Below are 54812 nucleotides of genomic sequence, written 5' to 3'. Positions count from 1 at the left end.
TTCATCGGTAAATCGCGGCACAAAAAAGCGCTCAAGGTGTAACCTTGAGCGCTATTTTTTTGCCTGAACGTTCACGAGGCGCCATGAGCGATTTTTTTCAATCGAATGCCGACATCATCCAGCGTCGCTGGCCATTGGTAGCGGCCCGTCTGCTGGCGGAAGATCCGTCCCCGTTGCAGGCTGATCTGGTCGAAGGGCTGGGTTCGACGCTGAGCATCAACGGCATTCAATTGACCAGCCGTCATGACCGCACTCGCGAGGCGCAAGTCCAGGCCGCGAGCCTGCCCGACGATAGTCTGGTTCTGCATGTCTATGGCACCGGGTTGGGCGATTTGCAGTTGGAACTGTTGCAGCGTCCGCAGCTCAAGCAATTGCACGTGCATCTGCTCAACGGCGCGGTGTTTGCGCTGGTGTTGCAGTTGCTCGATCAACAACCGTGGCTCAATGATCCGCGCATCGAATTGCATTACGCCGGTGACCTTGCAGAAATCTGCCTGCCGTTCTTCGCGTTGCCCGCAGAGCTGGTGTTGGCCGATGACTACAACGCCAAGATCCGTGATCGGCTGATCAGTGAAACTCACCTGACCTTCAATAATCGCGAGTTCGATCCGCAAGCGGCGGACATCGTCGAGCGTTTGCAGGCCAGTCACGCGTTGCTGCAAGGCGATGGTGATGTGGCTGCGCTGTTCGCTTCGCAGCCGGGGCGCGACGTGTTCGTGATCGCCACGGGGCCGAGTCTGGAACTGCACTTCGAGCGCCTGCAAGCCATTCGCGCACAGGCCGAGCGGCCGTTGTTCATCTGTGTCGATACGGCCTATCGGCCATTGCTGGACCACGGTATTCGTCCGGACATTGTGGTCAGCATCGATCAGCGCATTTCAGCGCGGCATCTACCCGCAGCGAATACCGCTGCAATAACCCTCGTCTATATGCCGATGGTCGACCCGCGGATGCTCAAGGACTGGCAAGGCCCGCGCCATGCGGCGTACTCGGCCAGTCCGATCTATCAAACGATTCGTCAGCAACTGCCGCGCGGCGAACTGTACGTCGGTGGCAGCGTGATTCACCCGGCGGTGGATCTGGCGGTGAAGATGGGCGCTGCGCAGATCACCCTGTTTGGTGCCGACTTTGCCTTCCCCGGCGACAAGACCCATGCCGGTTGGGGCGACGGTGACCTGGGGCCGCAATTGATCGCCGCCAAACACTGGGTGCTCGATGGCCACGGCCAGCGCATCAAGACGCAGCTCAATTTCCGCAGTTATCTCTGTGAGCTGGAGCGTTACATCGCCGGGCATCCACAGGTGCGTTTCTATAACACCAGCCGGGCCGGGGCGATGATCGCCGGGACGGCGTTTCATCCGGAGATCGCGGTATGACTGATGTATTTGTGGTTCAGGCGCAGCAATGTGCGGCGTTGTTTCGTCTGGGGCGTGATGTGGAGGCGAGCCTGGCCATGAGTGAGCTGGCGGGCGCATTGCAATCGGCGTTCGATCAGGCGCCGCCGGACAACCAGCAGCAGTGGTTACAGATTCTCGGGCTGATGTTCCATTGTCAGGCGTCGCAGAACTGGTTGGCGCTGGCTGACTACCTCGAATACGAACTGGTCCAGGTGATCACGGACAGTCTGTCCTTTTAAGCAATTTTCTCCTGCGCGTTGCCACGACGCTCTGCTCGTCTGCTTTCCGGCGTTTTCCTGGCGCCATTTTTACGCTGCGCAACTGCCGCCAAGTCCTTGATTTACGAGGGATGGCTACCTGATGGCAATTTTTTTTGAAAATCCCCTAAAGCAAGTTCCAATTCCGACGATAACTATTACGAAGGTTCTCTAGGCCATACCCGGCGGTTGCCAGGGCCGGAAGCCGCAGTACCCAACCAACGAGGAATTCGTCATGGCTTTAACAGTAAACACTAACGTCACATCGTTGAACGTTCAGAAAAACCTGAACCGTGCTTCCGACGCTCTGTCGACTTCGATGACCCGTCTGTCCTCCGGCCTGAAAATCAACAGCGCTAAAGACGACGCCGCCGGCCTGCAAATCGCTACCCGTATGACTTCGCAGATCCGCGGTCAGACCATGGCTATCAAAAACGCCAACGACGGTATCTCGATCGCTCAGACCGCTGAAGGCGCGATGCAAGAATCGACCAACATTCTGCAGCGTATGCGTGAACTGGCTGTTCAATCCCGAAACGATTCGAACGGCACTGCTGACCGCGCTGCTCTGAACAAAGAATTCGCTTCGATGTCGGACGAGCTGACTCGTATCGCCAAGTCGACCAACCTGAACGGCAAAAACCTGATCGACGGCACTGCTGGCACCATGACCTTCCAGGTTGGTTCCAACACTGGCGCTACTAACCAGATCACCCTGACCCTGGACAGCGGCTTCGACGCAGCTACCCTGTCGGTTGATTCGGCTACCGTACAAATCACCGGTAACGACTCCGCTACCGCTGAAGCTTCGATGAACAACGCGCTGACCAAAATCGACGCCGCTCTGGCCAAGATCAACTCCAGCCGTGCAGACCTGGGTGCTGCCCAGAACCGTCTGACCAGCACCATCTCCAACCTGCAGAACATCAACGAAAACGCCAGTGCTGCACTGGGTCGCGTACAAGATACCGACTTCGCTGCTGAAACTGCACAGCTGACCAAGCAACAAACTCTGCAACAAGCTTCCACCGCAGTTCTGGCTCAAGCCAACCAACTGCCATCCGCTGTACTGAAACTGCTTCAGTAATAGCTGGTGAGTTTTGGCGGGGGAGTGCGCATGTCGCGCTCTCTCGCTTTTTACTTTTCTAAGAGGTGATGGACATGGATATGAGCGCCAAGCTGAACTTGTCTTATCCTGCGGCCAAGCAGGCGACGACTGTTGCCGAAAAGCCTGCGGAAAAGCCTCGCCCGGTGGTTGCCCCGGTGACTGCTGTCAAGGAAGAAAGTAAAAGCGAGCAGACCGCGCAGGAAAAACTGAAGATGGCCGTTCAGGAAATCGAAAAGTTTGTGCAGTCGGTCAAACGCAATCTGGAGTTCTCGATTGATGAGCCTTCAGGCAAAGTAGTAGTCAAAGTGATTGCCAGCGAATCCGGTGAGGTGATCCGTCAGATCCCCAACGAAGAAGTGCTGAAACTGGCAAACAGTTTGAATGATGCAAGCAGCCTGTTGTTCAGCGCTAAAGTCTGACAGCTGGCACGAATTTTGTTGCTATGTTCTTTTGGGCGTTGTAGTGGTCAAAAGACCGGCGACACACTGAAGGGAGTTCCACATGGCAAGTCCAATTCTACCGGGCACGGGTTTAGGCTCCGGCCTTGATACCGGTGCTATCGTCAAAGCCTTGGTAAACGCTGATAAAGCGGCCAAGCAAGGTCAGATCGACCGTGGTACCGCCACCAACACGTCGAGCATTTCCGGTATTGGTACTTTGAAGTCGCTGCTGGCGACGTTCCAGAAGACCCTGACTGATCTGGGTAGCACCACCGCCCCGCAGTTCACCGGTTTCGCGGCAACGTCCTCCGACCCCAAAGTGTTGGGTGCCACTTCGAGCAACTATGCCGTTTCCGGTAACTATGTTGTCGACGTCACAAAACTTGCCACGTCTTCGAAGGTCGCTTCTGCGGCATTCTCCGGCGGCAATACCAGTTCGATTCCGCCAGGTACGCTGACCATCACCCAAGGTGGCAAAAGCTATCCGGTGACCGTCGCGGCGGGCGCAACCCTGCAGTCGGTGCGTGACTCGATCAACACCCAGTATCAGTCCAAGGGCTTGAGTGCCAACATCGTGACCGACAGCTTCGGCTCGCGTCTGGTATTGGGCTCGACCACCACCGGTGCCGGCTCCGACATTTCCGCGAGCGGTATTGCTGGCCTGGAAATCAACGGCAACAATAAAATGTCGTCGCCGGCGACCGCCGCCTCGTCGGGCGCGATCGGCGAATTGGCGCAGGACGCCGAATTCACCGTTGATGGCCTGAAGATCACCAGCAGTTCCAACACCAACGACACGGCCATTTCCGGGTTGACCCTGAGTCTGGCGGCCGTCGGCAAATCCACGGTCACTGTTGCGTCGAACAATGACGGGCTGAAAGCCTCGATCCAGAAGTTTGTCGATGCCTACAACGCGGTCGCCAACGCTGTAACGTCGCTGACCAAATCGTCGCTCGATGACGACGGCAAGCTCACCGTAGCTGGCCCGCTGACCGGTGACCCATTGCCGCGTTCGATTCTCAATGCGCTGCGCGAACCTCTGTCGCAAACCGGTTCTGGCGATAAATTGACCGTGTTGTCGCAGTTGGGCATCACCACTGATCAGAAGACCGGTGCGCTGAACTTCGACAGCACCAAGTTCACCGCCGCGATGAACAAGAAACTCGGTGGTGAAGTGCAGACCCTGTTCACCGGTACTAACGGGCTGCTGGAGCGCATGAATAATGCGGTCAAGCCGTTCACTGAGTCCAAGACGATCAATGGCAAGGTTCAGGATTCGATCCTCGATGCGCGCAGTAAAGCGCTGGATGCCACCAAAAAGCGTCTAAGCAATGACCAAGATGCACTGGATCGCCGGATCGCTACCCTGACCGATGTACTGACCAAAAAGTACAACGACATGGACACCTTGGTCGGCAAGCTGAAAGCCACCGCCAGCAACATCACTTCGATGTTCGAGGCGTTGACCGCTCAGCAGAAAGGTTAAGGCTGTAAACGCCAAAAGCCCGGCAGCGTAAGTGAGCGCTCCGGGCTTTTTGCATTTGGATCTAAAGTTTTTTGACGCGTCGTCGATACACTCGATATGCGACCCACAAAAATTTGATGAGGTAGAACATGAATCCGATGTTAGCCCTTCGCCAATACCAGAAGATTGGCGCCCAGGCGCAGACTTCCGAAGCCAGCCCGCACCGTCTGGTACAGATGCTGATGGAGGGTGGTCTTGATCGTATCGCTCAGGCCAAAGGCGCCATGGAGCGCAAGGACATCCCCAACAAAGGCGTCCTGATCGGCAAAGCCATCGGCATCATCGGCGGCTTGCTCGAAGGGCTCGATCTGGACAATCAGTCGGAATCGGTTGGCGAGTTGGCCAATCTTTACGAATACATGATGAAGCGTCTGACCGAAGCCAACGCCAAGACCGACCCGAAGATCCTCGACGAAGTCGCTGACCTGTTGCGCACGGTCAAGGACGGCTGGGATGCCATTGGCACGCCGGCTCCACAGTTTTAAGGAGATCACCATGAGTCTTGTATTGCAGCGAATCGAAGAAACCCGCGAGGCTCTGGCCGGTGCTCTGGCCGAGCGCAACTGGGAAGCCATCAGCGAGCTGGACATGGCTTGCCGTTCCTGCATGGAAGACGTCTTGAGTGAAGCTTCGGTGGACGAGGCCGCATTGCGCGACAACCTTGAGGAATTGCTCGGGGTTTACAAACAGTTGCTGGATGCAGCGACCGGGGAGCGGCAGGCAATAGCCGATGAGATGTCGCAGATCACCCAAGCGCAGAATGCGGCAAAGGTTTACCATCTGTTTGGTTAATTAACCCCCAGTTAATCCAGACATGTGCGCCATAAATTTGACTGTGCACGGTTTTTTGACTTAACTAGTGGCTGATTTCAGATTTCAGGCGTCTACAGGCACATGGTGTCCTGCAAGCGTCTCGCTTGCCCCATTTTTCGGGCATTGAGTTGACTAGGGAAGTTGCTATTGCATGTGGCGTGAAACCAAAATTCTGCTGATCGATGACGATAGCGTCCGCCGCCGCGACCTGGCGGTGATTCTAAATTTTCTCGGCGAAGAAAATTTACCCTGCGGAAGCCATGACTGGCAGCAGGCAGTCGGCTCTTTGTCGTCTAGTCGTGAGGTCATTTGCGTACTGATCGGGACGGTCAATGCTCCTGGTGCGCTTTTGGGCTTGTTAAAGACACTCTCAACCTGGGATGAGTTCCTTCCAGTGTTGTTGATGGGCGATAATTCTTCCGTCGATCTGCCGGATGACCAGCGTCGCCGCGTGCTGTCGACCCTCGAAATGCCGCCCAGCTACAGCAAACTGCTCGACTCGCTGCACCGTGCCCAGGTCTACCGCGAGATGTACGACCAGGCCCGCGAGCGCGGCCGTCATCGCGAACCCAATCTGTTCCGCAGCCTCGTCGGCACCAGCCGGGCGATCCAGCACGTGCGCCAGATGATGCAGCAAGTGGCCGACACCGACGCCAGCGTGCTGATCCTCGGCGAGTCCGGTACCGGCAAGGAAGTGGTTGCGCGCAACCTGCATTACCATTCCAAGCGCCGCGATGCGCCGTTCGTGCCAGTCAACTGCGGGGCGATCCCGGCCGAGTTGCTCGAAAGCGAACTGTTCGGCCACGAGAAGGGCGCTTTCACCGGCGCCATCACCAGCCGTGCCGGTCGTTTCGAGCTGGCCAATGGCGGTACGCTGTTCCTCGACGAAATCGGCGACATGCCGCTGCCGATGCAGGTCAAGCTGCTGCGCGTGCTGCAAGAGCGCACCTTCGAGCGCGTGGGCAGCAACAAGACCCAGAGCGTCGACGTGCGCATCATTGCCGCGACCCACAAGAATCTCGAAAGCATGATCGAGATCGGCACCTTCCGCGAAGACCTCTACTATCGCCTGAACGTGTTCCCGATCGAGATGGCGCCGCTGCGTGAGCGCGTCGAAGACATCCCGCTGCTGATGAACGAACTGATCTCGCGCATGGAACACGAAAAGCGCGGCTCGATCCGTTTCAACTCGGCGGCGATCATGTCGCTGTGCCGTCATGGCTGGCCGGGCAACGTCCGCGAACTGGCCAACCTGGTCGAGCGCATGGCGATCATGCACCCGTACGGGGTGATCGGCGTGGTCGAGTTGCCGAAGAAATTCCGCTACGTCGATGACGAAGACGAGCAGATGGTCGACAGCCTGCGCAGCGATCTCGAAGAGCGCGTGGCGATCAATGGCCATACGCCGGACTTCAGCGCCAACGCCCTGTTGCCGCCGGAAGGCCTGGACTTGAAAGACTACCTCGGTGGGCTGGAGCAGGGCCTGATTCAGCAGGCGCTGGATGATGCCAATGGCATTGTGGCGCGTGCGGCCGAGCGTCTGCGTATCCGTCGTACCACCCTGGTCGAGAAGATGCGCAAGTACGGCATGAGTCGGCGTGATGGTGATGAACAGGCGGATGATTGACGCCTGTTTTTCAACTTCTTCATTTATAAGCAGTTTTTTTTAGGCACGGGTATTGCTACATCCCTCGCAACGTTCCGTTTAACTGACGGTCAGCCAAGCGAGAGAGCACAATGCCCCAAGCCGCCCAGATGTCATCTGCCTCCAGTCCCGAGGGGCAATCGTCCTCCGTAGAACAGGCAAGCCGACAGGGCCTTGAGCAGGCGTTCGCGCTGTTCAATCAGATGTCCAGCCAGTTGACCGACTCCTACAGCATGCTTGAAGCGCGGGTCACCGAGCTCAAGGGCGAGTTGGCCGTGGTCAGTGCCCAGCGCATGCAGGAGCTGGCGGAAAAAGAACGCCTGGCCAACCGCCTGCAAAACCTTCTGGACCTGTTGCCCGGTGGCGTTATCGTTATCGATAGCCACGGCATTGTGGTCGAGGCCAATCCGGCGGCCATCGAGTTGCTCGGGCTGCCGCTGGAAGGCGAATTGTGGCGCCAGGTGATTGCCCGCTGCTTCGCCCCGCGTGAAGACGACGGTCACGAAATTTCCCTGAAAAACGGTCGACGCCTGTCGATCGCTACCCGCTCGCTGGATGCCGAGCCGGGGCAATTGGTGCTGCTCAACGATTTGACGGAAACCCGTCACCTGCAAGATCAGCTGGCGCGCCACGAGCGCTTGTCGTCGCTGGGGCGGATGGTTGCCTCGCTGGCGCATCAGATCCGCACGCCATTGTCTGCGGCCTTGCTCTACGCCAGTCATTTGACTGAGCAGGAATTGCCGGTCGCCACCCAGCAGCGTTTTGCCGGTCGCCTCAAAGAGCGGCTGCATGAACTGGAACATCAAGTGCGCGACATGCTGGTATTCGCCCGTGGTGAATTGCCGCTGACCGATCGCCTCACCCCGCATGCGTTGATGCAGTCGCTGCAAGCGGCCGCACTGACTCATGTGCAGGATCTGCCGATTCGCTGGCAGTGCGACAGTCATGTCGGCGAGTTGCTGTGCAATCGCGACACCTTGGTCGGGGCGTTGTTGAATCTGATCGAAAACGCCATCCAGGCCAGCACCGCCGAGGTGCGCCTGAAAGTGCATTGCTATGCCCGCGATAACACCCTGCGCCTGTGCGTCAGTGACAGTGGCAGCGGTATCGATCCCGTGGTGCTCGCCCGTCTGGGTGAGCCGTTTTTTACCACCAAGGTCACCGGTACCGGCCTCGGCCTGACCGTGGTCAAGGCTGTGGCCCGTGCGCATCAGGGAGAATTGCAACTGCGCTCACGTGTTGGGCGCGGTACGTGCGCGCAGGTGATCCTGCCGCTGTTTTCCGCTGTACAGGGAGCTGAGTGAAAGACATGGGCATCAAGGTTTTGCTGGTCGAGGATGACCGCTCGTTGCGCGAAGCACTGGCCGATACGCTGCTGTTGGCCGGCCATGATTACCATGCGGTCGGCAGCGCTGAAGACGCGTTGACGGCCGTGGCGCGCGAGGCGTTCAGTCTGGTGGTCAGCGACGTCAACATGCCCGGTATGGACGGCCATCAATTGCTCGCCTTGCTGCGCGCCCGTCAGCCGCAATTGCCGGTGCTGCTGATGACCGCGCATGGCGCCGTCGAGCGTGCGGTCGATGCCATGCGCCAGGGGGCGGCGGATTATCTGGTCAAGCCGTTCGAACCCAAGGCATTGCTTGACCTGGTCGCGCGGCATGCGTTGGGTTGCATCAGCGTCGGCGAATCCGAGGGGCCGATCGCCGTCGAGCCGGCCAGTGCGCAATTGCTCGATTTGGCCGCCCGCGTGGCGCGCAGTGATTCCACGGTGCTGATCTCCGGTGAGTCCGGCACCGGTAAAGAAGTGCTGGCGCGCTATATCCATCAGCAATCCCATCGCGCCAATCAGCCGTTCATTGCGATCAACTGTGCGGCGATCCCCGACAACATGCTCGAAGCGACATTATTTGGTCACGAGAAGGGCTCGTTCACCGGTGCCATCGCGGCGCAGGCCGGCAAGTTCGAACAGGCCGACGGCGGCACCATTCTGCTCGACGAAATTTCCGAGATGCCTTTGGGCCTGCAAGCCAAGCTGTTGCGCGTGTTGCAGGAGCGTGAGGTCGAGCGGGTCGGCGCGCGCAAACCGATCAATCTGGATATTCGTGTGGTCGCCACCACCAACCGCGATCTGGCGGGCGAAGTGGCAGCGGGGCGCTTCCGTGAAGATCTTTTTTACCGTCTGTCGGTTTTCCCCCTCGCTTGGCGTCCACTTCGCGAGCGCACTGCCGATATCTTGCCGCTGGCTGAGCGCTTGCTCGCCAAGCACGTCAATAAAATGAAGCATGCGGCGGCAAAACTGTCGCCAGCGGCGCAAGCCTGTCTGACCGGCTACGCGTGGCCAGGCAATGTGCGCGAGCTGGATAACGCCATTCAACGGGCACTGATCCTGCAGCAGGGCGGGTTGATTCAGCCGCAGGATTTCTGTCTCGCCGGGCCGGTGACGTTTGCCGCTTTGCCGGTGGCAGCGCCGGCGCCCGCGCTGATTCGTGAAGTCGACATCGAGGCGGATTCCGCCGGCGCACTGGGCGATGACCTGCGTCGTCGGGAGTTTCAGATGATCATCGACACCCTGCGCACTGAGCGCGGGCGTCGCAAGGAGGCGGCGGAAAAGCTTGGCATCAGCCCGCGTACCTTGCGCTACAAACTGGCGCAAATGCGCGATGCCGGGATGGACGTCGAAGGCTACCTGTTCGCCACCTGATCCACGCTGCAAGGATTTCAAAACGCTTTTCTGAAAGGGTCGGGCCTGAGCTGGCACCCTTGTTGCTAACACCTGTGTACCCGCCGAGTGAGTGTCAAAAAATTGCGGGCCGCCCAAGAGAGTAGACCATGAGCCAAGGTATTGAATTTAATCGGTTGATGATGGACATGAAATCCATGCAAATGGATGCCATGTCTGCGCCGAAATCGACTGCAGCTGTCCCTGAACTGGCGGGCAGCAGCTTTTCCGACATGCTCGGTCAGGCCATCAACAAAGTCAGCGATACCCAGCAGGCGTCGACCCAATTGGCCAACGCCTTTGAAATCGGCAAGAGCGGCGTTGACCTGACGGACGTGATGATTTCTTCGCAGAAAGCCAGCGTGTCGTTCCAGGCTCTGACCCAGGTGCGCAACAAACTGGTTCAGGCTTATCAAGACATCATGCAGATGCCGGTATAAGGACGAGATTGAGTCATGGCAGAAGCAGTCGCCGATAACGTTCCGGCCAAGGCCACCCCGATAGACGGCAAACCGCCGCTGTTCGGCCTGTCCTTCCTGGAAAACCTCTCCGAGATGACCATGCTGCGTCAGGTGGGCCTGTTGGTCGGCCTGGCTGCGAGCGTGGCGATTGGCTTTGCCGTGGTGCTGTGGTCGCAGCAGCCGGATTACCGTCCGTTGTACGGCAGCCTTGCCGGCATGGACGCCAAACAGGTCATGGACACCCTGGCCTCGGCCGACATCCCGTACACCGTTGAACCGAACTCCGGCGCCTTGCTGGTCAAGGCCGATGATCTGTCTCGCGCGCGCCTCAAGCTCGCGGCCGCTGGTGTCACTCCCAGCGATGGCAACATCGGTTTTGAAATCCTCGACAAGGAACAGGGGCTGGGCACCAGCCAGTTCATGGAAGCGACCCGTTACCGTCGCGGCCTCGAAGGCGAACTGGCGCGGACCATCTCCAGCCTGAACAACGTCAAGGGTGCCCGCGTGCATCTGGCGATTCCGAAGAGTTCGGTGTTCGTGCGTGACGAACGCAAGCCAAGCGCTTCGGTGCTGGTCGAACTGTACAGCGGTCGTTCGCTGGAGCCGGGTCAGGTCGTTGCCATTATCAACCTGGTGGCAACCTCCGTTCCCGAGTTGAGCAAATCGCAGATCACCGTCGTCGACCAGAAGGGCAACCTGCTCTCTGATCAGGCGGAAAACTCCGAAATGACCATGGCCGGCAAGCAGTTCGATTACAGCCGTCGCATGGAAAGCATGCTCACCCAGCGCGTGCACAACATTCTGCAGCCGGTACTGGGCAACGATCGCTACAAGGCTGAAGTGTCGGCCGATGTCGATTTCAGTGCCGTCGAGTCGACCGCCGAGCAGTTCAACCCGGATCAACCGGCGTTGCGCAGCGAGCAGTCGGTCAACGAACAACGCACCGCCAGCAATGGCCCGCAAGGTGTGCCGGGTGCCCTGAGCAACCAGCCGCCATCGCCAGCCTCGGCGCCGCAAACCACCGGTGGCGCAGCTGCGCCGGCGAGCATGGTGCAGCCAGGTCAGCCATTGGTTGACGCCAACGGCCAGCAGATCATGGACCCGGCCACCGGCCAGCCAATGCTCGCGCCGTACCCGGCAGACAAGCGTTCACAATCGACCAAGAACTTCGAACTCGACCGTTCGATCAGCCACACCAAACAGCAGCAGGGTCGCCTGAATCGTCTGTCGGTGTCGGTTGTTGTCGACGATCAGGTCAAGGTCAACGCCGCCAACGGCGAAACCACCCGTGCGCCGTGGAGCGCCGACGAATTGGCGCGCTTCACGCGCCTGGTGCAGGACGCCGTCGGTTTCGACGCCAGCCGTGGTGACAGCGTGAGCGTGATCAACATGCCGTTCTCCGCCGAGCGCGGTGAAGTGATCGCCGATATTCCGTTCTACTCCCAGCCATGGTTCTGGGACATCGTCAAACAAGTGCTGGGTGTGTTGTTCATCCTCGTGCTGGTGTTTGGTGTGCTGCGTCCGGTGCTCAACAACATCACCGGCGGTGGCAAAGGCAAGGAGCTGGCCGGTCTTGGCGGCGACGTGGAACTCGGTGGCATGGGCGGCCTGGACGGCGAACTTTCCAACGACCGCGTAAGCCTCGGTGGTCCTCAGAGCATTCTGTTGCCGAGCCCGAGCGAGGGTTATGACGCGCAGCTGAATGCAATCAAGAGTCTGGTGGCAGAAGATCCGGGTCGCGTGGCCCAGGTCGTGAAAGAGTGGATTAACGCAGATGAGTGATAACCGAGCCGCTGTCGCTAAACTGTCCCGGGTCGATAAAGCGGCGATTCTGCTGCTGTCCCTGGGCTCGACCGATGCTGCGCAAGTGTTGCGCCACATGGGCCCGAAAGAGGTTCAGCGTGTGGGTGTGGCGATGGCGCAGATGGGCAACGTCCATCGCGAGCAAGTCGAACAGGTCATGAGCGAGTTCGTCGACATCGTCGGCGACCAGACCAGCCTGGGCGTCGGTTCCGACGACTACGTGCGCAAAATGCTCACCCAGGCCCTGGGTGAAGACAAGGCCAACGGCCTGATCGACCGCATCCTGCTCGGTGGCAACACCAGTGGCCTCGACAGCCTGAAATGGATGGAGCCGCGCGCCGTTGCCGACGTGATCCGTTACGAACACCCGCAGATCCAGGCGATCGTGGTGGCGTACCTTGATCCGGATCAGGCCGGTGAGGTGCTCGGCAACTTCGACCATAAAGTGCGTCTGGACATCATCCTGCGCGTGTCGTCGTTGAACACCGTGCAACCGGCAGCACTGAAAGAACTCAACCAGATTCTCGAGAAGCAGTTCTCCGGCAACTCGAATGCCTCGCGCACCACCCTGGGTGGCATCAAGCGTGCGGCGGACATCATGAACTTCCTCGACAGCTCGATCGAAGGCCAGCTCATGGACTCGATCCGCGAAGTCGACGAAGACCTGTCCGGTCAGATCGAAGACCTCATGTTCGTGTTCAACAACCTCGCCGATGTCGACGACCGTGGCATTCAGGCGCTGTTGCGCGAAGTGTCTTCCGACGTGCTGGTGCTGGCCCTCAAGGGTTCGGACGAAGGCGTCAAAGAGAAGATCTTCAAGAACATGTCCAAGCGAGCCGCCGAACTGTTGCGCGACGATCTCGAGGCCAAAGGCCCGGTGCGCGTCAGCGACGTCGAAACCGCGCAGAAAGAAATCCTCACCATTGCCCGTCGTATGGCCGAAGCCGGCGAAATCGTACTCGGCGGCAAGGGTGGCGAGGAAATGATCTAAGCCCATGGACAAGCACGACGACGATGTGACGGATCTGATCCGTGCCCGCGATGTTCGCGGATTTGAATCCTGGGCGATGCCCAGCTTCGATCCGCCGAAACCTGAGCCGGAGCCTGAGCCGGAACCCGAGCCGCCGGAAATGGAAGAAGTGCCGCTGGACGAAGTCCAGCCACTGACCCTGGAAGAACTCGAAAGCATCCGTCAGGAGGCTTACAACGAGGGCTTCGCCATTGGTGAAAAAGAAGGTTTTCACAGCACCACGCTGAAGGTCCGTCAGGAAGCCGAAGTGGCTTTGGCAGCGAAAGTCGCCAGCCTTGAGCAACTGATGGGCCACCTGTTCGAACCGATTGCCGAGCAAGACACGCAGATCGAAAAGTCGCTGGTCGACCTCGTGCAACACATCGCCAAACAGGTGATCAAGCGCGAACTGGCGATCGATTCGACGCAGATCGAGCAGGTCATGCGCGATGCGCTCAAGCTGTTGCCGCTGGGCGTGGAAAACGTGCGCCTGTACGTCAATCCGCAGGATTTCGCCCAGGTCAAAGCCCTGCGCGAGCGCCATGAAGAAACCTGGCGCATCGTCGAGGACGACACGCTGTTGCCCGGCGGTTGCCGGGTAGAAACCGAGCACAGTCGCATCGATGCCAGCATCGAGTCGCGCGTCAGTCAGGTCATGGCCAAGCTGTTCGATCAGTTGCACGAGCAGGCCTTGCACCCGGCCGCAGCGGACCTGAGCCTGGATATTCCCGAAGACGCCAAGCCGGTCGTCGACGCTGACGAGCCGCTCGCGGACACCCCCGATGCGCCTTGAACGCACCAGCTTCGCCAAGCGCCTGAGCACCTATGCCGAGGCCACCGAGATTGCCGGTGCGCCGATCCTTGAAGGCCGCCTGCTGCGCATGGTCGGCCTGACGCTCGAAGCCGAAGGCCTGCGCGCTGCCATGGGCACCCGCTGCATGGTGATCAATGACGACAGCTACCACCCCTCCCAGGTGGAAGCGGAAGTCATGGGGTTCTCCGGCAATAAAGTCTTCTTGATGCCCGTCGGCAGCGTTGCCGGTATCGCCCCCGGCGCCCGCGTGGTGCCGCTGGCTGATGCCGGTCGCTTGCCGATGGGCATGAGCATGCTCGGTCGTGTGCTCGATGGCGCCGGTCGTGCGCTGGACGGCAAGGGCGGCATGAAAGCCGAAGACTGGGTGCCGATGGACGGCCCGACGATCAACCCGCTCAACCGTGACCCGATCAGCGTGCCGCTGGATGTCGGCATCCGTTGCATCAACGGTTTGTTGACGGTCGGTCGCGGCCAGCGTCTCGGTCTGTTCGCCGGTACCGGCGTCGGTAAATCCGTGCTGCTGGGCATGATGACCCGCTTTACCGAGGCCGACATCATCGTCGTTGGCCTGATCGGTGAGCGGGGTCGAGAAGTTAAAGAATTCATCGAGCACATCCTCGGTGAAGAAGGCCTCAAGCGCTCCGTGGTCGTCGCCTCGCCAGCGGACGATGCGCCACTGATGCGTTTGCGTGCCGCGATGTATTGCACGCGCATCGCCGAGTATTTCCGCGACAAGGGCAAGAACGTCCTGTTGCTGATGGATTCGCTGACCCGTTTCGCTCAGGCCCAGCGGGAAATCGCCCTGGCCATCGGCGAGCCGCCGGCGACCAAGGGTTATCCGCCGTCGGTGTTCGCCAAGTTGCCGAAACTGGTGGAGCGCGCGGGTAACGCGGAGAAGGGCGGTGGTTCGATCACCGCGTTCTACACCGTACTGTCCGAAGGCGACGATCAGCAGGACCCGATTGCCGACTCGGCGCGCGGCGTACTCGACGGCCACATTGTGCTGTCGCGGCGTCTGGCCGAAGAAGGGCACTACCCGGCCATCGACATCGAGGCGTCGATCAGCCGGGTGATGCCGTCGGTGGTCGGCATCAAGCACATGAACCATGCGCAGATGTTCAAGCAATACTGGTCGCGTTATCAGCAGAGTCGCGACCTGATCAGCGTCGGTGCTTATGTGGCCGGTGGTGACCGCGAAACCGACACTGCGATCAGCTTGCAGCCGTCGATGTCGCTGTACTTGCGTCAGGGCTTGAACGACAACATCAACATGGGGGCCAGTGAAAATCACTTGGCCTCGATCTTCGCTCCGGCGCCCGGCGGTTAACCGGCCATGGCCCTTAGTCGAGCCGCGCGTCTGGTGCCGGTGGTGGACATGGCCGAGAAGGCCGAGAAAGCCGCCGTGCAACGCCTGGGGTATTTCCAGGGCCAGGTGAAAGTGGCCGAAAGCAAACTCGCCGACCTCAACGCCTTTCGTCTGGATTACTCGCAGCAATGGATCGTGCGCGGCAGCACCGGCGTGACCGGGCAATGGCTGCTCGGCTTCCAGGGCTTTCTGGCGCAACTCGACACCGCCGTTGATCAGCAGCGCCAGAGCCTGGTCTGGCACCAGAACAATCTGGAAAAGGCGCGTGATGCCTGGCAACAGGCGTTTGCCCGGGTCGAAGGGTTGCGCAAGCTAGTGCAGCGTTACCGCGACGAGGCGCAGCGGGCCGAGGACAAGCGTGAGCAGAAGCTGCTGGACGAGTTGTCCCAGCGCTTGCCTCGGCAGAATCCGTACTGAAGATCAACAGATCGCAGCCTTCGGTAGCTCCTGCAGGGGATCAGTGTAGGGGGTGCCGAAGGGTGCGATCTTTTGATCTTGCTTCCAACCTTGCCCCATCCCCTGCCAAGTGCTAAACCTTGTACACGTTCGTCAATGACAAGGAAGCCAGTCAATGTCAGTCGTTACAGATCTTTCTCCAGATGGTCAAAAACTGACTATCTCAGTCAAGGGGCGATTTGATTTCGGTCGTCACCAGGAGTTTCGCGAGTCCTACGAGCGTCTCGATCAGAAACCCGAGTCCATCGTGGTCGACCTCAAAGAAGCCACCTACCTCGACAGCTCGGCCTTGGGCATGCTGCTCCTGCTGCGTGATCACGCCGGCGGCGACGAGTCCGACGTGCGGGTCGTCAACAGCAACTCCGACGTGCGCAAAATCCTCGCCATCTCCAATTTCGACAAACTCTTCGACATCAGTTGACCAGCATGCAGGCGCAAGAGCCGCTGACCATTCTGATCGCCGAAGACAGTGCCGCCGACCGCTTGCTGCTGTCGACCATCGTCCGTCGTCAGGGGCATGAAGTGCTGACGGCGGCCAACGGTGCCGAAGCGGTCGAGGTGTTCCGCCGTCAGCAGCCCAGCCTGGTGTTGATGGACGCCATGATGCCAGTGATGGACGGCTTCGAAGCGGCGCGGCAGATCAAGGCGCTGGCAGGGGAAACCCTCGTGCCGATTATCTTCCTGACCTCGTTGACGGAAAGCGAAGCGCTGGCGCGTTGCCTTGAGGCAGGTGGTGACGATTTTCTGGCGAAGCCCTACAACCAAGTGATTCTCGCCGCCAAAATCAAGGCGATGGATCGCTTGCGACGTCTGCAAGCTACCGTGCTGCAACAACGCGACCTGATTGCCAAACATCACGACTACCTTCTCAACGAACAGCGCGTCGCCAAAGCGGTGTTCGACAAGGTGGCGCATGCCGGCTGCCTGAGTGCGCCAAACATCCGATATCTGCAATCGCCCTACGCGCTGTTCAACGGCGACCTGTTGCTGGCGGCCTATACGCCAGCGGGCGACATGCACGTCATGCTCGGCGACTTCACCGGCCACGGTTTGCCGGCAGCGGTGGGCGCGATGCCCTTGGCCGAAGTCTTCTATGGCATGACCGCCAAGGGCTATGGCCTGGCCGAAACCCTGCGCGAAATGAACGCCAAGCTCAAACGCATCCTGCCCGTGGACATGTTCTGTTGCGCGACGCTGCTGTGCCTGAGTTTTCAGCGGCGCTCGGTGGAAGTGTGGAATGGCGGCATGCCTGACAGCTACTTGCACCGAATCGCCACGGGCGAGCGCGAACCGTTGGCGGCGCGCCATTTGCCGTTGGGCGTGCTCAGTCCACAGGCATTCGATGACCGCACTGAAGTGCATTCGATGGCGGTTGGCGATCGGGTTTTCGTGTTGTCCGACGGGGTCATTGATACCAGCGATGCCAACGATCAGTTGTTCGGTGTCGAGCGTCTGCAGCGAGTGTTCGCCGCCAACCGTGAGCCTGATCGGTTGTTCGAGGACATCGAGCAGGCGCTACGGGATTTTCGCGGTGAGGCGCGCGACGATGTGAGCATGGTCGAGGTCAGTTTGCTTGAGCTGGCACAGGTCAATCCGTCGGCGCCGGTGTATTCCGACAGCGGTCAATCCTGTCCGCTGGACTGGTCGGTGAGCTTCGAGTTTCGCGGGGCTACACTCAAGCGTTTCAATCCATTGCCATACCTGTTGCAGTTGCTGTTGGAGGTGCATGGTTTGCGCGGGCAGAGCGGCGCGTTGTACAGCGTGCTCGCCGAGCTCTACTCCAACGCGCTGGAGCATGGCGTGCTGGGTCTGGATTCCAGTCTCAAGCGCGATGCTGCCGGTTTTGCCCTTTATTATCAGCAGCGCAATCAGCGGCTCGATGCCTTGCAGGAGGGTTTTGTGCGCGTGCATCTGCAGGTGAGGCCTGTGAACAACGGCGGATGCCTGCTGATCCGGGTCGAAGACAGTGGCAAGGGCTTTGATGTGGCGCGGGTGATGGAGCGGCCATTGGACGACGTCCGTCTGTCGGGGCGCGGTGTCAGCCTGATCCGGCAATTGGGGCATAACGCCAGGTGGTCGGACGAAGGTCGTAGTGCTTGCGTGGAGTTTTTCTGGGAGGTTCAGGCATAATCCGCGCAATTCTTGATCAAGGAGTGAGCAAGTGACTGACCAACATGTGGATCGCGAGGCGCTGAGCGTACTGCGCGAAGTCATGGAGGACGGGTATCCGGAGTTGCTGGATACCTTTCTGACCGATTCCGAAAGTCGCTTGGTTGAGCTGCGCAAGACTGCGGACGCCAAGGTCTTGTCGGAGGTTGCCCATAGTTTCAAGGGCAGCGCCAGCAACATGGGCGCTGTGCGCCTGGCGGAACTCTGTCAGACGCTGGAGTCAGAAGCCAAAGATAAAAGCCCCTCGGAAATTGCCATGCTGGTGGCGGATATCAGCAATGAGTTTGCTGATGTGCGCCCTGTCTACGAAGACGAGCGACAGCACGCACTCGCGCATTGAACACGCCGCCCGGCGCTTTTCTCGGGTGTCGGGCAAAACTGGCCCGGCACTTGCAGATATCTCCCTCAACTGTACCTACGATCCCAGTGCAGCGGAGACCGTGTTATGCCTGCGACCCCCAATATTCTTCTTCAGACCGCCGCCCAGGCCAAGGCGCAAGCAGCCTCTGCCAAATCGTCGGCATTGGCCGCAGACCCCGGCGACAAGGCCTCAAGCTTCGCAAAAGTGTTCGCCGATCAAGGGCCGAACAAGCCTGCCGCGAGCACTGACAATTCGCTGAAACCGGCGCGCGACAAGGTCGCTGACACCAGCGGCAAAAAAGACCTCGGCAAAGATCAGTCTGCCGCCGCGAACCCGGCGGTTGCCGATAGCGGCAAAGCGTTGCCTGCCGACAAACCGGTTGCCGCCGATGACAAGGCTGCCAGCGACGACGACAGCGCCGACACCCCGCAGACGCCGGTAGCCGATACCACGCCTGTCGACCCGGCGCTGGACCCGGCGTTGGCAGAAGTCGTGCAGCCCCTGGTGACTGCGCCTGTCGCGCAACCGCCAGTGGTTGAGACGCCGACGCCGGCGAAAGTCGAAACACCGGCCGTGGCGGTATTGCCGGCGGTGGTCAAAGACCCGGCGGCCAGTACCGACAGCGATTTCGATCCTGAGGCCGACCCGCTTGATGCCTTGCCGGCCGTGCGCATGGCGATGGAGCAGGGCGGGCATATTTCCGCCGCCAGTCAAGCGCAACCGAAAGCCTCGCCAGCGCAGGCCCAGGCTGACGGCGAATTGACCACCGCACAAAACTTCGCTGCCGGCATGGCCAGCATGCTCGACGTGCAGGCCGACAAGGACAGCACCAGTCAGGGCGGCGAAAAAGCCTTCAGCGGGCTGATCGATGACGGTCTGAAAGACCTCAAGTCCGCCACCAGCGACACCCGTGTCGATGACTTCGCCAACCGTCTGGCGGCGCTGACGCAAGCGGCCACGCCCAAAACCGCCAACGCGGTGCCGGTGAACCAGCCAATTGCCATGCACCAGAGCGGCTGGACTGAAGAAGTGGTCAACCGCGTCATGTACCTGTCGAGCGCCAATCTGAAGGCGGCGGACATTCAGTTGCAACCGGCGGAGCTGGGGCGTCTGGATATTCGCGTGAACATGGTCCCGGACCAGCAGACCCAGGTGACGTTCATGAGCGCGCACCCGAGTGTGCGCGAAGCGCTCGACGGGCAGATGCATCGACTGCGTGAAATGTTCACCCAGCAGGGCATGGGCCAGGTCGACGTCAACGTGGCTGATCAGGGACGTGGCTGGCAGGGGCAGGGTCAGGAACAGGCGCAGCAGGGCCAGAGTGGCCGCACCAGCGCCGCCGGTGGTCGTCTGGATTCGGCGGACGAAGAGTTGACGCCCGCAGCGGTGGCTGAGTCTGTTGCCCAGACCACTAGCGTCATCGGCACCAGCGCGGTTGACTATTACGCCTGACACACCGCTGTACCTTGTGGGAGCTGGCTTGCCAGCGATGGCGGCGGCACATTCGAAATCAATGTGTCAGACAAATCGCTATCGCTGGCAAGCCAGCTCCCACATGGTGTTGCATCAGTCGACAGATACCTCTCGTCAATCCCTTTGACACTTCTGGCATAACACTTGCTCTTGCCTTGCCGTGCGACTGTGAAAACCCGATTAGTGACGGATTATTGGCATGGCGAAGAGCGATACAGCAGCAGTGAAAGACCCCGCAACCAAAGGCAAACTCAAGCTGATCATTGTGATCGTGCTGGCGTTGCTGTTGGCCATTGGTGCTTCCGTGGGGGCGACCTGGTTCTTCATGCACAGCGCCCAGAGCAAGCCTGCCGAGGCCGCCGATGCTGCGCCGGTCGGCAAGCAGCCCGCGATCTTCGAGCCCATGGCCCCGGCGTTCGTGGCCAACTACAACCAGAACGGCCGTCAGCGCTACATGCAGGTGAGCATCACCATGCTGGGCCGCAATCAGGCTGATCTGGAAGCGCTCAAAGTGCACATGCCAGTGATCCGCAATAACCTGGTGATGCTCTTCTCCGGTCAGGATTTCGCCACCTTGGCGACGCCGGTCGGGCAAGAGATGTTGCGCCAGAAGGCCACAGCCAGCGTCCAGGAAGTGGCGCAGAAAGAGCTGGGCAAAGTGGTGATCGAACAGTTGCTTTTCACTAATTTCGTACTGCAGTAGGAACACGACATGGCCGTGCAGGATCTGCTGTCCCAGGATGAAATCGATGCGCTGTTGCATGGCGTCGACGATGGTCTGGTACAGACCGATAACGCTGCCGAACCCGGCAGTGTCAAAAGCTACGACCTGACCAGCCAGGATCGCATCGTCCGCGGACGCATGCCGACTCTGGAAATGATCAACGAGCGTTTTGCCCGATACACCCGCATCAGCATGTTCAACATGCTGCGCCGCTCGGCGGACGTTGCCGTCGGTGGCGTCCAGGTGATGAAGTTCGGCGAATACGTGCACTCGCTGTACGTGCCGACCAGCCTCAACCTGGTCAAGATCAAACCGTTGCGCGGCACTGCGCTGTTCATCCTCGACGCCAAACTGGTGTTCAAGCTGGTGGACAACTTCTTCGGCGGCGACGGCCGTCACGCGAAGATCGAAGGGCGTGAATTCACCCCGACCGAACTGCGTGTGGTGCGCATGGTGCTGGAGCAGGCTTTCATCGATTTGAAAGAAGCCTGGCAAGCGATCATGGAAGTCAATTTCGAGTACATCAACTCGGAAGTGAACCCGGCGATGGCCAACATCGTCGGCCCGAGCGAGGCCATCGTGGTGTCGACTTTCCACATCGAACTCGACGGCGGTGGCGGCGATCTCCACGTGACCATGCCGTATTCGATGATCGAGCCGGTGCGTGAAATGCTCGACGCCGGTTTCCAGTCGGACCTCGACGATCAGGACGAACGCTGGGTCAACGCCCTGCGCCAGGACGTGCTCGACGTCGACGTGCCGATCGGTGCCACCGTGGCGCGTCGCCAGTTGAAACTGCGCGACATCCTGCACATGCAGCCGGGGGACGTGATCCCGGTCGAGATGCCGGAAGACATGATCATGCGCGCCAACGGCGTGCCGGCCTTCAAGGTCAAGATGGGCTCGCACAAAGGCAACCTCGCGTTGCAAGTGATCGAGCCGATCGAGCGTCGCTGAAGCGGCGCCACACCCCCTTTTGCATTAACTGAATTGTTGCCCGCCGAGGACACATGATGAACGACGATATGAACGCCCAGGACGATCAGGCACTGGCCGATGAATGGGCTGCTGCCCTGGAAGAAACCGGTGATGGTCAAGCTGACATCGACGCACTGCTGGCGGCTGACGCCTCGAGCGGCTCGCGTCTGCCGATGGAAGAGTTCGGCAGCGTGCCGAAGAACAACGATCCGGTCACCCTGGACGGTCCGAACCTGGACGTGATCCTCGACATCCCGGTGTCGATCTCGATGGAAGTCGGCAGCACCGACATCAACATCCGCAACCTGCTGCAACTCAACCAGGGTTCGGTGATCGAGCTGGACCGTCTGGCCGGTGAACCGCTGGACGTGTTGGTCAACGGCACACTGATCGCGCATGGCGAAGTGGTGGTGGTCAACGAAAAGTTCGGCATCCGCCTGACTGACGTGATCAGCCCAAGCGAACGCATCAAGAAGCTGCGCTGAGTGAAACGGTTTCTGTGGGCACTGCTGGCAATGCCGTTGAGCGCGCTGGCCGCTGAGCCAGTCGTCAACAACGCTGCGGGTGCCGCAGCCACCGTTGCTGCGCCCGTGGTCAGCAGCGGCGTGGCCGGGCAATTGACGCAATTGGTGTTCGGTCTGCTGCTGGTGCTCGGCCTGATCTTCTTGCTCGCCTGGCTGTTGCGCCGGGTGCAGCAGGCAGGTCCGGCGGGCAAAGGCCAGGTGATCGAGTTGATCGGTTCGCGCGCGCTCGGCCCGCGTGACCGCTTGATGCTGGTACAGGTCGGCAACGAGCAGATTCTGCTCGGCTTGAGCCCTGGCACTATCACTGCGCTGCATGTACTCAAGGAACCGGTGCCGGTCCCCGCGACCAGCGAGAAAGCCACCCCGGAGTTTGCTCAGCATCTGTTGAAGATGCTCGGCAAGGATCAGAAGGATAAGAAGTAATGGGTGCGCTACGCATCGTCTTGACGCTGGCCCTGTTGCTGGCCGCGCCGCTGGCGTTCGCCGCCGATCCGTTGTCGATCCCGGCGATCACGCTGGGCACCAACGCCGACGGCGCGCAGGAATATTCAGTCAGCCTGCAGATTCTGCTGATCATGACTGCGCTGAGCTTCATCCCGGCGTTCGTCATGCTGATGACCAGTTTCACCCGGATCATCATCGTCTTCTCGATCCTGCGTCAGGCCCTCGGTCTGCAGCAGACGCCGTCGAACCAGATCCTCACCGGCATGGCGTTGTTCCTGACCATGTTCATCATGGCGCCGGTGTTCGATCGGGTGAACAACGATGCGTTGCAGCCGTACCTGGCGGAAAAACTCACCGCGCAGCAAGCGGTGGAAAAGGCCCAGGTGCCGATCAAGGATTTCATGCTCGCGCAAACCCGCAGCAGTGATCTGGAGTTGTTCATGCGCCTGTCCAAGCGTACGGACATTGCCACGCCGGATCAGGCGCCGCTGACGATTCTGGTCCCGGCGTTCGTCACGTCCGAGCTGAAAACCGCGTTCCAGATCGGCTTCATGATCTTCATTCCGTTCCTGATCATCGACCTCGTGGTGGCGAGTGTGCTGATGGCGATGGGTATGATGATGCTCTCGCCGCTGATCATTTCGCTGCCGTTCAAAATCATGCTGTTCGTGCTGGTGGATGGCTGGGCGCTGATTATCGGCACGCTGGCGAGTAGCTTCGGCGGTGTCTCGCCATGACCCCGGAAGTTGCGGTCGACATCTTCCGTGAAGCGTTGTGGCTGACCACCATGATGGTAGCGGTGCTGGTGATTCCAAGCCTGCTGGTCGGCCTGCTGGTGGCGATGTTTCAGGCCGCGACGCAGATCAACGAACAGACCCTGAGCTTCCTCCCGCGTCTGCTGGTGATGCTGGTGACCCTGATTGTCGCCGGCCCGTGGCTGGTGCAGACCTTCATGGAATACATCATCCAGCTCTACCACAACATTCCGATGGTTATCGGCTAAGCCATGCAATCGCTGCTGCAGTTGACCGACACCCAGATCAGTACCTGGGTGGCGACGTTCATGTTGCCGTTGTTTCGCATCGGCGCGGTGTTGATGGTCATGCCGGTGTTCGGCACGACGCTGGTGCCGAAACGCATTCGCCTGTATTTCGCCCTGGCCATCACCGTGGTGATTTCGCCGAACCTGCCAGCGATGCCGCCGGTCAATGCGCTCGACCTCAGCGGCTTGTTGCTGATCGCCGAGCAGATTCTGATTGGCGCGATTCTCGGGTTTTCCCTGCAGTTGTTCTTCCAGGCCTTTGTGGTGGCCGGGCAAATCGTCGCAATCCAGATGGGCATGGGTTTCGCCTCGATGGTTGACCCCACCAACGGCGTGTCCGTGGCGGTGATCGGGCAATTCTTTACCATGCTGGTGACGTTGCTGTTCCTGTCGATGAACGGCCATCTGGTGGTTTTCGAAGTCCTCACTGAAAGCTTCACCACGTTGCCGGTCGGCAGCGGTTTGATGACCGCGCACTACTGGGAACTGGCCGGCAAACTTGGCTGGGTGCTGGGTGCCGCACTGTTGCTGGTGTTGCCGGCGATCACCGCGCTGCTGGTGGTCAACATTGCCTTCGGCGTGATGACCCGGGCCGCGCCGCAACTGAACATTTTCTCCATCGGTTTCCCGCTGACCCTGGTGCTTGGCCTGTTTATCGTCTGGGTCGGTCTGGCGGACATCCTCAATCAGTATCAACCGCTGGCCGCTGAGGCCTTGCAGTTTTTACGCGAACTGGCACGGGCGCGCTGAGTCATGGCTGAGAGCGAAAGCGGTCAGGACAAAACAGAAGACCCCACGGAGAAACGTAAAAAGGACTCCCGTGAGAAGGGTGAGATTGCCCGTTCCAAAGAGCTCAACACCCTCGCGGTGATGCTCGCCGGCGCCGGCGGCCTGCTGATCTTTGGTGGCATGCTCGCGCAGGACCTGATGGAACTGATGCGCATGAACTTCACGCTGACGCGCGAAGTGATCATGGACGAGCGCTCCATGGGCGCGTTTTTGCTCAACTCGGGAAAGATCGCGCTGGTGGCGATTCAGCCGGTGATGATCACCCTGTTGCTGGCGGCGTTGCTCGGCCCGATCGCGTTGGGTGGCTGGTTGTTTGCCGCCGGTTCCATGGCGCCGAAGTTCAGCCGGATGAACCCGGGTGCCGGCCTCAAGCGCATGTTTTCGATGAAAGCGATTGTCGAGCTGCTCAAGGCGCTGGCGAAGTTTTTTATCGTGCTGGCGGTGGCGTTGGTGGTGTTGTCTTCGGACGTCGACGACTTGCTGCGCATCGCCCATGAGCCGCTGGATCAGGCGATCATTCACAGCGTCTTGCTGGTCGGCTGGAGTACGTTGTGGATGGCCTGCGGGTTGATCCTGATCGCTGCAGTGGACGTGCCCGTGCAGCTTTGGGAGAGCATGAAAAAGCTCAAAATGACCAAGCAGGAAGTGCGCGACGAGCACAAGGATCAAGAGGGCAAGCCGGAGGTCAAGCAGCGCATTCGTCAACTGCAGCGCGAGATGTCGCAGCGACGAATGATGGCGGCGGTGCCCGACGCCGACGTGGTCATCACCAACCCGACGCACTACGCCGTGGCGCTCAAATACGACGCCGAAAAGGGTGGTGCGCCGCTGCTGTTGGCCAAGGGTAACGACTTCCTTGCGCTGAAAATTCGCGAAATCGCCGTGGCCAACAACGTCATGCTCCTGGAGTCGCCAGCGCTGGCGCGGTCGATCTACTACTCCACCGAGCTGGATGAAGAAATTCCGGGTGGCCTGTATCTGGCGGTTGCCCAGGTGTTGGCCTACGTCTACCAGATCCGCCAATACCGCGCCGGCAAGGGCAAGCGTCCGGACCCGCTTAAGGACGACCTGCCGATTCCGCCGGACCTGCGTCGCGACTCCTGATTCGCATCAACATCAAAAGATCGCAGCCTTCGGCAGCTCCTACATGGATCGCATTCCACCGGTAGGAGCTGCCGAAGGCTGCGATCTTTTGATCGTTCCCACGCTGAGCGGGGGAACGATCTGAGCTCGACCTAATTCGGCAGTTCGAGATTATCCAGCGCCCGATTTACCGCCAGTTCCCCGAGCATGATCAGTTGCGCAATGCCCAGTAGCGTCCTGCGTTGTGATGCAGGTATGAGGTTGGCGAAGTCGTTGGCGATGGTTCTGGCTGAGGCGAGGGTTTCGCAGGCGTTGGCCAGCAGCTCCTCGCTTTTGATGTCCGAAACCACGGCGTACATCGTGCTGGGTTTGCGTGGCGGTCGGGTGCTGCCGGGGCAGAGGTAGTGATCGAGGGCGCGGTCGGCGGCTTCGTGGAGTTTTTTTGAATCGAGGGATTCGTAGGGGGAGGTGGGGTCGGATTCTGGCGGGTTTGGTGTTGGTTTTATCATCGGTGAAGCCTCTAGAGTAGTGAAGCTGCCACCGTTCGCTGCTAACGAAGGAGGTGGCGGCTGTACGCGGGTTAGCAGACCAGGACTCTAGAACCCGGCGCACCGAAGTGCCCCACGCAAAGCCGCCATTACGGCAACAGGCTTTGTGCGTCTAGAGAAAAACCCGGGCTGCTAAACCCGATCACTGAATGATCAGCGACCGACCCACAATAGAACCCGCTTCCAAGGCGCACAAGCCGGCGGATTCTGGCGTAGCTGTAGGCAAAGGCGCAAGGATGTGTAGCCTGCGAGACGTGTCATGAGGTGTCTTTTAAACACCTGAGTTTAAAAGTCGACTTTTGCTGACTTCACCGGCCCTTCCCGAGCAGGCTCACTTCCTGATTTGGAATGCGATCCCCTGTAGGAGTGAGCCTGCTCGCGATAGCGGTCTGTCTGGTTTGAATGTATTGACTGGAAAATCCTCATCGCGAGCAGGCTCACTCCTACATTGTCGCGTTCACCTCCCTCTCTGTTTCAATCAATCGCAAAAGTTGGAAGGCTTCTTGCAATAGCCGCCGTGCGCCTGCGTTGGGCGTCAAAAGTTTGCTTTAAAGGAACGGGGAAAACCGGTGGATCGCTCTCAGTTATTCAACACAGCACGCACAAACGTTGCCGATTTAAGTCGGGGCAATCTGGGCGTGCCGTTGCTGTTGCTGGTGATGCTGGCGATGATGATGTTGCCGGTGCCGCCGTTCCTGCTGGACGTGTTCTTCACCTTCAACATCGCCCTGTCGATCGTCGTCCTGCTGGTCTGCGTCTACGCGCTGCGGCCTCTGGATTTCGCGGTGTTCCCGACCATTCTGCTGGTCGCGACCCTGTTGCGGCTGGCGTTGAACGTGGCCTCCACGCGGGTGGTCATGCTCCACGGTCAGGACGGCCATGCCGCTGCCGGTAAGGTGATTCAGGCCTTCGGTGAGGTGGTGATCGGCGGTAACTACGTGGTCGGTATCGTGGTGTTTGCGATCCTGATGATCATCAACTTCGTCGTGGTGACCAAGGGTGCCGGGCGGATTTCCGAGGTGAGCGCGCGCTTCACCCTCGATGCGATGCCCGGCAAACAAATGGCGATCGACGCCGACCTCAACGCCGGTCTGATCGACCAGAACCAGGCCAAATTGCGCCGTCAGGAAGTCGCCCAAGAGGCCGAGTTCTACGGTTCGATGGACGGTGCCAGCAAGTTCGTCCGTGGTGACGCCATTGCCGGCCTGCTGATTCTGTTCATCAACCTCATCGGCGGCATGGCCGTCGGTATCTTCCAGCACAACATGAGCTTCGGCGATGCTGGCCGGGTTTACGCCTTGCTGACCATCGGTGACGGTTTAGTGGCGCAATTGCCATCACTGTTGTTATCGACAGCTGCCGCGATCATGGTGACCCGTGCTTCCGGCTCGGAAGACATGGGCAAACAGATCAATCGCCAGATGTTCGCCTCGCCGAAAGCACTGGCGGTGGCCGCAGGTTTGATGGCGGTCATGGGCCTGGTGCCGGGCATGCCGCACTTCTCGTTCCTGAGCATGGCTGCGCTGGCTGCCGGTGGCGCCTATCTGTTCTGGAAGAAGCAAAACATCGTCAAGGTGCAGGCCCTGCAAGAGGTCAAGCGTCAACAAGAGCTGCTGCCGTCGCCGGCCCGCGCCATGGAAACCAAGGAACTGGGCTGGGATGACGTGACCCCGATCGACATGATCGGCCTGGAAGTCGGTTATCGCCTGATCCCGCTGGTGGATCGCAATCAGGGTGGGCAACTGCTCGCGCGGATCAAGGGCGTGCGCAAAAAGCTCTCGCAGGATCTGGGCTTCCTGATGCCGACCGTACACATCCGCGACAACCTCGACCTGGCACCGAGCGCCTATCGCCTGACCCTGATGGGCGTGATCCTCGCCGAAGCCGAGATTTACCCGGATCGCGAACTGGCGATCAACCCCGGCCAGGTCTACGGCACGCTCAACGGGATCAACGCCAAAGATCCGGCTTTCGGCCTGGAAGCGGTGTGGATCGAAATCAGCCAGCGTGCGCAGGCGCAATCGCTCGGTTACACCGTGGTCGATGCCAGCACCGTGGTTGCGACCCACTTGAACCAGATTCTGTACAAGCACTCCAGTGAGCTGATCGGCCACGAAGAAGTGCAGCAACTCATGCAATTGCTGGCCAAAAGCTCGCCGAAACTGGCTGAAGAGCTGGTGCCGGGTGTGGTCTCGCTGTCGCAACTGCTCAAAGTGCTGCAAGCGCTGCTGGCCGAGCACGTGCCGGTGCGCGACATTCGCAGCATCGCCGAAGCCATCGCCAACAACGCCGCCAAGAGTCAAGATACCGCCGCGTTGGTCGCTGCTGTGCGGGTCGGCGTATCGCGCGCCATCGTCCAAAGCATTGTAGGCACTGAGTCCGAGCTGCCTGTGATCACCTTGGAACCAAGGTTGGAACAAATATTGCTCAATAGTCTGCAGAAGGCAGGACAAGGCTCGGAAGAGGGCGTTCTGCTGGAGCCAAGCATGGCCGAGAAGCTGCAGCGTTCGCTCATCGAAGCGGCGCAGCGTCAGGAAATGCAAGGTCAGCCGGTGATCCTGTTGGTAGCAGGCCCGGTGCGCGCGATGCTCTCGCGCTTTGGCCGCCTGGCAGTCCCTGGACTGCACGTGCTGGCCTACCAGGAAATACCGGACAACAAGCAAGTGACCATCGTTGCGACAGTAGGGCCCAACGGCTGAGGTAGTGGTTTATGCAAGTTAAGCGTTTCTTTGCCGCCGATATGCGTCAGGCCATGAAGCTGGTTCGTGATGAGCTGGGCGCTGATGCCGCCATCATTGGCAATCGTCGCATTGCCGGCGGTGTCGAGCTGACGGCGGCACTGGATTACAAATTGTCGGCGCTGGCACCACGGGTTCCGAACATGGAACTCGAAGACGAGCTGCGCAAGACCCAGTCGCGCATCGTCACCGCCCAGGCCGAGTTAAGCCTGCGTGGCGAAGCCGACGGCAACAGCAATCGGCAGATTTTCGCCGGCCTGCCGTTGACCGCTGGCCTGCCGCTGACCGCCGCTGAGCCGCTGAGCGAGCCGACGTACGCCGCTCCGGCGCGTCCAGCCCCGGCGCCTGCGCAGTCCTCCGGCGGCGTCGATCCACGCGCACTGGATTCGATGCGTTTTGAATTGAACAGCCTGCGCGAGCTGATGGAAGTTCAGCTCGGCACCCTGGCCTGGAATCAGCTGCAGGGCAGCCGTCCGGCGCAAGCCAACCTGTATCGTCGTCTGCAACGCATCGGTCTTTCCGGGCCGTTGTCGCGCGATCTGCTGGCGATGATCACCGATATCGAAGAGCCGCGTCAGGCCTGGCGCATGTTGCTCGCGCACCTGGCGCGGATGATTGCCGTGCCGGAAGTCGAGCCGCTGGAAGAGGGCGGGGTGATCGCCATGGTCGGCCCTGCCGGCATGGGCAAGACCACCACGCTGGCCAAGCTCGCCGCACGTTACGTGCTCAAGTACGGCGCGCAGAATGTCGCGCTGGTGAGCATGGACAGTTTCCGCATCGGTGCGCAGGAACAACTGAAGACCTTGGGGCGCATTCTCAATGTGCCGGTGACTCACGTCGATCCGGGCCAATCGCTGGTGCAAGCGCTGGATCCACTGCTGCGCAAACGCGTGGTATTGATCGATACTGCCGGCCTGCAAGCCAGCGATCCGGCCCTGCGCATGCAGCTCGAAAGTCTGGCCGGTCGAGGCATTCGTTCAAAAAATTATCTGGTCTTGGCAACCACCAGCCAGAAACAGGTTCTAACCGCCGCTTATCACAGTTACAAGCGTTGCGGGCTCGCCGGGTGCATCCTGACTAAACTGGATGAAACGGCCAGCCTTGGCGAAGTGTTGAGCCTGGCGATCAGTCATGAATTGCCGGTCGCGTACCTGACCGATGGCCCACGGATTCCGGATGATCTGCATCTGCCGCGCCGTCATCAACTGGTCAGCCGCGCCGTCAGCGTGCAAATGCAGGAAGAACCCAGCGAAGAAGCCATGGCCGACATGTTCGCTGATATCTATCACAGCCCCACCAAGCAGGTAGGCTGAGGTATTCATGAACAGTTTTTGTACCTACATCGATGGTCTGCCATGCATTGTTCCGGTTGTGAACGCGCAGCCAGTAATGTGGCCTCCGTCTATGCAAGACAAGGTAAAGAAATAACATGGGCAGCATGCATCCCGTACAGGTGATCGCGGTGACCGGCGGCAAAGGTGGCGTCGGCAAGACTAACGTGTCAGTGAACTTGTCCCTGGCGCTGGCAGAGCTTGGCCGTCGGGTCATGTTGCTGGACGCCGACCTGGGTCTGGCGAACGTCGACGTTCTGCTGGGGCTCACGCCCAAACGCACGCTGGCTGACGTTATCGAAGGCCGCTGTGAGCTGCGCGACGTTCTGTTGCAAGGCCCCGGCGGGATTCGCATCGTGCCGGCCGCGTCCGGCACCCAGAGCATGGTCCACCTGAGCCCGGCACAACACGCTGGCCTGATTCAGGCGTTCAGCGACATCGGCGACAATCTCGACGTACTGGTGATCGACACCGCTGCGGGTATTGGTGACTCGGTAGTCAGTTTTGTTCGCGCAGCCCAAGAAGTGTTGCTGGTGGTGTGCGACGAGCCGACCTCGATCACCGACGCCTACGCGCTGATCAAACTGCTCAACCGCGATTACGGCATGAACCGCTTCCGCGTATTGGCCAACATGGCGCAGAGCCCGCAAGAAGGCCGCAACCTGTTCGCCAAGTTGACCAAGGTCACGGATCGCTTCCTTGACGTCGCTCTACAATACGTCGGCGCCGTGCCTTACGACGAAAGCGTGCGTAAGGCCGTGCAGAAACAGCGTGCCGTCTATGAAGCCTTCCCGCGTTCCAAGTGCGCGCTGGCGTTCAAGGCGATCGCGCAGAAGGTCGATACCTGGCCGCTGCCCGCCAACCCGCGTGGCCACCTTGAATTTTTCGTCGAGCGCCTCGTGCAGCAAACGGCAGGGCCAGTGCTATGACCGCCAGCGGTATGAATTACTACAAGAAGTCGGCACGTGATGCGCAGTACGAGTTGATCGAGCGTTACGCGCCACTGGTAAAGCGCATTGCCTATCACTTGCTGGCACGGTTGCCGGCGAGTGTGCAGGTCGAAGACTTGATCCAGGCCGGGATGATCGGCCTGCTTGAAGTCTCGACCAAATATGACGCCAGCAAAGGCGCCAGTTTCGAAACGTACGCGGGCATCCGAATCCGCGGCGCAATGCTCGACGAAGTGCGCAAAGGAGACTGGGCGCCACGCTCGGTTCACCGCAATACCCGTATGGTCAGCGACGCAATTCGCTCAATTGAAGCTAAAACCGGCCGTGACGCTAAAGATCACGAGGTTGCAGCCGAACTCCAATTGAGTCTCGACGATTACTACGGGATTTTGAATGACACCTTGGGCAGCCGCCTCTTCAGTTTCGACGACCTGTTGCAGGACGGCGAACACGAAGGGCTGCACGAGGATGGCGCGAGTGCTCATCTTGAGCCGTCACGCGATCTGGAAGATGAACGCTTCCAGGCGGCGCTGGCGGACGCGATTGCCAATTTGCCGGAGCGTGAGCGACTGGTGTTGGCGCTGTACTACGACGAAGAGCTGAACCTCAAGGAGATCGGTGAAGTCCTTGGCGTCAGTGAATCGCGGGTCAGCCAGTTACACAGCCAGTGCGCGGCCCGCTTGCGGGGGCGTTTGGGGGAGTGGCGAGCGCGCTGAAGGCAGTGTGGGGACACTGCGAACGAGGCTGGTGGGGTGATGAACGGCACCGGTCTTGCTCTGTTGTGCTCCAGACAGTCTTCGAGTGCTGCGCCGATTGATTGAAGTGGCGCGTCCAGGTGCTGGGCGCGTTTAAGACTGCTTGGAGGTCGAATTGAACAAAGACATGAAAATCCTCATCGTTGATGACTTCTCAACGATGCGGCGGATCATCAAGAACCTGCTGCGCGATCTTGGGTTCACCAATACCGTCGAGGCCGACGATGGCACTACCGCCATTCCGGTGCTCAACAGCGGAAGCATCGACTTTCTGGTAACAGACTGGAACATGCCGGGCATGACCGGTATCGACCTGCTGCGCCACGTGCGTGCCGATGAAAAACTCAAGCATCTGCCCGTTCTCATGGTGACCGCTGAAGCCAAGCGCGAGCAGATCATTGAAGCCGCTCAGGCCGGTGTAAACGGCTACGTAGTCAAACCTTTCACGGCTCAGGCGTTGAAAGACAAAATCGAGAAGATTTTCGAACGCATCGGCTGATGAACGCGCGGGGGAGCTATGGAGCATAACGAATCTTCACAGGGCGATTTCGAGTCGACCCTGAAAAAACACGCGGTCGAACTGGTCGAGAGCCTTGAAAAAGGCAGGTTCGGCGACGCTGTGCAACTGATCCATGAGCTCAATCAGACCCGTGACCGTGGCCTGTATCAGGAAGTCGGCAAGCTCACACGTGAACTGCACAGTGCGATCGTCAACTTCCAGATCGATCCGAACATGCCGCAGGCCGAGGAAGTGTCGCAAATCACCGACGCCACCGAACGCCTGGGCTATGTGGTCAAGCTGACAGAGGCCGCGGCCAACCGCACCATGGATCTGGTGGAAAGCGCCACGCCGGTGGTCAACAGCCTGGCCGATGAAGCCCAGGCCTTGAGCACCGATTGGGGTCGCTTCATGCGTCGCGAAGTCGGGGCTGAAGAGTTCCGCGAGCTGGCGCGCCGGGTCGACGGTTTTCTGTCGCGCAGCAGCACGGACAACCGTGCGGTGTCGAGCAATCTCAACGACATCCTGCTGGCCCAGGATTACCAGGACCTGACCGGTCAGGTGATCAAGCGCGTGACCCAACTGGTCACCGAAGTCGAAAGCAATTTGCTCAAACTCGTGCTCATGGCCAGTCAGGTCGACCGCTTTGCGGGCATCGAACATGACCGCGCCGCGATGCTTGCAGAAAAAGATCCACAAAAACATCTCTCGCAGGGTGAAGGTCCGCAGATTCATGCCGATAAACGAGAAGACGTTGTGTCCGGTCAGGACGATGTGGACGATTTGTTATCCAGCCTCGGGTTCTAGAGTTTTGGAATTTTAGGTTTTTTGGGTTTTTAGACCTGTAGGAGCACCCCATTAATGAGCTTCGGCGCCGATGAAGAGATCCTTCAGGATTTCCTGGTTGAGGCCGGCGAGATTCTTGAGCAACTGTCCGAACAACTGGTCGAGCTGGAAAGCCGTCCGGATGACGCAGATCTGCTCAACGCAATTTTTCGCGGTTTCCACACTGTAAAAGGGGGCGCCGGCTTCCTTCAGCTCAATGAGCTGGTGGAGTGCTGTCACATCGCCGAAAACGTGTTCGACATCCTGCGCAAGGGTGAACGTCGCGTTGATGCAGAACTGATGGACGTTGTCCTCGAAGCACTGGACGCGGTGAACAGCATGTTCACTGAGGTTCGTGAGCGTGCGCCGATCACCGCTGCCACCCCGGAACTGCTGGCTGCGCTGGCACGTCTGGCCGAACCGCAATCGGCGGACGAAGCCCCGGCTTCGCCAGTGGCCGAGATGATCGAAGATCTGGTCGGCGAAGGCGAATCGGGCGACATCACCGATAACGAATTCGAACAACTGCTGGACTCGCTGAACGCCGTCAAGGCCGAAGCTGAAGCCCCGGCAGCAGCTGCACCTGCACCTGCACCTGCACCTGCACCTGCGCCGGCTGCCGATGGCGCGGCCAGCGATGAAATCACCGATGCCGAGTTCGAGTCGTTGCTCGATCAGTTGCACGGCAAGGGCCAGTTCGCCGTGGACGCGGTTGCACCCGCGGCGGCAGCCCCTGCGGCACCGGCCAAAGGCGACAGCTCCGACATCACCGACGACGAATTCGAAGCACTGCTCGATCAGTTGCACGGCAAGGGCAACTTTGCTGTCGATGCGCTGGAGTCGGCGATTGCTTCGGCTCCTGCGCCTGCTGCTCCAGCGGCCGCAGCGGCGGGCAGCGATCTGATCAGCGATCACGAGTTCGAATCGCTGCTCGACGAATTGCACGGCAAAGGCAAGTTCAGCGAAGTCGGCGCCGCCGCTGCTGGCAGCGCCTCAAGCGTAGCCACGCCTGTTGCGAAAGCGCCGGCCGCCGTAGCAGCGCCCAAGCCTGCTGCCAAGCCTGAGCCTAAAGCCGAAGCGCCTAAACCGGCCGCGGCGGCTGCACCGGCTCCGGCCCGTGCACCAGCGACACCGCCACCGGAAAAACCGGCGAGCGAAGCCGAGACCACCGTGCGCGTCGACACCGCACGTCTCGACGAAATCATGAACATGGTCGGCGAGCTGGTGCTGGTGCGTAACCGTCTGGTGCGCCTGGGTCTGAACAGCGGCGATGAAGCCATGCAAAAGGCCGTGTCGAACCTCGACGTGGTCACGGCTGACTTGCAGACCGCGGTGATGAAGACCCGGATGCAGCCGATCAAGAAGGTCTTCGGGCGCTTCCCGCGTCTGGTTCGTGACCTGGCGCGTCAGCTCAAGAAAGAGATCAACCTGGAACTGGTGGGTGAAGAAACCGACCTCGACAAAAACCTTGTCGAGGCGCTGGCCGACCCGCTGGTCCACTTGGTGCGCAACGCCGTCGACCACGGCATCGAGTCGCCGGAAGAACGCGAAGCGTCGGGCAAGGCCCGTGGCGGTCGTGTGGTGCTGGCAGCCGAACAGGAAGGCGACCATATCCTGCTGTCGATTTCCGATGACGGCAAAGGCATGGACCCGAACGTCCTGCGTTCGATCGCGGTAAAACGCGGCGTGATGGACAAGGACGCGGCCGATCGCCTGAGCGACACCGAGTGCTACAACCTGATTTTCGCCCCGGGTTTCTCGACCAAGACCGAGATCTCCGACGTCTCCGGCCGTGGTGTCGGCATGGACGTGGTGAAGACCAAGATTTCCCAGCTCAACGGTTCGATCAACATCTACTCGACCAAGGGCCAGGGCTCGAAAATCGTCATCAAGGTGCCGCTGACCCTCGCGATCATGCCAACCCTGATGGTCATGCTCGGCAACCAGGCGTTTGCGTTCCCGTTGGTCAACGTCAACGAAATCTTCCACCTCGACCTGTCGACCACCAACGTTGTGGACGGCCAGGAAGTGGTGATCGTGCGGGACAAGGCGCTGCCATTGTTCTACCTCAAGCGCTGGCTGGTCAGCTCCGCCGCTCACGAAGAGCAGCGTGAAGGCCACGTGGTGATCCTTTCGGTGGGCACTCAGCGGATCGGCTTCGTCGTCGATCAACTGGTCGGCCAGGAAGAAGTGGTCATCAAGCCATTGGGCAAAATGCTCCAGGGAACTCCGGGCATGTCCGGCGCCACCATCACCGGTGACGGCCGCATCGCGCTGATTCTCGATGTTCCAAGCATGCTCAAGCGTTACGCCGCACGGCGTATTTGAATCCGGGGCAGCGGGGCGACAACGTTCCGCTGCACCTAATGGAGTGTTTATGGCAGTCAAAGTCCTGGTGGTGGACGATTCGGGTTTTTTCCGCCGCCGCGTCTCGGAAATTCTTTCAGCGGATCCGAGCATCCAGGTGGTCGGCACGGCCACCAACGGTAAAGAGGCGATCGATCAGGCCCTGGCCCTCAAGCCGGACGTGATCACCATGGACTACGAGATGCCGATGATGGACGGCATCACGGCAGTGCGGCACATCATGCAGCGCTGCCCGACCCCGGTGTTGATGTTCTCCTCGCTGACGCACGAAGGCGCGCGGGTCACCCTCGATGCGCTGGACGCCGGTGCGGTGGATTTCCTGCCGAAGAATTTCGAAGACATCTCGCGTAACCCGGAGAAGGTCAAGCAACTGCTGTGCGAAAAGGTCCATAGCATCTCGCGCAGTAATCGTCGTTTCAGTGCTTACAGTGCGCCGGCTCCAGTGGCTGCGCCTGCACCTGCGCCAACCCCGGCGGCATCAAGCTTGAGCAGTCACAGCACTCATGCTCCGGCCCGTCCGGCGCCTGCCCCTGTGCATGCACCTGCGCCAAGCCGCGCGTCGACGGCCAGTTCGTCCTCGCCGGCACCGAAGCGCAAAGCCTATAAACTGGTTGCCATCGGCACCTCGACGGGGGGCCCGGTTGCCTTGCAGCGCGTGCTGACTCAGTTGCCGGCAAATTTCCCGGCACCGATCGTGTTGATCCAGCACATGCCGGCGGCATTCACCAAAGCGTTTGCCGAGCGTCTCGACAAGCTCTGCCGCATCAGCGTCAAGGAAGCCGAGGATGGCGACATCCTGCGTCCGGGCCTGGCGTTACTGGCGCCGGGTGGCAAGCAAATGATGATCGATGGCCGTGGTGCGGTGAAAATCCTCCCGGGCGACGAGCGCCTGAACTACAAGCCGTGCGTGGACATCACCTTCGGCAGTGCGGCGAAGTCCTACGGCGACAAAGTTCTGGCGGTGGTGCTGACCGGCATGGGCGCCGACGGCCGTGAAGGCGCGCGTCTGCTCAAGCAGGGCGGCAGCTCGATCTGGGCGCAGGACGAAGCCAGCTGTGTGATTTACGGCATGCCGATGGCCATCGTCAAAGCTGACCTCGCGGACGCGGTGTACAGCCTCGACGATATCGGCAAGCACATTGTCGAGGCGTGTATCTGATGGATGTTTTAAGCCTTATCGGGATCATCATGGCGTTCGTCGCCATCATCGGCGGCAACTACCTGGAAGGTGGTCACCTCGGTGCGCTGGCCAACGGCCCGGCGGCATTGATCGTACTGGGCGGCACCATCGGTGCCGCGCTGCTGCAATCGCCGATGAGCGCGTTCAAGCGCGCCATGCAGATTCTCGCCTGGATCTTCTTTCCGCCTCGAGTCGACCTGGCTGGCGGCATCGACCGCGTGGTCAACTGGAGCCTCACTGCGCGCAAGGAAGGCCTGCTCGGTCTGGAAGGCGTGGCGGATGCCGAACCTGACAACTACTCGCGCAAAGGCCTGCAACTGCTGGTCGACGGCGCCGAGCCGGAAGCGATCCGCAGCATCCTTGAAGTGGATTTCTACACCCAGGAAGCGCGCGACATCGAAGCCGCGAAAGTCTTCGAAAGCATGGGCGGTTACGCGCCGACCATCGGCATCATCGGCGCGGTGATGGGCCTGATTCACGTGATGGGCAACCTCGCTGACCCGACGCAGTTGGGCAGCGGCATTGCCGTCGCATTCGTCGCGACCATTTACGGCGTGGCCAGTGCCAACCTGATCCTGCTGCCGGTGGCGGCCAAACTGAAGTCTATCGCGCTGCGGCAGTCGCGTTATCGCGAAATGTTGTTGGAAGGCATTTTGTCGATCGCCGAAGGTGAAAACCCTCGCTCCATCGAGTTGAAGCTTCAGGGCTTCATGGATTAAGGGAATAAGCTCATGGCACGTCGTCGCCACCAGGAAGAGCATGTAAACCACGAACGCTGGCTGGTTTCCTACGCTGACTTCATCACGTTGCTGTTCGCGTTCTTCGTGGTCATGTACTCGATTTCGTCGATCAACGAAGGCAAGTACAAAGAGATCTCCGAAGCGCTGGTCGGCGTTTTCAAAGACTCCGACCGCGCGCTCAAACCGATTCCGATTGGTGACGAGCGGCCGAAGACCGTGACCCCGGCCAAGCCGCTGGTCAAAGATGCCGAGCAGATCGATGCCGGTATTGCCGGTGCCAGCGATCCGCTGAAAAGCATCGCCGATGACATCAGCGCGGCGTTCGGTGACCTGATCAGCTCCAACCAGATGACCGTGCGTGGTAACGAGTTGTGGGTCGAGATCGAACTCAACTCCAGCCTGTTGTTCGGCAGCGGCGATGCCATGCCGAGTGACATTGCCTTCAACATCATCGACAAGGTTGCAGCGATTCTGAAACCGTTCGACAACCCGATTCACGTCGAAGGCTTCACCGATGACCAGCCGATCCGCACTGCGCAGTACCCGACCAACTGGGAGCTGTCCTCGGCGCGTTCGGCGAGCATCGTGCGCATGCTGGCGATGCAGGGTGTAAACCCGGGGCGTCTGGCGTCGGTGGGTTACGGTGAGTTTCAGCCGGTCGCCAACAACGCCACCGTTGAAGGGCGTGCGAAGAACCGTCGTGTGGTGTTGGTGGTGTCGCGCAATCTCGATGTGCGCCGCAGCCTCACGGGCACCGGGACTGCCAATGCGCAACCGGACGCTGCGTTGAAGCGTGCTGGCACACAAACTGCACCGACCCCGGTCAAGACGCCGGGACGCGAGAGTGCCGTCAATTCTCCGTCACCCGCATTAACACGCTGAGCTATGTCTCGGTCGAGCATATCGGCCGGGAGGAACGAACTGAATGAGAGTCTGGGCAGTCGCCAATCAAAAGGGTGGTGTCGGTAAAACCACATCCTCCATCGCTTTAGCCGGATTGCTGGCCGAGGCGGGCAAGCGCGTGGTTGTGGTCGATCTCGACCCGCACGGCTCGATGACCAGTTATTTCGGTTACGACCCCGACAGCCTGGAACACAGCAACTACGACCTGTTTCTGCACAAGGGCAGCGTGCCGCAAGGCCTGCCGGGGCAGTTGCTGTTGTCGACCAGCGACGAACGTATTTCGCTGTTGCCGTCGAGCACCGCGCTGGCGACCCTTGAGCGTCAGTCGCCCGGGCAGAGTGGTCTCGGTCTGGTGATCGCCAAGAGTCTGGCGCAATTGTGGCAAGACTTCGATTACGCCGTGATCGACAGCCCGCCGTTGCTCGGCGTCTTGATGGTCAACGCGCTTGCCGCGAGCCAGCAACTGGTGATCCCGGTGCAGACCGAGCATCTGGCCGTCAAAGGCCTGGAGCGCATGGTCAACACCTTGGCGATGATCAATCGTTCGCGCAAACAGGCGCTGCCGTTCAGCATCGTGCCGACCTTGTTTGATCGCCGTACGCAGGCATCGATGCACACCTTGCGTGTGCTGCGGGACAAATTCCCTGACGAGATCTGGCAGGGTTACATCCCGGTCGATACCCGTCTGCGCGATGCCAGCCGTGCCGGTGTCACGCCTTCGCAATTCGACGGCAAGAGCCGTGGCGTGCTGGCGTATCGCGCGCTGCTCAAGCATCTGTTGGCGCAACAACTTGTTCCGCAGGTGGCTTGAATGACGTTGAACCTTGTAGGAGCTGCCGCAGGCTGCGATCTTTTGATCTTGCCTTGTGGCGCTCCTGAAAAGATCAAAAGATCGCAGCGTTCCGCAGCTCCTACAGGGGACTGTGCATGAATCGGCCTTTGAAGTTGACGTCGAAGCCGCAGTTGGCCTTGCAGTCGTATCTGGACAGTTTGCTGCAGGAAATTCCTGGCGCGTTGCCGACGCCGGTCGAAGTTGTCGAAGAAAGTACCGAGGCGCTGGACGAGTTCCAAGCCGCAGTGCTGGAAGAGCAGGCCCGTGACGCGCAGAAAGCGGCCAGGCCTGCTGCGCCGGTTGCCGCGCCTGCCGTTGCAGCGGTTGCCAAAGCGCCGGTGGCTTTGATCGAGGAAGCAGCGCCGGTCCGTGCATCGGTCTCGACGCTCGCTCCGCTGCTGCAAACACAGTTGCTGAAAACCGCACCGCAACCGACTGTGGTCGAACCGGCTCCAGTTCCAGCTCCGGTCGCACCCGCGCCTGTCGAGCAGACGCTGGTGCCGCCGCTGGTGGAAGTGCATCTGCCGCCAAACAACACGCCGCCACCGGTGGAAACCGATGGCCGTCCGGCCTGGGCGTCCGAAGCGTTCGAATGTCTGTTGTTCGACGTCGCCGGGCTGACCCTCGCGGTGCCGCTGGTGTGCCTCGGTTCGATCTATTCGCTGGCCGGCCATGAGCTGACGCCGCTGTTCGGTCAGCCGGAATGGTTCCTCGGGATTTTGCCGAGCCAGGCCGGCAACCTGAAAGTTTTGGACACTGCGCGTTGGGTCATGCCGGATCGCTACCGCGATGACTTCCGTCAGGGCCTGCAGTACGTGATTTCGGTACAAGGTTACGAGTGGGGCCTGGCAGTGCATCAGGTCAGTCGCTCGTTGCGCCTTGACCCGAATGAAATCAAATGGAGAAGTCACCGGGGTCAGCGGCCATGGCTCGCCGGCACGGTGATTGAGCACATGTGTGCATTGCTTGACGTTTCCGCTCTGGCCGAGTTGATCGCCAGCGGTGGGGCAAAGCACCTTGGCGGCCACAAGCCGCTACATAAACCGACATAGCAGCCGACATAACAATCAGGCGACGGCATTGTTGAATGCCGCCACACAGAACACACACCGCCCAGAGCGGTTTTTTCGAGGGGTCAGGTATGAGTAATCAGGCGACGAATGCAAAAGGTTCTGAAGATCCGATCCTGCAATGGGTGACCTTCAAGCTGGACAACGAAACCTACGGCATCAACGTGATGCGCGTGCAGGAAGTGCTGCGCTACACCGAGATCGCTCCAGTGCCGGGTGCGCCAAGCTACGTGCTGGGCATCATCAACCTGCGCGGTAACGTGGTCACCGTGATCGACACCCGCCAGCGCTTCGGCCTGAACAGCGGCGAGATCAGCGACAACACCCGTATCGTCATCATCGAAGCCGACAAGCAAGTCGTCGGCATCATGGTCGACAGCGTCGCCGAAGTGGTTTACCTGCGTCAGTCGGAAATCGAAACGGCGCCGAACGTCGGTAACGAAGAGTCGGCCAAGTTCATCCAGGGCGTGTGCAACAAGAACAACGAGTTGCTGATCCTGGTCGAGCTGGACAAGATGATGAGCGAAGAAGAATGGTCGGACCTGGAGAATATCTGATTGATTCTCGAGGTCGCGGTCATTGTCCTGTTCCTATTCTGGGCAGGCACGCTGGCAATGTTTGTGTCGTACATCAAGGCGCAAAAAGTGATTGCCGCACAACAGGCTCAGGGCGATGCGCTGCGTGATCAGCGCATCAAGGACCTGGCCAAACGTGTTGACGATTACCAGAACGGTAATGTGCGCATGGGCGAAGCGCTGCACGAGTTGCGTGCGGTGGTGAGCCCGTTGCCGGACAAGATCGTTCAGCTGGAACAGCGCGATCCATCCAGCCTGTCGTTCGCCCAGGCGGCGAAACTGGTGGGCATGGGCGCCAGCGTTGATGAACTGACTCAGTCGTGTGGGTTGACCCAGGCTGAGGCGGAATTGATGCGCAAGCTTCACAAGAACTAGCAGCAAGATCAAAAGATCGCAGCCTTCGGCAGCTCCTACAGAGATCTCATGTAGGAGCTGCCGAAGGCTGCGATCTTTTGCATTTAAGGATTAATAATCGTCGCCGCGATCGGTGATGTCCTTCTCGACCATCGGCGCGTCCGGGTCCTGCCCCTCGGGGAATTTGCCCTTCAGGCTCCAGGCAAACGCGATGATCTCGGCGATCGTGCGGTACAACTCTTCCGGAATGCTGTCGCCCAATTCCATCCGCGCCAACAACCGTACCAGCTCGGCGTTTTCGTAGATTGGCACTTCATAATCGCGGGCAATGCGCAAAATTTCTTCGGCCAGTTCTTCATCACCCTTGGCGGTGAGGGTCGGCGCGTGGCTGCCGTCGTATTTGAGGGCGATGGCCTGGCGTGGTGCGGTGGAATCGTTCATGCGGTTTCGTCGACCCAGCGGTGTTCGAGACGGGTTTGGTTGCCTTGCGGCGGGGTGCCGAGGTGGCAGTCGAGATCGCCGACGTTCAGCCCGGAATCGAGCAAACGCTGGCGCAGTGCGAACAGGTTCGTCTGGATCAGGTCGGCGGTGTATGGCCGTTCGGCCCACAGCTGACTCGACAGGCTGCCGCTGATCAGTTGCGCCTGAATCTGCATCGGCCCGAGCGGTTCCATGTCGAACGCCAGATCGACGCGCCACAATTGTTGTCTGGCTTCACGCTCGTCGCGGCGTTCGTTCTGCTGCGGTTCTTTCTCCGGCGCTTCTTCGCGCTGAAACTTGACCTGCAATGGCACGATATCCTGCAGGTTGCGCATGGGGATTTCCAGCTGCCAGGTGCTGAGCAGGCGGCCATCATCGGTGACGCCAGTCTGTTCCAGGCTCGACAGTTGATGGCTTTGCAGGCGCGAGACGGCGGCGGCGGCCAGGCGCAGCAACTGCTCCAGATCGCCTTCGCCTTCCAGGCTTTGCAGCAAGCGGTCGGGCAGGGGAAAGCTGCTCGGCGCGGGTTTGGCGCTGACCTGGCCCAGTGTGCCGAGCGCATTGCGCACGAAACTCGGCAGCGCCTGCGCCAGCGTATTGGCGGCGATGATGGCGTTGAAACTGGTGCTGCTCGGTAAGCCCGGCGTCAGTTGCGCGATCAGTTTGAGCAGGTCACCTTTCATGTCCGGGGTCAGCGTCGGGTTTTGCCCGGTGAGCAGTTTGGCTTCGAGAAAGGCGCCGCTGTTGGCCAGGGCCAGCGCTACGCCTTTGGCGGTGCTCAGTTGTTGCACGTCGGGCAGGCTGGCGAGCAGTTTATCGACCACGGCACGCAAGTCCGCCGAGGTTTGATCGGTGGCCGGCGGCAAGTTCTGCAAGGCCTTGAGCAAGCCATCCAGTGAACCCTGGCGGCTTTGTTGGCCGAGCAGTTGCTGGCTTACCGCCAATTGCTCCTGGCGGCTGCTCATCGGCACAAACTTGAGGGTCTGCGAATCCTGCACCAGCGCCGACAACAGCGTACCGATGCGCAGCGGCTGCGGGCTGTCGACGGTCAAGGTGCTGCCGCTTAACGCCGTGTTGAGCAGGCTGACCATCGAACGAAACACCGTCGCTTGCCCCGGCGTCTGCGGCAGAGCCTGCGACGTCAGTACCTTGCCTTGCAGCAGCGTGCCGGCCGGCAACTGCGCGGTGTCGATGCGGGTGAGGGCGGCGACGCTGCTGGCAATCGCTTGCTGCACGGTAATCGCCAGATTGCCCGCCGATGGCTGGGTGATCGCGAGGCTGGTGCCCTGTGCCAGCGGCAAATTGCTGGTCGCCTGCACGGTGGTCTGGCGACCGCTGTCGAGGGTCACCTTGAGCAACAGTTGAAAGGTCTGGTCCGCCTGCTTGAGCGACAACACCTCGGCCTTGGCGCTCTGTCCGGCGCCGATCAAGCCTTCAACCGGTGTCAGCAGCTTGAGCAGCTCACCCACCTGCGGGCGAACGGTCGCCGGGGTGGTGGGCGGGAGCGGGAGGATGTTCATTTCGCCTGTCATACGCGGACACAACCTGAGGAAATTGCACTCTTGAGAGTAAGGCACGGCATGTATAATGCCGCCCGTCTTGCGCTTCGTTCAAAAAACATAGCAATTGTTTGACGCAGCTCTCTAGATCAAGCCGTCATTGCATTTATGCTGCATCTCTTTAACGGCCGCGCCAGAGCCGACTTGAACCGTATAAGGCCCGTGATCCCTTGACCAGTCCTGTCCTGCAAACCGTTGCCCTCGCGTGTGAACGTGACCTCAGGCTGCTTTTCGAAAATCTCGAATTGAGACTGGCCAGTGGCGATATGGTGCAGATCAGCGGTCCCAACGGCAGCGGTAAAACCAGTTTGTTGCGCCTGTTGGCCGGGTTGATGCAACCGACCGACGGTCAAGTCCTGCTCAATGGTCAACCATTGACCGAACAACGCAGTGAACTGGCGCGCAACCTGTTGTGGATCGGCCACGCCGCCGGGATCAAGGATCTGCTGACCCCGGAAGAGAACCTGTCGTGGCTCTGCGCCCTGCATCATCCCGCCGAACGCGAGGCCATCTGGCAAGCGCTGGCAGCTGTAGGATTGCGCGGTTTCGAAGATGTTCCCTGCCACAGCCTGTCCGCCGGTCAACAACGCCGCGTGGCATTGGCACGCTTGTATCTGGACAGCCCACCGCTGTGGATTCTCGACGAGCCGTTCACCGCGCTGGACAAGCAGGGCGTGGCGCAACTCGAAGAGCATTTGGCGGCTCACTGCGAGCGCGGTGGTCTGGTGGTGTTGACCACGCACCATACGCTGAGCCGGATGCCGGCCGGTTATCGCGACATCGATCTGGGGAACTGGGCAGTATGAGTGTCTTCGGCCTGCTGGTTGCGCGTGAATCCCGACTGCTGTTTCGGCGCCCGGCGGAGCTGGCCAATCCGCTGATTTTCTTCGCCATCGTCATTGCTTTGTTCCCGCTGGCCGTCGGCCCGGAAACTCAAGTGTTGCAAAACCTGTCTCCGGGGTTAGTCTGGGTGGCGGCGCTTTTGTCGGTCCTGCTCTCGCTGGACGGGCTTTTCCGCAGTGATTTCGAAGACGGATCCCTGGAACAGTGGGTCCTTTCGTCGCACCCGCTGCCACTTCTGGTATTGGCCAAGGTGCTGGCACACTGGCTTTTCTCCGGTCTGGCACTGGTTTTGCTCTCACCCTTGCTGGCGTTGATGCTCGGTTTGCCTGCCGCCTGCCTGCCGGTTTTGTTGTTTTCGTTGCTGCTGGGGACACCGGTGCTGAGCTTGCTCGGCGCGGTGGGCGCGGCGCTGACGGTCGGATTGAAACGCGGCGGCCTGTTGCTGGCGCTGCTGATTCTGCCGTTGTACATCCCGGTGTTGATCCTCGGCAGTGGCGCCTTGCAGGCCGCCCTCCAAGGCATGCCGGCGACCGGGTATCTGCTGTGGCTTGGTAGCCTGACCGCACTGGCGATCACCCTGACACCTTTTGCAATAGCTGCTGGCCTGAAGATCAGCGTCGGCGAATAATGAGGTCTGGTTAAAATTTAACCAGCAAAGACCCTGAGACTGCTCACACCGATGAGCGGCATCCGTGATGGAAACAGTATGAACTGGACCTGGTTTCACAAGCTCGGCTCGCCCAAGTGGTTCTACGGCATCAGCAGCAAGTTCTTGCCGTGGTTGAGCATCGCAGCGTTGCTGCTGATTGGCGTCGGCGTCGTTTGGGGCCTGGCTTTCGCGCCGCCGGATTATCAGCAAGGCAACAGCTTTCGCATCATCTACATCCACGTACCCGCCGCGATGCTCGCTCAGTCGATCTACGTGATGCTGGCGGTGTGCGGTGTTGTGGGGCTGGTGTGGAAAATGAAGCTGGCCGACGTCGCCCTGCAATGCGCCGCGCCGATCGGCGCGTGGATGACCGCTGTGGCGCTGGTCACCGGGGCGATCTGGGGCAAACCGACCTGGGGCTCGTGGTGGGTCTGGGACGCGCGCCTGACCTCGATGCTGATTCTGCTGTTTCTGTATTTCGGCGTGATCGCGCTGGGCAATGCCATCAGCAACCGCGACAGCGCCGCCAAGGCCTGCGCGGTGCTGGCCATCGTTGGTGTGATCAACATTCCGATCATCAAATACTCGGTCGAGTGGTGGAACACCCTGCACCAGGGCGCGACCTTCACCCTCACCGAAAAACCGGCGATGCCGGCGGAAATGTGGCTGCCGCTGCTGCTGACAGTGCTGGGCTTCTACTGCTTCTTCGGCGCCGTGCTGCTGTTGCGCATGCGCCTTGAAGTGCTCAAGCGCGAAGCCCGCGCCAGTTGGGTGAAAGAAGAAGTGCAGCACAGTCTGGGGGCCGCTCGATGAGTTTTGCTTCATTCGGCGACTTCCTCGCCATGGGCCATCATGGCCTCTACGTCTGGACGGCCTACGGCATCTGCCTGGCCGTGCTGGCCTTCAACGTGGCGGCGCCGATCCTGGCCCGCAAGCGGTATCTGCAACAAGAGGCGCGTCGTCTGCGCCGGGAGAACGGCAAGTGAATCCGCTGCGCAAGAAACGTCTGATCATCATTCTGGCCATTCTGGTCGGGGTCGGCGCTGCTGTCGGCCTGGCCCTCAGCGCCCTGCAGCAGAACATCAATCTGTTCTACACCCCGACCCAGATCGCCAATGGCGAAGCGCCGCAAGACACGCGCATCCGTGCCGGCGGCATGGTCGAGAAAGGATCGCTGCAACGTTCGCCGGATTCCCTCGACGTCAAATTCGTCGTCACCGACTTCAACAAATCCGTGACCATCACTTATCGCGGCATCCTCCCGGATCTGTTCCGCGAAGGGCAGGGCATCGTCGCCCTCGGCAAGATCAACGCCGACGGCGTGGTCGTCGCCGACGAAGTGCTGGCCAAGCACGATGAGAAGTACATGCCGCCGGAAGTGACCAAAGCCTTGAAAGACAGCGGTCAATCCGCCCCGACACCTGTGAAGGAGGGTTGATCGATGACGTCGGCGATTTTTATTCCTGAGTTGGGCCACCTGGCGATGATTCTGGCGCTGTGTTTTGCGCTGGTTCAAGCCGTGGTGCCATTGGTCGGCGCCTGGCGCGGCGACCGTTTCTGGATGAGTCTGGCTCAGCCGGCCGCGTGGGGGCAGTTTGCGTTTCTGCTGTTCGCGTTCGGCATTTTGACCTACGCCTTCATGGTCGACGACTTCTCCGTCGCGTATGTGGCGAACAACTCCAATACCGCGTTGCCGTGGTATTACAAATTCAGCGCGGTGTGGGGCGCCCATGAAGGTTCGTTGCTGTTGTGGGCACTGATTCTCGGTGGCTGGACGTTCGCGGTGTCGGTGTTCTCCCGGCAGTTGCCGCAAGTCATGCTCGCTCGCGTGCTGGCGGTGATGGGCATGATCAGCACCGGTTTCCTGCTGTTCCTGATCCTTACATCCAACCCGTTCAAACGCATCCTGCCGCAAATGCCGAGCAATGGCGCTGACCTTAATCCGCTGCTGCAAGACATCGGCCTGATCGTTCACCCGCCGATGTTGTACATGGGCTACGTCGGCTTTTCGGTGGCGTTCGCCTTCGCCATTGCGGCGTTGATGGGCGGTCGCCTTGATGCCGCGTGGGCACGCTGGTCGCGCCCGTGGACCATCGTCGCCTGGGCGTTCCTCGGCATCGGCATCACCCTCGGTTCGTGGTGGGCTTATTACGAACTCGGCTGGGGCGGCTGGTGGTTCTGGGACCCGGTGGAAAACGCCTCCTTCATGCCTTGGCTGGTCGGCACCGCGCTGATCCACTCGCTGGCGGTCACGGAAAAACGTGGCGTGTTCAAGAGCTGGACGGTGTTGCTGGCGATTGCCGCGTTCTCGCTGAGCCTGCTCGGGACGTTCCTCGTGCGTTCCGGCGTGCTGACCTCGGTGCACGCGTTTGCTTCCGATCCTGAGCGCGGCGTGTTCATCCTGATCTTCCTGCTGTTCGTGGTCGGCGGCTCGCTGACGCTGTTCGCCCTGCGCGCGCCAGTGGTGAAGAGTCAGGTCGGCTTCAACCTGTGGTCGCGCGAAACCCTGCTGCTGGGCAACAACCTGGTGCTGGTGGTGGCCGCGTCGATGATTCTGCTCGGCACGCTGTACCCGCTGATTCTCGATGCCCTCAGCGGCGCGAAAATGTCGGTCGGCCCGCCGTACTTCAATGCGCTGTTCATTCCGTTGATGGCGTTGCTGATGATGGTCATGGCGGTCGGCGTGATCGTCCGTTGGAAGGACACGCCGGTGAAGTGGCTGGGCAGCATGCTCACGCCAGTGCTGCTCGGCAGCGTCGCGCTGGCGGTGGTGGCCGGTGTCGCTTATGGCGATTTCAACTGGGCAGTGATCGCGACTTTCCTGCTCGCAGCATGGGTGTTGCTCGCCGGCGCCCGCGACATCGTCGACAAGACTCGCCACAAAGGCCTGATCAAAGGCCTGCCAACCCTGACCCGTAGTTATTGGGGCATGCAGATCGCTCACCTCGGCATCGCCGTGTGCGCGCTGGGCGTGGTGTTGTCGAGCCAGAACAGTGCCGAACGCGATCTGCGTCTGGCGCCGGGCGAGTCGATGGACCTGGCCGGTTATCACTTCATCTTCGAAGGCGCCAAGCACTTCGAAGGGCCGAACTTCACGTCGGACAAAGGCACGATTCGGGTCATTCGTGACGGCAAGGAAATCAGCGTGCTGCACCCGGAAAAACGTCTGTACACCGTGCAAAGTTCGATGATGACCGAAGCCGGCATCGACGCCGGTTTCACCCGTGACCTTTACGTCGCCCTCGGCGAACCGCTGGAAAATGGCGCGTGGGCCGTGCGCGTGCACGTCAAACCGTTCGTGCGCTGGATCTGGTTCGGCGGGCTGCTCACCGGTTTCGGTGGGTTGCTGGCGGCGCTGGATCGACGGTATCGGGTCAAGGTGAAAGCCAAGGTGCGTGAAGCGCTGGGCATGACGGGAGCGGCTGCATGAGACGTTGGTTGATGCTGGTGCCACTGGCGATTTTCCTGCTGGTGGCGGTATTTCTTTATCGCGGTCTGTACCTCGATCCGGCGGAACTGCCGTCGGCGATGATCAACAAGCCGTTCCCGGAGTTTTCCCTGCCAAACGTGCAGGGCGACAAGAACCTGACCAAGGCTGACATTCTCGGCAAACCGGCGCTGGTCAACGTCTGGGGCACCTGGTGCATTTCCTGCCGGGTCGAGCATCCGGTGCTGAACAAACTCGCCGAGCGCGGCGTGGTGATCTACGGCATCAACTACAAGGACACCAACGCCGATGCCTTGAAGTGGCTGGCTGAATTCCACAATCCGTATGCGCTGGACATCCGTGACGACGAAGGCTCGCTGGGCTTGAACCTCGGTGTTTACGGCGCGCCGGAAACCTTCTTCATCGACGCCAAGGGCATCATTCGCGACAAGTATGTCGGCGTGATCGATGAGCAGGTCTGGCGCGAAAAACTCGCGGCCAAGTATCAGGCGCTGGTCGATGAGGCCAAGCCATGAAGCGTTTTTTAGCCGCCGTGGTTTTGGGCCTGAGTCTGGTCGGCGTGGCCCATGCCGCCATCGACACTTACGAGTTCGCCAAAGACGGTGATCGCGAGCGTTTCCGCGAGTTGACCAAGGAACTGCGCTGCCCCAAGTGCCAGAACCAGGACATCGCCGACTCCAACGCGCCGATTGCCGCTGACCTGCGCAAAGAGATTTTCCGCATGCTCGGCGAGGGCAAGGACAACCAGCAGATCATCGACTTCATGGTCGATCGCTACGGTGACTTCGTCCGCTACAAACCGGCGCTCAACACCAAGACCGCATTGTTGTGGTTCGGCCCGGCCGGGCTGCTGCTCGGTGGCGTTGTGGTGATCGCGGTGATCGTCCGCCGTCGTCGCGGCCAGCGTGCCGAAACTCCGCAAGCGCTGTCCATCGAAGAGCGTCAGCGCCTCGACCAACTGTTGGATAAAAACCAAGAATGATTGATTTCTGGCTTGCCGCAGGGCTGTTGCTTCTGGTCGCCCTGAGTTTTCTGCTGATCCCGGTGTTGCGTGAGCGTCGCGCCCAGCGTGAAGAGGATCGAACTGCCCTGAACGTTGCGCTGTATCAGGAGCGTGTCGCCGAGTTGCAATCGCAACAGGCGGAAGGCGTGCTCGACGCTGCGCAAATGGACAGCGGCCGCGCCGAGGCTGCACGTGAATTGCTGGCGGATACCGAAGGTGTTGCCGCGCCGCGCGTGTCGAAACTGGGTAAACCGTTGCCGCTGCTGGCAGCGGTCCTGGTGCCAGTGTTGGGCCTGGGTCTGTATATGCACTTCGGCGCTGCCGACAAAGTCGAACTGACCCGCGAATTCGCCCAGGCGCCGCAGTCGATGGAGGAAATGACCCAGCGTCTGGAGCGCGCCGTCGCGGCGCAACCGGATTCTGCTGAAGGTCTGTATTTCCTCGGCCGCACCTACATGGCGCAAGATCGCCCGGCGGACGCGGCAAAAATGTTCGAACGCGCTGCCAACCTTGCCGGTCGTCAACCGGAACTGCTCGGCCAGTGGGCGCAGGCGCAGTATTTTGCGGATGGCAAAAAGTGGTCGGCGAAAATTCAGGCGCTGACTGACGAAGCGCTGAAGGCCGATCCGAAAGAAGTCACCAGCCTCGGTCTGCTTGGTATCGCTGCGTTTGAAGGCGAGCGTTATCAGCAAGCCATCGATTACTGGAACCGTCTGCTGGCGCAACTGCCGCCGGAGGACAGCTCTCGCGCCGCGCTGCAAGGCGGGATCAAACGCGCCGCCGAGCGTCTCGAAGCCAGCGGCGGCAAGGTCGCCCAAGCACCTGTAGCCGCGAAAACCGCACTGTTGAAAGTCAGTGTCGACCTCGCCAGCGAGCTCAAAGGCAAAGTGCAACCGGGCGACAGCGTGTTCATTTTCGCCCGCGCCACCTCCGGCCCACCCGCGCCATTGGCAGCCAAACGCTTGACCGTGGCCGATCTGCCGGTGACCGTCGAACTGGGCGATGCCGACGCAATGATGCCGCAGTTGAAACTGTCGAACTTCCCTGAAGTCCAACTGGTTGCGCGCATCTCCCGTGCCGGCCAGCCAACGGCCGGTGAATGGGTCGGTCGCAGCGGCCCTCTGGCCAGCAGCACCACTGCGCTACAAAAACTGACCATCGACAGCCCGGACAAATAGCCGGGCACAACAGGAAAGCACCGCCATGCACACCATCGCCCGAATCACAGTCCTCACACTGGCCCTGGGCTTGAGTGCATGTGCGGTGCAACGACCGGAACCGACCACCAACCTGCCGCCGATCCCGCCGTCGCAACCAAGTCCGACGCCGTCGACCTCGCCGACCCCAGGCAAAAGCATCCCGGCAAAACCGGCCAAGCCCGTGCCGCGCACCTCGGCCAGCTTCGCTCCGCCACCGGGCGGCAACAGCCACTGGGATCAGAAACTCGGCGTCTACGTCCTCGACGACCAGACCAACACCTTCTACCGCCAGCGCACCTACTATCGCTGGAACAACGGCTGGAGCCGCTCGATCAGCCCGAACGGCCCGTGGGAAGACACCAACATCCACGGCGTGCCACCGGGACTGGGCAAGCAGTTCGGGCAGTAAATGAAAACGGCGATCTTCGGATCGCCGTTTTTTTTAGAGGCTTAGCACTTGCCGTACTGTACGAGCTGGCGAAGCCTGCGATCTTTTGATCTTGCTGTTCAACTGGCCAATACCCCCTGCACATACTCAACAAACGCCCGCGCCTTGGCACTCGCCATTCTTCCCGTTGGAAACACCGCCCATAAATCCAGATCAGGCAGTGTCCAGTCGTGCATGACGGTTTTCACTGCGCCGCTGGCCAGTTCCGGGGCGAACATCCATTCGGAGGCCAGCGTCAGGCCCTGATCGGCCAGTACTGCTTCGCGTACACCCTCGGCCGCGCTGACGCGCAAACGTCCGCTGAGGACCACCGATTGTTGTTCCGAGCCTTTGGCGAACTGCCAGGTGGTGCCGCCGAGGTTGTAGACGACCGCCTGGTGTTTGCTCAATTCCGCGGGGCAGGTGGGCTCGCCGTATTTGGCGAAGTACGCCGGTGTGCCAAGCACCACGCGGCGGCAGTCGGCGATTTTGCGTGCGGTGAGCCCCGAGTCGGTGAGTGCGCCCATGCGCAGGGCCACATCGATGCCTTCTTCGACCAGGTTGATGTTGCGGTCGTCGAGCATCAGGTCAATGTTCAGCTGTGGGTGCTGATCGAGGAACGGCCCCAGGTGCGGCACGATATGCAGGCGACCGAAGGTTACGGCGGCGCTGATGCGCAGGTTGCCGCTCAGGCCGCTGGCGATGCCGCGCGCAGCGTTGTCGGCCTCGTCGGCTTCTTCGAGGGCGCGTTTGGCCCGCTCGAAAAAGGCCAGCCCGGCCTCGGTCGGAGTCAGGCCTCGGGTCGATCGCAGGAGCAGGCTGACAGCCAGGCGCTTTTCCAGATGAGCGATGGTTTTCGATACGGCGGGCTGACCGATATTCAGGCGTCGGGCGGCGGCGGAAAACGAGCCGGTTTCGACGACGCAGACGAAGGTTTCCATGGCGGCGAGGCGGTCCATCTGCGTTCCTTACTATCTCGAAGTCATCTTGGAACCCCTGTAGTAGTGAGCCTGCTCGCGATAGCAGTGTGTCAGTCAAATCAATGTCGGCTGGACGAACGCTATCGCGAGCAGGCGAAGGCCTACAGGGGATTTTTGTTGTTGATTAGATTGCGGCCTTACCGACTGATGCGCCGCCATCGACAAACAAGGTTTGCCCGGTGATGAAGCCGCTCTGCTCGGAAAGCAGAAAGGCGATCGCCGAGGCAATCTCTTCCGGCTGCCCCAGCCGCCCCATCGGCACCCCGGCCAGATAGCGCGCCTCACCCTCGCTGCCCGGCGGATTGTTGGCGCGAAACAGCTCCGTCTCGGTCGGCCCCGGTGCCACCGCGTTCACGGTGATCCCGGTCTGCGCCAGTTCCAGCGCCCATGAGCGGGTGAAGCTGACCAGCGCCGCTTTCGCCGCTGCGTACGCCGTGCGCTGAGTAATGCCCAACACCGTCAGGCTGGAGATATTCACCACCCGACCCCAACCGCGCGTACGCATCCCCGGCAACAACGCCTGCGTCGCCTGCAACGCCGAATGCAGATTCAGCCGCATCACGTCATCGAAGGCGTCCAGATCGATTTCACCCAAAGCCTGCGGGCGCACCAGCCCGACATTGTTCACCAGCCCGTCGAACTCATACGTGCGCGCCAGCTCCGCGAGCACTTCGCCGGTCAGCTTGCGATCGCTCAGGTCCAGCGGAAACAGAATTCCCGGAAAGCTCAAATCCGGCTGGCGAGCAATCCCCACCACGCGATGCCCGGCGCGGTCGAGATGTTCGGCCAGCGCCCGGCCAATGCCTTTGCTGGCGCCGGTGATGAGGAAGGTACGGCGGGTCATGGCAACTCCAGGGCAGGTCAGTGATTCAGCCACGCAATGCATCCAGCATCGCTTCAGGCTCGGGACGCTGAGTGTAATCCGGGTTGACCTCGGCGTAACGAATCACGCCGTCCTGACCGATCACATAACGCGCCGGCATCGGCAAGGTCCAGGCTGGATCGTCGTTGAAGGTCGGCAGGTCGTTGCGCAGATTTTTGTACAGCTCGATCAAATAGTCTGGCAGTTCAAAGCGCAAACCGAAGGCTGCCGCGACGTCATTGCGCGGATCGCTGAGGATCGGGAATTGCAGTTCATTGATGCGCTGCGACTTGCGGCTGTTGGCGGCGATCTGCGGCGAAATCGCCAGCAGGCTTGCCCCAGCGTCTCGAATCGCCGGCAGAAAAGCCTGTAATGCCTGCAACTCCATGTTGCAGTACGGGCACCAGACGCCACGGTAAAACGTCAGCACCAAAGGCCCTTGTGCCAGCCGATCAGCGGACGAGACCGGATGCCCCTCGGGATCTTTGAGGGTGAACAGCGGCGCCGTATCGCCGACCTTCAACGTACGGCTGGCGGCGCCGGAGGCGATCAGTTCGGCGGTGGCGCGTTCCATCACCGGATGGATGTCGGCCGGGGCGTTGTAAGGCGGTTTGCCGGCCTTGAAGTCAGCTTTGAAGGCATCGAGTTTTGCTTGCAGGGTCATGGTCGAAAGTCCTGAGGAAGCGCCGGTAGTGGCTGGGTTCAAGAGTGACCGTCAGGCGCGCGCAGGGGAACGCTGGTGCGTGGCATAGCATTCATGCTGGCGGGGAATGGGTGGGCTCATCACATGCTGTACAACAACCGAACATCGCTCTGAATACTTTCTGTGCAGTTATGCACGAAGTTAAGTCCCTGTAGGAGTGAGCCTGCTCGCGATAGCGTAGTGTCAGTCAAAGATCCATTGACTGACACTACGCTATCGCGAGCAGGCTCACTCCTACAGGGGCCATTCTTCTTCGGCAGTCCCGTCAGCCTTTGACGCTTTACGCCGTCGCCAATGAACCACGCTGGGAAGCACTCAAGAACCGCAACAACGCCAACAGCGGAAACGCACTCCCGACAATCACGATCCATAACCAGCCACCATGCTCATACACCGCACTGGCCACCGACGATCCAAACGCGCCGCCGATAAAGATGCTGGTCATGTACAGCGCGTTCAGACGGCCACGGCTTTTTGCGTCCAGCGAGTAGACCGCGCGCTGGCCAAGGACCATGTTCATCTGCACGCAGAAGTCGAGCACTACACCGGTTATGGCCAGACCGATGAAGCTGTAGGCCGGATGAATGAAGGCGGGCAAAAAGCTCAGGCTGGCGAAGACCATGGCCAGCAACGAAGCGATGCGAGTGTGGCCGGCGTCGGCCAGGCGGCCGCTGATCGGCGCGGCGATGGCACCGATGGCGCCGACCAGGGCAAAAATCGCGATCTCGCTTTGCGACAGGCCATGGTTACGCGCCAGTTCCAGCGGCACGGCGGTCCAGAACAGGCTGAAGGTTGCGAACATGCAGCCCTGATAAAACGCACGCTGACGCAGTACCGGTTGCTGGCGCAACAGCGTCCACAGCGAGCCGAGCAGTTGGCCATAGGTGGCGCTGTGATCTGGCTGGCGCTTGGGCACAGTCAGCGCCAGCACCACGCTGATCGCCGCCATCAGTGCTGCGGCAATCATGAACATCGCCCGCCAACCTAGATGGTCGGCCACCACACTCGACACTGGACGTGCCAGCAGAATACCCAGTAGCAGGCCGCCCATGATCCCGCCGACCACGCGGCCACGGGATTCTTCCGGCGCCAAATGCGCCGCCAAAGGAATCAGAATCTGCACCGATACCGAACTGAACCCCACCAGCAAAGAGATCAGCAGAAACACATTGGGCTGATCGGTAAACGCCGCCGCCAACAGGCTGGCAATCGCCACCACGGTGGTGATGATCATTAGCCGGCGGTTCTCCAGCAGGTCGCCCAGCGGTACCAGAAAGAACAGGCCCAGCGCATAACCGATCTGCGTCAGCGAGACGATGAAGCTGGCCATGGTGTCGCTCAGGCCAATGTCCGGCGCGATCAGGCCGATGATCGGCTGCGCATAGTAAATGTTGGCAACGATGGCGCCGCAGCAAAAGGCAAACAGCAGCACCATGCCTCGGGTCATTGCGTGAGTGGTGGTGGTCATAAGGTTTCTCGATCCAGCGAAAGGGAATGCGCTGAGGCTATGGGACAAACCGCTCGGGCAGAAGACGCCGGCGGTTGATATCAGTTATTCCGTTGCGGAATGAACAGGAGCACTCGGCAAGTCA

At 60.3% G+C, this 54812-nt stretch carries 59 protein-coding genes; 52 read left to right on the top strand and 7 right to left on the bottom strand.

The window, feature by feature from the left end; translation table 11 throughout:
- Positions 1 to 83: 83 nt before the first annotated feature.
- The 28 genes from ACQ4MY_RS16060 (at position 84) to flhB (ending at position 25421) form a co-directional block, all read left to right on the top strand.
- Positions 84 to 1376 carry a motility associated factor glycosyltransferase family protein gene (locus tag ACQ4MY_RS16060; RefSeq protein WP_440095787.1) on the top strand — a complete coding sequence of 431 codons (1293 nt, stop codon included), beginning with the start codon at positions 84 to 86 and terminating at the stop codon, positions 1374 to 1376.
- Positions 1373 to 1636 carry a hypothetical protein gene (locus ACQ4MY_RS16055; RefSeq protein WP_008077064.1) on the top strand — a complete coding sequence of 88 codons (264 nt, stop codon included), beginning with the start codon at positions 1373 to 1375 and terminating at the stop codon, positions 1634 to 1636. The genes ACQ4MY_RS16060 and ACQ4MY_RS16055 overlap by 4 nt, the downstream gene beginning before the upstream one ends.
- Before the next feature lie 253 nt (positions 1637 to 1889).
- Positions 1890 to 2741, top strand: a complete 852-nt coding sequence (locus ACQ4MY_RS16050; protein WP_008077063.1) for a flagellin domain-containing protein — start codon at positions 1890 to 1892, stop codon at positions 2739 to 2741.
- 74 nt (positions 2742 to 2815) lie between these two features.
- Entirely contained in the window at positions 2816 to 3181 is a 366-nt protein-coding gene (locus ACQ4MY_RS16045; protein ID WP_440095785.1) for a flagellar protein FlaG, read from the top strand.
- An 82-nt stretch (positions 3182 to 3263) separates the two neighbouring features.
- Complete coding sequence (fliD, locus tag ACQ4MY_RS16040; protein WP_440095783.1) at positions 3264 to 4688, top strand: flagellar filament capping protein FliD; 1425 nt, start codon at positions 3264 to 3266, stop codon at positions 4686 to 4688.
- A gap of 128 nt (positions 4689 to 4816) precedes the next feature.
- Entirely contained in the window at positions 4817 to 5212 is a 396-nt protein-coding gene (fliS, locus tag ACQ4MY_RS16035) for a flagellar export chaperone FliS (protein WP_008077060.1), read from the top strand.
- Between the two features lie 10 nt (positions 5213 to 5222).
- Positions 5223 to 5519, top strand: a complete 297-nt coding sequence (fliT, locus tag ACQ4MY_RS16030; protein WP_008077059.1) for a flagellar protein FliT — start codon at positions 5223 to 5225, stop codon at positions 5517 to 5519.
- Between the two features lie 172 nt (positions 5520 to 5691).
- A complete protein-coding gene (locus tag ACQ4MY_RS16025; protein ID WP_008077058.1) occupies positions 5692 to 7167 on the top strand; it encodes a sigma-54 dependent transcriptional regulator in 1476 nt (491 codons plus the stop codon).
- A gap of 128 nt (positions 7168 to 7295) precedes the next feature.
- On the top strand, positions 7296 to 8489 hold the full coding sequence (locus ACQ4MY_RS16020) for a sensor histidine kinase (RefSeq protein WP_440095800.1): 1194 nt from the start codon (positions 7296 to 7298) through the stop codon (positions 8487 to 8489).
- Positions 8490 to 8494: 5 nt separating this feature from the next.
- Positions 8495 to 9886, top strand: a complete 1392-nt coding sequence (fleR, locus tag ACQ4MY_RS16015) for a sigma-54-dependent response regulator transcription factor FleR (protein WP_008077056.1) — start codon at positions 8495 to 8497, stop codon at positions 9884 to 9886.
- Positions 9887 to 10014: 128 nt separating this feature from the next.
- Complete coding sequence (gene fliE, locus ACQ4MY_RS16010) at positions 10015 to 10344, top strand: flagellar hook-basal body complex protein FliE (protein ID WP_008077055.1); 330 nt, start codon at positions 10015 to 10017, stop codon at positions 10342 to 10344.
- Between the two features lie 15 nt (positions 10345 to 10359).
- Complete coding sequence (fliF, locus tag ACQ4MY_RS16005; RefSeq protein ID WP_008077054.1) at positions 10360 to 12147, top strand: flagellar basal-body MS-ring/collar protein FliF; 1788 nt, start codon at positions 10360 to 10362, stop codon at positions 12145 to 12147.
- The gene (fliG, locus tag ACQ4MY_RS16000) at positions 12140 to 13159 is read left to right on the top strand and encodes a flagellar motor switch protein FliG (RefSeq protein ID WP_007958288.1); all 1020 of its coding nucleotides are present in this window, start codon (positions 12140 to 12142) and stop codon (positions 13157 to 13159) included. The genes fliF and fliG overlap by 8 nt, the downstream gene beginning before the upstream one ends.
- A gap of 4 nt (positions 13160 to 13163) precedes the next feature.
- A complete protein-coding gene (gene fliH, locus ACQ4MY_RS15995) occupies positions 13164 to 13970 on the top strand; it encodes a flagellar assembly protein FliH (RefSeq protein WP_008077053.1) in 807 nt (268 codons plus the stop codon).
- Positions 13960 to 15318 carry a flagellar protein export ATPase FliI gene (gene fliI, locus ACQ4MY_RS15990; protein WP_158831221.1) on the top strand — a complete coding sequence of 453 codons (1359 nt, stop codon included), beginning with the start codon at positions 13960 to 13962 and terminating at the stop codon, positions 15316 to 15318. Before fliH ends, fliI begins: the two co-directional genes overlap by 11 nt.
- Before the next feature lie 6 nt (positions 15319 to 15324).
- Entirely contained in the window at positions 15325 to 15774 is a 450-nt protein-coding gene (fliJ, locus tag ACQ4MY_RS15985) for a flagellar export protein FliJ (protein WP_008077647.1), read from the top strand.
- 154 nt (positions 15775 to 15928) lie between these two features.
- Positions 15929 to 16234, top strand: a complete 306-nt coding sequence (locus tag ACQ4MY_RS15980; RefSeq protein ID WP_008077648.1) for an STAS domain-containing protein — start codon at positions 15929 to 15931, stop codon at positions 16232 to 16234.
- A 5-nt stretch (positions 16235 to 16239) separates the two neighbouring features.
- Positions 16240 to 17943 (top strand): ATP-binding SpoIIE family protein phosphatase, encoded by a 1704-nt coding sequence (locus tag ACQ4MY_RS15975; protein WP_440095799.1) that lies wholly within the window; start codon positions 16240 to 16242, stop codon positions 17941 to 17943.
- Between the two features lie 31 nt (positions 17944 to 17974).
- The gene (locus ACQ4MY_RS15970) at positions 17975 to 18322 is read left to right on the top strand and encodes an Hpt domain-containing protein (RefSeq protein ID WP_440095781.1); all 348 of its coding nucleotides are present in this window, start codon (positions 17975 to 17977) and stop codon (positions 18320 to 18322) included.
- Between the two features lie 105 nt (positions 18323 to 18427).
- Positions 18428 to 19795, top strand: coding sequence for a flagellar hook-length control protein FliK (locus ACQ4MY_RS15965; protein ID WP_440095780.1), 1368 nt, complete (start codon positions 18428 to 18430; stop codon positions 19793 to 19795).
- A gap of 220 nt (positions 19796 to 20015) precedes the next feature.
- On the top strand, positions 20016 to 20519 hold the full coding sequence (gene fliL, locus ACQ4MY_RS15960; protein ID WP_008077652.1) for a flagellar basal body-associated protein FliL: 504 nt from the start codon (positions 20016 to 20018) through the stop codon (positions 20517 to 20519).
- A 9-nt stretch (positions 20520 to 20528) separates the two neighbouring features.
- Positions 20529 to 21497 carry a flagellar motor switch protein FliM gene (gene fliM, locus ACQ4MY_RS15955; protein WP_008077655.1) on the top strand — a complete coding sequence of 323 codons (969 nt, stop codon included), beginning with the start codon at positions 20529 to 20531 and terminating at the stop codon, positions 21495 to 21497.
- A 56-nt stretch (positions 21498 to 21553) separates the two neighbouring features.
- Complete coding sequence (fliN, locus tag ACQ4MY_RS15950) at positions 21554 to 22003, top strand: flagellar motor switch protein FliN (RefSeq protein ID WP_008077656.1); 450 nt, start codon at positions 21554 to 21556, stop codon at positions 22001 to 22003.
- Positions 22004 to 22465 (top strand): flagellar biosynthetic protein FliO, encoded by a 462-nt coding sequence (gene fliO, locus ACQ4MY_RS15945; RefSeq protein ID WP_440095779.1) that lies wholly within the window; start codon positions 22004 to 22006, stop codon positions 22463 to 22465.
- A complete protein-coding gene (gene fliP, locus ACQ4MY_RS15940) occupies positions 22465 to 23223 on the top strand; it encodes a flagellar type III secretion system pore protein FliP (RefSeq protein ID WP_008077660.1) in 759 nt (252 codons plus the stop codon). The genes fliO and fliP overlap by 1 nt, the downstream gene beginning before the upstream one ends.
- Positions 23220 to 23489: a flagellar biosynthesis protein FliQ gene (fliQ, locus tag ACQ4MY_RS15935; protein ID WP_008077662.1), complete on the top strand. Its 270-nt coding sequence runs from the start codon at positions 23220 to 23222 to the stop codon at positions 23487 to 23489. Before fliP ends, fliQ begins: the two co-directional genes overlap by 4 nt.
- 3 nt (positions 23490 to 23492) lie before the next feature.
- Positions 23493 to 24278, top strand: a complete 786-nt coding sequence (gene fliR / locus ACQ4MY_RS15930; protein ID WP_440095778.1) for a flagellar biosynthetic protein FliR — start codon at positions 23493 to 23495, stop codon at positions 24276 to 24278.
- A gap of 3 nt (positions 24279 to 24281) precedes the next feature.
- Entirely contained in the window at positions 24282 to 25421 is a 1140-nt protein-coding gene (gene flhB, locus ACQ4MY_RS15925; RefSeq protein WP_440095776.1) for a flagellar biosynthesis protein FlhB, read from the top strand.
- 131 nt (positions 25422 to 25552) lie between these two features.
- Here the strand turns inward: flhB and ACQ4MY_RS15920 are convergent, their stop codons facing one another.
- On the bottom strand, positions 25553 to 25909 hold the full coding sequence (locus ACQ4MY_RS15920) for a DUF6124 family protein (protein ID WP_440095774.1): 357 nt from the start codon (positions 25907 to 25909) through the stop codon (positions 25553 to 25555).
- A 608-nt stretch (positions 25910 to 26517) separates the two neighbouring features.
- Between ACQ4MY_RS15920 and flhA the strand changes: the two genes are divergently transcribed.
- The 14 genes from flhA (at position 26518) to ACQ4MY_RS15850 (ending at position 41088) form a co-directional block, all read left to right on the top strand.
- Complete coding sequence (flhA, locus tag ACQ4MY_RS15915; RefSeq protein WP_158831203.1) at positions 26518 to 28647, top strand: flagellar biosynthesis protein FlhA; 2130 nt, start codon at positions 26518 to 26520, stop codon at positions 28645 to 28647.
- Positions 28648 to 28658: 11 nt separating this feature from the next.
- Positions 28659 to 29999, top strand: coding sequence for a flagellar biosynthesis protein FlhF (flhF, locus tag ACQ4MY_RS15910; RefSeq protein WP_008077677.1), 1341 nt, complete (start codon positions 28659 to 28661; stop codon positions 29997 to 29999).
- A gap of 116 nt (positions 30000 to 30115) precedes the next feature.
- Positions 30116 to 30946: a flagellar synthesis regulator FleN gene (fleN, locus tag ACQ4MY_RS15905; protein ID WP_003222917.1), complete on the top strand. Its 831-nt coding sequence runs from the start codon at positions 30116 to 30118 to the stop codon at positions 30944 to 30946.
- The gene (gene fliA / locus ACQ4MY_RS15900; protein WP_007920004.1) at positions 30943 to 31683 is read left to right on the top strand and encodes an RNA polymerase sigma factor FliA; all 741 of its coding nucleotides are present in this window, start codon (positions 30943 to 30945) and stop codon (positions 31681 to 31683) included. Before fleN ends, fliA begins: the two co-directional genes overlap by 4 nt.
- A 166-nt stretch (positions 31684 to 31849) precedes the next feature.
- Positions 31850 to 32221, top strand: coding sequence for a chemotaxis response regulator CheY (locus ACQ4MY_RS15895; protein ID WP_024012118.1), 372 nt, complete (start codon positions 31850 to 31852; stop codon positions 32219 to 32221).
- Positions 32222 to 32239: 18 nt separating this feature from the next.
- Positions 32240 to 33028 (top strand): protein phosphatase CheZ, encoded by a 789-nt coding sequence (locus tag ACQ4MY_RS15890; RefSeq protein WP_008077686.1) that lies wholly within the window; start codon positions 32240 to 32242, stop codon positions 33026 to 33028.
- Between the two features lie 54 nt (positions 33029 to 33082).
- Positions 33083 to 35374 carry a chemotaxis protein CheA gene (locus tag ACQ4MY_RS15885; protein ID WP_440095771.1) on the top strand — a complete coding sequence of 764 codons (2292 nt, stop codon included), beginning with the start codon at positions 33083 to 33085 and terminating at the stop codon, positions 35372 to 35374.
- A gap of 49 nt (positions 35375 to 35423) precedes the next feature.
- A complete protein-coding gene (locus ACQ4MY_RS15880; RefSeq protein WP_440095770.1) occupies positions 35424 to 36572 on the top strand; it encodes a protein-glutamate methylesterase/protein-glutamine glutaminase in 1149 nt (382 codons plus the stop codon).
- Positions 36572 to 37312 (top strand): flagellar motor protein, encoded by a 741-nt coding sequence (locus tag ACQ4MY_RS15875; protein WP_008077689.1) that lies wholly within the window; start codon positions 36572 to 36574, stop codon positions 37310 to 37312. The genes ACQ4MY_RS15880 and ACQ4MY_RS15875 overlap by 1 nt, the downstream gene beginning before the upstream one ends.
- A gap of 12 nt (positions 37313 to 37324) precedes the next feature.
- Positions 37325 to 38215 (top strand): flagellar motor protein MotD, encoded by an 891-nt coding sequence (gene motD, locus ACQ4MY_RS15870; protein WP_008077690.1) that lies wholly within the window; start codon positions 37325 to 37327, stop codon positions 38213 to 38215.
- Positions 38216 to 38258: 43 nt separating this feature from the next.
- Positions 38259 to 39047 carry a ParA family protein gene (locus ACQ4MY_RS15865; RefSeq protein WP_008077691.1) on the top strand — a complete coding sequence of 263 codons (789 nt, stop codon included), beginning with the start codon at positions 38259 to 38261 and terminating at the stop codon, positions 39045 to 39047.
- 116 nt (positions 39048 to 39163) lie between these two features.
- Positions 39164 to 40120 (top strand): CheW domain-containing protein, encoded by a 957-nt coding sequence (locus tag ACQ4MY_RS15860; protein ID WP_440095768.1) that lies wholly within the window; start codon positions 39164 to 39166, stop codon positions 40118 to 40120.
- A gap of 89 nt (positions 40121 to 40209) precedes the next feature.
- Complete coding sequence (locus ACQ4MY_RS15855) at positions 40210 to 40695, top strand: chemotaxis protein CheW (protein WP_008083417.1); 486 nt, start codon at positions 40210 to 40212, stop codon at positions 40693 to 40695.
- Positions 40696 to 41088: a DUF2802 domain-containing protein gene (locus ACQ4MY_RS15850; protein WP_008083419.1), complete on the top strand. Its 393-nt coding sequence runs from the start codon at positions 40696 to 40698 to the stop codon at positions 41086 to 41088.
- Positions 41089 to 41178: 90 nt separating this feature from the next.
- Here ACQ4MY_RS15850 and ACQ4MY_RS15845 read toward each other — a convergent pair whose 3' ends face one another.
- Both ACQ4MY_RS15845 and fliK read right to left on the bottom strand, forming a co-directional pair.
- Positions 41179 to 41508 (bottom strand): EscU/YscU/HrcU family type III secretion system export apparatus switch protein, encoded by a 330-nt coding sequence (locus ACQ4MY_RS15845; protein WP_440095767.1) that lies wholly within the window; start codon positions 41506 to 41508, stop codon positions 41179 to 41181.
- Positions 41505 to 43079, bottom strand: coding sequence for a flagellar hook-length control protein FliK (gene fliK, locus ACQ4MY_RS15840; RefSeq protein WP_440095766.1), 1575 nt, complete (start codon positions 43077 to 43079; stop codon positions 41505 to 41507). The genes ACQ4MY_RS15845 and fliK overlap by 4 nt, the downstream gene beginning before the upstream one ends.
- 197 nt (positions 43080 to 43276) lie before the next feature.
- Between fliK and ccmA the strand changes: the two genes are divergently transcribed.
- From ccmA to ACQ4MY_RS15790, 10 genes are all read left to right on the top strand, one after another.
- On the top strand, positions 43277 to 43912 hold the full coding sequence (ccmA, locus tag ACQ4MY_RS15835) for a cytochrome c biogenesis heme-transporting ATPase CcmA (protein ID WP_008083424.1): 636 nt from the start codon (positions 43277 to 43279) through the stop codon (positions 43910 to 43912).
- Complete coding sequence (gene ccmB, locus ACQ4MY_RS15830) at positions 43909 to 44577, top strand: heme exporter protein CcmB (RefSeq protein ID WP_008083427.1); 669 nt, start codon at positions 43909 to 43911, stop codon at positions 44575 to 44577. Before ccmA ends, ccmB begins: the two co-directional genes overlap by 4 nt.
- A gap of 78 nt (positions 44578 to 44655) precedes the next feature.
- Positions 44656 to 45411, top strand: coding sequence for a heme ABC transporter permease (locus ACQ4MY_RS15825; RefSeq protein ID WP_440095764.1), 756 nt, complete (start codon positions 44656 to 44658; stop codon positions 45409 to 45411).
- Positions 45408 to 45584 (top strand): heme exporter protein CcmD, encoded by a 177-nt coding sequence (gene ccmD / locus ACQ4MY_RS15820; protein ID WP_008083431.1) that lies wholly within the window; start codon positions 45408 to 45410, stop codon positions 45582 to 45584. The genes ACQ4MY_RS15825 and ccmD overlap by 4 nt, the downstream gene beginning before the upstream one ends.
- Positions 45581 to 46036, top strand: a complete 456-nt coding sequence (ccmE, locus tag ACQ4MY_RS15815; protein ID WP_008083433.1) for a cytochrome c maturation protein CcmE — start codon at positions 45581 to 45583, stop codon at positions 46034 to 46036. The genes ccmD and ccmE overlap by 4 nt, the downstream gene beginning before the upstream one ends.
- Before the next feature lie 3 nt (positions 46037 to 46039).
- Positions 46040 to 48028, top strand: a complete 1989-nt coding sequence (locus tag ACQ4MY_RS15810) for a heme lyase CcmF/NrfE family subunit (protein ID WP_008083435.1) — start codon at positions 46040 to 46042, stop codon at positions 48026 to 48028.
- Entirely contained in the window at positions 48025 to 48561 is a 537-nt protein-coding gene (locus ACQ4MY_RS15805; RefSeq protein ID WP_095119917.1) for a DsbE family thiol:disulfide interchange protein, read from the top strand. Before ACQ4MY_RS15810 ends, ACQ4MY_RS15805 begins: the two co-directional genes overlap by 4 nt.
- The gene (locus ACQ4MY_RS15800; RefSeq protein WP_008083437.1) at positions 48558 to 49028 is read left to right on the top strand and encodes a cytochrome c-type biogenesis protein; all 471 of its coding nucleotides are present in this window, start codon (positions 48558 to 48560) and stop codon (positions 49026 to 49028) included. Before ACQ4MY_RS15805 ends, ACQ4MY_RS15800 begins: the two co-directional genes overlap by 4 nt.
- Positions 49025 to 50227 (top strand): c-type cytochrome biogenesis protein CcmI, encoded by a 1203-nt coding sequence (gene ccmI / locus ACQ4MY_RS15795; protein WP_008083439.1) that lies wholly within the window; start codon positions 49025 to 49027, stop codon positions 50225 to 50227. The genes ACQ4MY_RS15800 and ccmI overlap by 4 nt, the downstream gene beginning before the upstream one ends.
- 25 nt (positions 50228 to 50252) lie before the next feature.
- On the top strand, positions 50253 to 50657 hold the full coding sequence (locus ACQ4MY_RS15790) for a hypothetical protein (protein ID WP_158830025.1): 405 nt from the start codon (positions 50253 to 50255) through the stop codon (positions 50655 to 50657).
- A 98-nt stretch (positions 50658 to 50755) separates the two neighbouring features.
- On the opposite strand, the gene ACQ4MY_RS15785 is transcribed toward ACQ4MY_RS15790, so the two are convergent.
- The 4 genes from ACQ4MY_RS15785 to ACQ4MY_RS15770 form a co-directional block, all read right to left on the bottom strand.
- A complete protein-coding gene (locus ACQ4MY_RS15785; protein ID WP_440095763.1) occupies positions 50756 to 51634 on the bottom strand; it encodes a LysR family transcriptional regulator in 879 nt (292 codons plus the stop codon).
- Positions 51635 to 51779: 145 nt separating this feature from the next.
- Entirely contained in the window at positions 51780 to 52499 is a 720-nt protein-coding gene (locus ACQ4MY_RS15780; RefSeq protein WP_440095761.1) for an SDR family oxidoreductase, read from the bottom strand.
- Between the two features lie 25 nt (positions 52500 to 52524).
- Entirely contained in the window at positions 52525 to 53181 is a 657-nt protein-coding gene (locus tag ACQ4MY_RS15775; RefSeq protein WP_440095760.1) for a peroxiredoxin-like family protein, read from the bottom strand.
- Positions 53182 to 53500: 319 nt separating this feature from the next.
- Entirely contained in the window at positions 53501 to 54688 is a 1188-nt protein-coding gene (locus ACQ4MY_RS15770; RefSeq protein WP_440095758.1) for an MFS transporter, read from the bottom strand.
- Positions 54689 to 54812 lie beyond the last annotated feature (124 nt).

This window comes from Pseudomonas sp. SM4, from assembly GCF_051913165.1.
Taxonomy (GTDB): Bacteria; Pseudomonadota; Gammaproteobacteria; order Pseudomonadales; family Pseudomonadaceae; genus Aquipseudomonas.
The sequence above is the reverse complement of the archived record's forward strand: the minus strand, read 5'-3'. Positions and strand labels throughout refer to the sequence as shown.

What these genes read in the sequence shown, in the direction of transcription:
- ACQ4MY_RS16060 (WP_440095787.1), top strand. Translation starts at nt 84, where the DNA reads ATGAGCGATTTTTTTCAATCGAATGCCGACATCATCCAGCGTCGCTGG.
- ACQ4MY_RS16055 (WP_008077064.1), top strand. Translation starts at nt 1,373, where the DNA reads ATGACTGATGTATTTGTGGTTCAGGCGCAGCAATGTGCGGCGTTGTTT.
- ACQ4MY_RS16050 (WP_008077063.1), top strand. Translation starts at nt 1,890, where the DNA reads ATGGCTTTAACAGTAAACACTAACGTCACATCGTTGAACGTTCAGAAA.
- ACQ4MY_RS16045 (WP_440095785.1), top strand. Translation starts at nt 2,816, where the DNA reads ATGGATATGAGCGCCAAGCTGAACTTGTCTTATCCTGCGGCCAAGCAG.
- fliD (WP_440095783.1), top strand. Translation starts at nt 3,264, where the DNA reads ATGGCAAGTCCAATTCTACCGGGCACGGGTTTAGGCTCCGGCCTTGAT.
- fliS (WP_008077060.1), top strand. Translation starts at nt 4,817, where the DNA reads ATGAATCCGATGTTAGCCCTTCGCCAATACCAGAAGATTGGCGCCCAG.
- fliT (WP_008077059.1), top strand. Translation starts at nt 5,223, where the DNA reads ATGAGTCTTGTATTGCAGCGAATCGAAGAAACCCGCGAGGCTCTGGCC.
- ACQ4MY_RS16025 (WP_008077058.1), top strand. Translation starts at nt 5,692, where the DNA reads ATGTGGCGTGAAACCAAAATTCTGCTGATCGATGACGATAGCGTCCGC.
- ACQ4MY_RS16020 (WP_440095800.1), top strand. Translation starts at nt 7,296, where the DNA reads ATGTCATCTGCCTCCAGTCCCGAGGGGCAATCGTCCTCCGTAGAACAG.
- fleR (WP_008077056.1), top strand. Translation starts at nt 8,495, where the DNA reads ATGGGCATCAAGGTTTTGCTGGTCGAGGATGACCGCTCGTTGCGCGAA.
- fliE (WP_008077055.1), top strand. Translation starts at nt 10,015, where the DNA reads ATGAGCCAAGGTATTGAATTTAATCGGTTGATGATGGACATGAAATCC.
- fliF (WP_008077054.1), top strand. Translation starts at nt 10,360, where the DNA reads ATGGCAGAAGCAGTCGCCGATAACGTTCCGGCCAAGGCCACCCCGATA.
- fliG (WP_007958288.1), top strand. Translation starts at nt 12,140, where the DNA reads ATGAGTGATAACCGAGCCGCTGTCGCTAAACTGTCCCGGGTCGATAAA.
- fliH (WP_008077053.1), top strand. Translation starts at nt 13,164, where the DNA reads ATGGACAAGCACGACGACGATGTGACGGATCTGATCCGTGCCCGCGAT.
- fliI (WP_158831221.1), top strand. Translation starts at nt 13,960, where the DNA reads ATGCGCCTTGAACGCACCAGCTTCGCCAAGCGCCTGAGCACCTATGCC.
- fliJ (WP_008077647.1), top strand. Translation starts at nt 15,325, where the DNA reads ATGGCCCTTAGTCGAGCCGCGCGTCTGGTGCCGGTGGTGGACATGGCC.
- ACQ4MY_RS15980 (WP_008077648.1), top strand. Translation starts at nt 15,929, where the DNA reads ATGTCAGTCGTTACAGATCTTTCTCCAGATGGTCAAAAACTGACTATC.
- ACQ4MY_RS15975 (WP_440095799.1), top strand. Translation starts at nt 16,240, where the DNA reads ATGCAGGCGCAAGAGCCGCTGACCATTCTGATCGCCGAAGACAGTGCC.
- ACQ4MY_RS15965 (WP_440095780.1), top strand. Translation starts at nt 18,428, where the DNA reads ATGCCTGCGACCCCCAATATTCTTCTTCAGACCGCCGCCCAGGCCAAG.
- fliL (WP_008077652.1), top strand. Translation starts at nt 20,016, where the DNA reads ATGGCGAAGAGCGATACAGCAGCAGTGAAAGACCCCGCAACCAAAGGC.
- fliM (WP_008077655.1), top strand. Translation starts at nt 20,529, where the DNA reads ATGGCCGTGCAGGATCTGCTGTCCCAGGATGAAATCGATGCGCTGTTG.
- fliN (WP_008077656.1), top strand. Translation starts at nt 21,554, where the DNA reads ATGAACGACGATATGAACGCCCAGGACGATCAGGCACTGGCCGATGAA.
- fliP (WP_008077660.1), top strand. Translation starts at nt 22,465, where the DNA reads ATGGGTGCGCTACGCATCGTCTTGACGCTGGCCCTGTTGCTGGCCGCG.
- fliQ (WP_008077662.1), top strand. Translation starts at nt 23,220, where the DNA reads ATGACCCCGGAAGTTGCGGTCGACATCTTCCGTGAAGCGTTGTGGCTG.
- fliR (WP_440095778.1), top strand. Translation starts at nt 23,493, where the DNA reads ATGCAATCGCTGCTGCAGTTGACCGACACCCAGATCAGTACCTGGGTG.
- flhB (WP_440095776.1), top strand. Translation starts at nt 24,282, where the DNA reads ATGGCTGAGAGCGAAAGCGGTCAGGACAAAACAGAAGACCCCACGGAG.
- ACQ4MY_RS15920 (WP_440095774.1), bottom strand. Translation starts at nt 25,909, where the DNA reads ATGATAAAACCAACACCAAACCCGCCAGAATCCGACCCCACCTCCCCC.
- flhF (WP_008077677.1), top strand. Translation starts at nt 28,659, where the DNA reads ATGCAAGTTAAGCGTTTCTTTGCCGCCGATATGCGTCAGGCCATGAAG.
- fleN (WP_003222917.1), top strand. Translation starts at nt 30,116, where the DNA reads ATGGGCAGCATGCATCCCGTACAGGTGATCGCGGTGACCGGCGGCAAA.
- fliA (WP_007920004.1), top strand. Translation starts at nt 30,943, where the DNA reads ATGACCGCCAGCGGTATGAATTACTACAAGAAGTCGGCACGTGATGCG.
- ACQ4MY_RS15895 (WP_024012118.1), top strand. Translation starts at nt 31,850, where the DNA reads ATGAAAATCCTCATCGTTGATGACTTCTCAACGATGCGGCGGATCATC.
- ACQ4MY_RS15890 (WP_008077686.1), top strand. Translation starts at nt 32,240, where the DNA reads ATGGAGCATAACGAATCTTCACAGGGCGATTTCGAGTCGACCCTGAAA.
- ACQ4MY_RS15885 (WP_440095771.1), top strand. Translation starts at nt 33,083, where the DNA reads ATGAGCTTCGGCGCCGATGAAGAGATCCTTCAGGATTTCCTGGTTGAG.
- ACQ4MY_RS15880 (WP_440095770.1), top strand. Translation starts at nt 35,424, where the DNA reads ATGGCAGTCAAAGTCCTGGTGGTGGACGATTCGGGTTTTTTCCGCCGC.
- ACQ4MY_RS15875 (WP_008077689.1), top strand. Translation starts at nt 36,572, where the DNA reads ATGGATGTTTTAAGCCTTATCGGGATCATCATGGCGTTCGTCGCCATC.
- motD (WP_008077690.1), top strand. Translation starts at nt 37,325, where the DNA reads ATGGCACGTCGTCGCCACCAGGAAGAGCATGTAAACCACGAACGCTGG.
- ACQ4MY_RS15865 (WP_008077691.1), top strand. Translation starts at nt 38,259, where the DNA reads ATGAGAGTCTGGGCAGTCGCCAATCAAAAGGGTGGTGTCGGTAAAACC.
- ACQ4MY_RS15860 (WP_440095768.1), top strand. Translation starts at nt 39,164, where the DNA reads ATGAATCGGCCTTTGAAGTTGACGTCGAAGCCGCAGTTGGCCTTGCAG.
- ACQ4MY_RS15855 (WP_008083417.1), top strand. Translation starts at nt 40,210, where the DNA reads ATGAGTAATCAGGCGACGAATGCAAAAGGTTCTGAAGATCCGATCCTG.
- ACQ4MY_RS15845 (WP_440095767.1), bottom strand. Translation starts at nt 41,508, where the DNA reads ATGAACGATTCCACCGCACCACGCCAGGCCATCGCCCTCAAATACGAC.
- fliK (WP_440095766.1), bottom strand. Translation starts at nt 43,079, where the DNA reads ATGACAGGCGAAATGAACATCCTCCCGCTCCCGCCCACCACCCCGGCG.
- ccmB (WP_008083427.1), top strand. Translation starts at nt 43,909, where the DNA reads ATGAGTGTCTTCGGCCTGCTGGTTGCGCGTGAATCCCGACTGCTGTTT.
- ACQ4MY_RS15825 (WP_440095764.1), top strand. Translation starts at nt 44,656, where the DNA reads ATGAACTGGACCTGGTTTCACAAGCTCGGCTCGCCCAAGTGGTTCTAC.
- ccmD (WP_008083431.1), top strand. Translation starts at nt 45,408, where the DNA reads ATGAGTTTTGCTTCATTCGGCGACTTCCTCGCCATGGGCCATCATGGC.
- ACQ4MY_RS15810 (WP_008083435.1), top strand. Translation starts at nt 46,040, where the DNA reads ATGACGTCGGCGATTTTTATTCCTGAGTTGGGCCACCTGGCGATGATT.
- ACQ4MY_RS15805 (WP_095119917.1), top strand. Translation starts at nt 48,025, where the DNA reads ATGAGACGTTGGTTGATGCTGGTGCCACTGGCGATTTTCCTGCTGGTG.
- ACQ4MY_RS15800 (WP_008083437.1), top strand. Translation starts at nt 48,558, where the DNA reads ATGAAGCGTTTTTTAGCCGCCGTGGTTTTGGGCCTGAGTCTGGTCGGC.
- ccmI (WP_008083439.1), top strand. Translation starts at nt 49,025, where the DNA reads ATGATTGATTTCTGGCTTGCCGCAGGGCTGTTGCTTCTGGTCGCCCTG.
- ACQ4MY_RS15790 (WP_158830025.1), top strand. Translation starts at nt 50,253, where the DNA reads ATGCACACCATCGCCCGAATCACAGTCCTCACACTGGCCCTGGGCTTG.
- ACQ4MY_RS15785 (WP_440095763.1), bottom strand. Translation starts at nt 51,634, where the DNA reads ATGGACCGCCTCGCCGCCATGGAAACCTTCGTCTGCGTCGTCGAAACC.
- ACQ4MY_RS15780 (WP_440095761.1), bottom strand. Translation starts at nt 52,499, where the DNA reads ATGACCCGCCGTACCTTCCTCATCACCGGCGCCAGCAAAGGCATTGGC.
- ACQ4MY_RS15775 (WP_440095760.1), bottom strand. Translation starts at nt 53,181, where the DNA reads ATGACCCTGCAAGCAAAACTCGATGCCTTCAAAGCTGACTTCAAGGCC.
- ACQ4MY_RS15770 (WP_440095758.1), bottom strand. Translation starts at nt 54,688, where the DNA reads ATGACCACCACCACTCACGCAATGACCCGAGGCATGGTGCTGCTGTTT.